The 57,671-nt window shown below is 68.8% G+C and carries 52 protein-coding genes, 1 tRNA gene and 1 pseudogene (1 of these 54 running past the window's edge); 20 read left to right on the top strand and 34 right to left on the bottom strand.

Going from position 1 to position 57,671, the window contains the following annotated elements; genetic code table 11:
* Window positions 1-47, top strand: the 3' portion of a protein-coding gene (locus V6V89_RS18860) for a class I SAM-dependent methyltransferase (protein ID WP_334620470.1). The gene continues 1,096 nt to the left of window position 1, outside the view; only the last 47 of its 1,143 coding nucleotides appear in the window; its start codon lies beyond the left edge, outside the window; its stop codon occupies window positions 45-47.
* Here V6V89_RS18860 and V6V89_RS18855 read toward each other — a convergent pair.
* Window positions 28-900, bottom strand: a complete 873-nt coding sequence (locus V6V89_RS18855; RefSeq protein WP_334620469.1) for a hypothetical protein — start codon at window positions 898-900, stop codon at window positions 28-30. The two genes, V6V89_RS18860 and V6V89_RS18855, sit on opposite strands and share 20 nt — an antisense overlap.
* A gap of 118 nt (window positions 901-1,018) precedes the next feature.
* Here V6V89_RS18855 and V6V89_RS18850 point away from each other — a divergent pair, with 118 nt between their 5' ends.
* A complete protein-coding gene (locus tag V6V89_RS18850; protein WP_334620468.1) occupies window positions 1,019-1,942 on the top strand; it encodes a C40 family peptidase in 924 nt (307 codons plus the stop codon).
* Between the two features lie 9 nt (window positions 1,943-1,951).
* Here V6V89_RS18850 and V6V89_RS18845 read toward each other — a convergent pair whose 3' ends face one another.
* Window positions 1,952-4,045, bottom strand: coding sequence for a RecQ family ATP-dependent DNA helicase (locus V6V89_RS18845; protein ID WP_334620467.1), 2,094 nt, complete (start codon window positions 4,043-4,045; stop codon window positions 1,952-1,954).
* 159 nt (window positions 4,046-4,204) lie between these two features.
* Here V6V89_RS18845 and V6V89_RS18840 point away from each other — a divergent pair, with 159 nt between their 5' ends.
* Window positions 4,205-5,155 (top strand): hypothetical protein, encoded by a 951-nt coding sequence (locus V6V89_RS18840; RefSeq protein WP_334620466.1) that lies wholly within the window; start codon window positions 4,205-4,207, stop codon window positions 5,153-5,155.
* 4 nt (window positions 5,156-5,159) lie between these two features.
* On the opposite strand, the gene V6V89_RS18835 is transcribed toward V6V89_RS18840, so the two are convergent.
* The 6 genes from V6V89_RS18835 to V6V89_RS18810 all read right to left on the bottom strand — a co-directional run bounded on the left by V6V89_RS18835 (window position 5,160) and on the right by V6V89_RS18810 (window position 11,036).
* A complete protein-coding gene (locus V6V89_RS18835) occupies window positions 5,160-5,366 on the bottom strand; it encodes a hypothetical protein (RefSeq protein WP_334620465.1) in 207 nt (68 codons plus the stop codon).
* A gap of 47 nt (window positions 5,367-5,413) precedes the next feature.
* Window positions 5,414-6,892 carry a serine/threonine-protein kinase gene (locus V6V89_RS18830; protein WP_334620464.1) on the bottom strand — a complete coding sequence of 493 codons (1,479 nt, stop codon included), beginning with the start codon at window positions 6,890-6,892 and terminating at the stop codon, window positions 5,414-5,416.
* A 43-nt stretch (window positions 6,893-6,935) separates the two neighbouring features.
* Window positions 6,936-8,411: a fused MFS/spermidine synthase gene (locus tag V6V89_RS18825; RefSeq protein WP_334620463.1), complete on the bottom strand. Its 1,476-nt coding sequence runs from the start codon at window positions 8,409-8,411 to the stop codon at window positions 6,936-6,938.
* A gap of 24 nt (window positions 8,412-8,435) precedes the next feature.
* On the bottom strand, window positions 8,436-9,425 hold the full coding sequence (locus tag V6V89_RS18820; protein WP_334620462.1) for a coiled-coil domain-containing protein: 990 nt from the start codon (window positions 9,423-9,425) through the stop codon (window positions 8,436-8,438).
* 86 nt (window positions 9,426-9,511) lie between these two features.
* Window positions 9,512-10,285 (bottom strand): SDR family NAD(P)-dependent oxidoreductase, encoded by a 774-nt coding sequence (locus V6V89_RS18815; protein ID WP_334620461.1) that lies wholly within the window; start codon window positions 10,283-10,285, stop codon window positions 9,512-9,514.
* Window positions 10,286-10,307: 22 nt separating this feature from the next.
* Window positions 10,308-11,036 (bottom strand): SDR family oxidoreductase, encoded by a 729-nt coding sequence (locus V6V89_RS18810; RefSeq protein WP_334620460.1) that lies wholly within the window; start codon window positions 11,034-11,036, stop codon window positions 10,308-10,310.
* 101 nt (window positions 11,037-11,137) lie between these two features.
* Between V6V89_RS18810 and V6V89_RS18805 the strand changes: the two are divergent.
* Window positions 11,138-11,353 (top strand): annotated as a pseudogene (locus tag V6V89_RS18805) (helix-turn-helix domain-containing protein); the annotation flags it as partial.
* A 74-nt stretch (window positions 11,354-11,427) separates the two neighbouring features.
* On the opposite strand, the gene V6V89_RS18800 reads toward V6V89_RS18805, so the two are convergent.
* From V6V89_RS18800 to V6V89_RS18785, 4 genes are read right to left on the bottom strand one after another with little or no spacing between them, the layout of a single operon-like run.
* Entirely contained in the window at window positions 11,428-12,231 is an 804-nt protein-coding gene (locus V6V89_RS18800) for an inositol monophosphatase family protein (RefSeq protein ID WP_334620459.1), read from the bottom strand.
* Window positions 12,224-12,676 (bottom strand): response regulator, encoded by a 453-nt coding sequence (locus tag V6V89_RS18795; protein WP_334620458.1) that lies wholly within the window; start codon window positions 12,674-12,676, stop codon window positions 12,224-12,226. The genes V6V89_RS18800 and V6V89_RS18795 overlap by 8 nt, the downstream gene beginning before the upstream one ends.
* Window positions 12,673-14,298, bottom strand: coding sequence for a sensor histidine kinase (locus V6V89_RS18790; protein ID WP_334620457.1), 1,626 nt, complete (start codon window positions 14,296-14,298; stop codon window positions 12,673-12,675). Before V6V89_RS18790 ends, V6V89_RS18795 begins: the two co-directional genes overlap by 4 nt.
* A complete protein-coding gene (locus V6V89_RS18785; protein ID WP_334620503.1) occupies window positions 14,295-15,494 on the bottom strand; it encodes a PP2C family protein-serine/threonine phosphatase in 1,200 nt (399 codons plus the stop codon). The genes V6V89_RS18790 and V6V89_RS18785 overlap by 4 nt, the downstream gene beginning before the upstream one ends.
* An 89-nt stretch (window positions 15,495-15,583) precedes the next feature.
* On the opposite strand from V6V89_RS18785, the gene V6V89_RS18780 reads away from it, so the two are divergent.
* On the top strand, window positions 15,584-17,953 hold the full coding sequence (locus tag V6V89_RS18780; RefSeq protein WP_334620456.1) for a M28 family peptidase: 2,370 nt from the start codon (window positions 15,584-15,586) through the stop codon (window positions 17,951-17,953).
* 106 nt (window positions 17,954-18,059) lie between these two features.
* Here V6V89_RS18780 and V6V89_RS18775 read toward each other — a convergent pair whose 3' ends face one another.
* Window positions 18,060-20,279 (bottom strand): glycoside hydrolase family 9 protein, encoded by a 2,220-nt coding sequence (locus V6V89_RS18775; RefSeq protein WP_334620455.1) that lies wholly within the window; start codon window positions 20,277-20,279, stop codon window positions 18,060-18,062.
* Window positions 20,280-20,391: 112 nt separating this feature from the next.
* Between V6V89_RS18775 and V6V89_RS18770 the strand changes: the two genes are divergently transcribed.
* Window positions 20,392-20,646 carry a Smr/MutS family protein gene (locus V6V89_RS18770; RefSeq protein ID WP_334620454.1) on the top strand — a complete coding sequence of 85 codons (255 nt, stop codon included), beginning with the start codon at window positions 20,392-20,394 and terminating at the stop codon, window positions 20,644-20,646.
* Here the strand turns inward: V6V89_RS18770 and V6V89_RS18765 are convergent, their stop codons facing one another.
* From V6V89_RS18765 to V6V89_RS18750, 4 genes are all read right to left on the bottom strand, one after another.
* On the bottom strand, window positions 20,647-21,291 hold the full coding sequence (locus V6V89_RS18765; protein ID WP_334620453.1) for a response regulator transcription factor: 645 nt from the start codon (window positions 21,289-21,291) through the stop codon (window positions 20,647-20,649). It lies immediately after the preceding gene.
* Entirely contained in the window at window positions 21,282-22,376 is a 1,095-nt protein-coding gene (locus V6V89_RS18760) for a sensor histidine kinase (protein WP_334620452.1), read from the bottom strand. The genes V6V89_RS18765 and V6V89_RS18760 overlap by 10 nt, the downstream gene beginning before the upstream one ends.
* An 861-nt stretch (window positions 22,377-23,237) precedes the next feature.
* Window positions 23,238-23,600, bottom strand: coding sequence for a DUF5615 family PIN-like protein (locus V6V89_RS18755; protein WP_334620451.1), 363 nt, complete (start codon window positions 23,598-23,600; stop codon window positions 23,238-23,240).
* Window positions 23,597-23,824: a DUF433 domain-containing protein gene (locus V6V89_RS18750; protein ID WP_334620450.1), complete on the bottom strand. Its 228-nt coding sequence runs from the start codon at window positions 23,822-23,824 to the stop codon at window positions 23,597-23,599. Before V6V89_RS18750 ends, V6V89_RS18755 begins: the two co-directional genes overlap by 4 nt.
* 768 nt (window positions 23,825-24,592) lie before the next feature.
* On the opposite strand from V6V89_RS18750, the gene V6V89_RS18745 reads away from it, so the two are divergent.
* A complete protein-coding gene (locus V6V89_RS18745; RefSeq protein ID WP_334620449.1) occupies window positions 24,593-27,442 on the top strand; it encodes an NACHT domain-containing protein in 2,850 nt (949 codons plus the stop codon).
* A 16-nt stretch (window positions 27,443-27,458) separates the two neighbouring features.
* Here the strand turns inward: V6V89_RS18745 and V6V89_RS18740 are convergent, their stop codons facing one another.
* Complete coding sequence (locus tag V6V89_RS18740) at window positions 27,459-28,193, bottom strand: GntR family transcriptional regulator (RefSeq protein WP_334620448.1); 735 nt, start codon at window positions 28,191-28,193, stop codon at window positions 27,459-27,461.
* A gap of 292 nt (window positions 28,194-28,485) precedes the next feature.
* Here V6V89_RS18740 and V6V89_RS18735 point away from each other — a divergent pair, with 292 nt between their 5' ends.
* The 3 genes from V6V89_RS18735 (at window position 28,486) to V6V89_RS18725 (ending at window position 31,189) form a co-directional block, all read left to right on the top strand.
* Complete coding sequence (locus V6V89_RS18735) at window positions 28,486-29,352, top strand: helix-turn-helix domain-containing protein (protein WP_334620447.1); 867 nt, start codon at window positions 28,486-28,488, stop codon at window positions 29,350-29,352.
* 245 nt (window positions 29,353-29,597) lie between these two features.
* The gene (locus V6V89_RS18730; protein WP_334620446.1) at window positions 29,598-30,410 is read left to right on the top strand and encodes a GntR family transcriptional regulator; all 813 of its coding nucleotides are present in this window, start codon (window positions 29,598-29,600) and stop codon (window positions 30,408-30,410) included.
* Window positions 30,398-31,189 carry a glycosyltransferase family 2 protein gene (locus V6V89_RS18725; RefSeq protein ID WP_334620445.1) on the top strand — a complete coding sequence of 264 codons (792 nt, stop codon included), beginning with the start codon at window positions 30,398-30,400 and terminating at the stop codon, window positions 31,187-31,189. The genes V6V89_RS18730 and V6V89_RS18725 overlap by 13 nt, the downstream gene beginning before the upstream one ends.
* On the opposite strand, the gene V6V89_RS18720 is transcribed toward V6V89_RS18725, so the two are convergent.
* Complete coding sequence (locus V6V89_RS18720) at window positions 31,160-31,687, bottom strand: DUF4352 domain-containing protein (protein WP_334620444.1); 528 nt, start codon at window positions 31,685-31,687, stop codon at window positions 31,160-31,162. The genes V6V89_RS18725 and V6V89_RS18720 overlap by 30 nt on opposite strands.
* Window positions 31,688-31,978: 291 nt before the next feature.
* Here V6V89_RS18720 and V6V89_RS18715 point away from each other — a divergent pair, with 291 nt between their 5' ends.
* From V6V89_RS18715 to V6V89_RS18675, 9 genes are all read left to right on the top strand, one after another.
* A complete protein-coding gene (locus V6V89_RS18715) occupies window positions 31,979-32,371 on the top strand; it encodes a transcriptional regulator (protein WP_334620443.1) in 393 nt (130 codons plus the stop codon).
* Complete coding sequence (locus V6V89_RS18710; RefSeq protein ID WP_334620442.1) at window positions 32,371-32,589, top strand: hypothetical protein; 219 nt, start codon at window positions 32,371-32,373, stop codon at window positions 32,587-32,589. Before V6V89_RS18715 ends, V6V89_RS18710 begins: the two co-directional genes overlap by 1 nt.
* 83 nt (window positions 32,590-32,672) lie before the next feature.
* Window positions 32,673-34,265, top strand: coding sequence for an FtsK/SpoIIIE domain-containing protein (locus V6V89_RS18705; RefSeq protein WP_334620441.1), 1,593 nt, complete (start codon window positions 32,673-32,675; stop codon window positions 34,263-34,265).
* Entirely contained in the window at window positions 34,262-34,489 is a 228-nt protein-coding gene (locus V6V89_RS18700) for a hypothetical protein (RefSeq protein ID WP_334620440.1), read from the top strand. The genes V6V89_RS18705 and V6V89_RS18700 overlap by 4 nt, the downstream gene beginning before the upstream one ends.
* Before the next feature lie 11 nt (window positions 34,490-34,500).
* Window positions 34,501-35,010, top strand: coding sequence for a DUF2637 domain-containing protein (locus V6V89_RS18695; protein WP_334620439.1), 510 nt, complete (start codon window positions 34,501-34,503; stop codon window positions 35,008-35,010).
* Window positions 35,007-35,420: a hypothetical protein gene (locus tag V6V89_RS18690; RefSeq protein ID WP_334620438.1), complete on the top strand. Its 414-nt coding sequence runs from the start codon at window positions 35,007-35,009 to the stop codon at window positions 35,418-35,420. The genes V6V89_RS18695 and V6V89_RS18690 overlap by 4 nt, the downstream gene beginning before the upstream one ends.
* 93 nt (window positions 35,421-35,513) lie before the next feature.
* Window positions 35,514-37,235 (top strand): replication initiator, encoded by a 1,722-nt coding sequence (locus tag V6V89_RS18685; RefSeq protein ID WP_334620437.1) that lies wholly within the window; start codon window positions 35,514-35,516, stop codon window positions 37,233-37,235.
* A 20-nt stretch (window positions 37,236-37,255) separates the two neighbouring features.
* Entirely contained in the window at window positions 37,256-37,429 is a 174-nt protein-coding gene (locus V6V89_RS18680) for a helix-turn-helix transcriptional regulator (protein ID WP_334620436.1), read from the top strand.
* Window positions 37,426-38,808, top strand: a complete 1,383-nt coding sequence (locus V6V89_RS18675; protein ID WP_334620435.1) for a tyrosine-type recombinase/integrase — start codon at window positions 37,426-37,428, stop codon at window positions 38,806-38,808. The genes V6V89_RS18680 and V6V89_RS18675 overlap by 4 nt, the downstream gene beginning before the upstream one ends.
* A gap of 156 nt (window positions 38,809-38,964) precedes the next feature.
* Here the strand turns inward: V6V89_RS18675 and V6V89_RS18670 are convergent.
* From V6V89_RS18670 to V6V89_RS18645, 6 genes are all read right to left on the bottom strand, one after another.
* A tRNA-Arg gene (locus V6V89_RS18670) sits at window positions 38,965-39,037 on the bottom strand.
* Between the two features lie 240 nt (window positions 39,038-39,277).
* Window positions 39,278-40,225 (bottom strand): S-4TM family putative pore-forming effector, encoded by a 948-nt coding sequence (locus V6V89_RS18665; protein WP_334620434.1) that lies wholly within the window; start codon window positions 40,223-40,225, stop codon window positions 39,278-39,280.
* Window positions 40,222-41,082, bottom strand: coding sequence for a CBASS oligonucleotide cyclase (locus V6V89_RS18660; RefSeq protein WP_334620433.1), 861 nt, complete (start codon window positions 41,080-41,082; stop codon window positions 40,222-40,224). The genes V6V89_RS18665 and V6V89_RS18660 overlap by 4 nt, the downstream gene beginning before the upstream one ends.
* Before the next feature lie 11 nt (window positions 41,083-41,093).
* Complete coding sequence (locus V6V89_RS18655; RefSeq protein ID WP_334620432.1) at window positions 41,094-41,594, bottom strand: hypothetical protein; 501 nt, start codon at window positions 41,592-41,594, stop codon at window positions 41,094-41,096.
* On the bottom strand, window positions 41,591-42,076 hold the full coding sequence (locus tag V6V89_RS18650; RefSeq protein WP_334620431.1) for a hypothetical protein: 486 nt from the start codon (window positions 42,074-42,076) through the stop codon (window positions 41,591-41,593). The genes V6V89_RS18655 and V6V89_RS18650 overlap by 4 nt, the downstream gene beginning before the upstream one ends.
* Entirely contained in the window at window positions 42,063-42,974 is a 912-nt protein-coding gene (locus V6V89_RS18645) for an AAA family ATPase (protein WP_334620430.1), read from the bottom strand. The genes V6V89_RS18650 and V6V89_RS18645 overlap by 14 nt, the downstream gene beginning before the upstream one ends.
* Window positions 42,975-43,176: 202 nt before the next feature.
* Here V6V89_RS18645 and V6V89_RS18640 point away from each other — a divergent pair, with 202 nt between their 5' ends.
* A complete protein-coding gene (locus V6V89_RS18640) occupies window positions 43,177-44,310 on the top strand; it encodes a helix-turn-helix domain-containing protein (protein WP_334620429.1) in 1,134 nt (377 codons plus the stop codon).
* Between the two features lie 96 nt (window positions 44,311-44,406).
* Here the strand turns inward: V6V89_RS18640 and V6V89_RS18635 are convergent, their stop codons facing one another.
* The 9 genes from V6V89_RS18635 to V6V89_RS18595 all read right to left on the bottom strand — a co-directional run bounded on the left by V6V89_RS18635 (window position 44,407) and on the right by V6V89_RS18595 (window position 57,426).
* Window positions 44,407-44,601, bottom strand: coding sequence for a hypothetical protein (locus V6V89_RS18635; RefSeq protein ID WP_334620428.1), 195 nt, complete (start codon window positions 44,599-44,601; stop codon window positions 44,407-44,409).
* A gap of 385 nt (window positions 44,602-44,986) precedes the next feature.
* Window positions 44,987-46,471 carry a phospholipase D-like domain-containing protein gene (locus V6V89_RS18630; RefSeq protein ID WP_334620427.1) on the bottom strand — a complete coding sequence of 495 codons (1,485 nt, stop codon included), beginning with the start codon at window positions 46,469-46,471 and terminating at the stop codon, window positions 44,987-44,989.
* A gap of 13 nt (window positions 46,472-46,484) precedes the next feature.
* The gene (locus V6V89_RS18625) at window positions 46,485-47,693 is read right to left on the bottom strand and encodes a hypothetical protein (RefSeq protein WP_334620426.1); all 1,209 of its coding nucleotides are present in this window, start codon (window positions 47,691-47,693) and stop codon (window positions 46,485-46,487) included.
* Window positions 47,690-51,550, bottom strand: a complete 3,861-nt coding sequence (locus tag V6V89_RS18620) for a DEAD/DEAH box helicase (RefSeq protein ID WP_334620425.1) — start codon at window positions 51,548-51,550, stop codon at window positions 47,690-47,692. The genes V6V89_RS18625 and V6V89_RS18620 overlap by 4 nt, the downstream gene beginning before the upstream one ends.
* Entirely contained in the window at window positions 51,547-52,995 is a 1,449-nt protein-coding gene (locus tag V6V89_RS18615; RefSeq protein WP_334620424.1) for a hypothetical protein, read from the bottom strand. Before V6V89_RS18615 ends, V6V89_RS18620 begins: the two co-directional genes overlap by 4 nt.
* 529 nt (window positions 52,996-53,524) lie before the next feature.
* A complete protein-coding gene (locus V6V89_RS18610; RefSeq protein WP_334620423.1) occupies window positions 53,525-54,988 on the bottom strand; it encodes a tyrosine-type recombinase/integrase in 1,464 nt (487 codons plus the stop codon).
* Between the two features lie 120 nt (window positions 54,989-55,108).
* Window positions 55,109-55,387, bottom strand: coding sequence for a DNA-binding protein (locus V6V89_RS18605; RefSeq protein ID WP_334620422.1), 279 nt, complete (start codon window positions 55,385-55,387; stop codon window positions 55,109-55,111).
* Window positions 55,388-55,497: 110 nt separating this feature from the next.
* Entirely contained in the window at window positions 55,498-56,466 is a 969-nt protein-coding gene (locus V6V89_RS18600; RefSeq protein ID WP_334620421.1) for a replication-relaxation family protein, read from the bottom strand.
* A gap of 72 nt (window positions 56,467-56,538) precedes the next feature.
* Window positions 56,539-57,426 carry a replication-relaxation family protein gene (locus V6V89_RS18595; protein ID WP_334620420.1) on the bottom strand — a complete coding sequence of 296 codons (888 nt, stop codon included), beginning with the start codon at window positions 57,424-57,426 and terminating at the stop codon, window positions 56,539-56,541.
* Window positions 57,427-57,671 lie beyond the last annotated feature (245 nt).

The following is a 57,671-nucleotide window of genomic DNA, read 5'->3' as shown; positions in this document are numbered from 1 at the left end:
GCGTGCGCCCGGCTCTTGAATCGCTGCTCAGCTCACCACCAGAGTGAACTCCGCCGTGTGCACCTTTCCGGCCACCTGGAAGTCGAAGTACATCCGGTAACGGCCGGTGCTCGGCACCGCCAGCCAGAACTTGACCGCCCCGTCGATCAGCTGGTCTTCGGGGTGCACGTGCACGTATCCGAGGTCTCCCTCGCGCACCACCACGAGGTGCCCGTACGCCCCGAGGTACCGCTCCGGCGTGGCACCCGGTACCCGGAAGAAGAGCGGCTGTGTCGCGCCCGGCGCCGGTGTGCCGTCATAGCTCACCGAGAAGCCCGCGACGGCCGCGTCGCGCGCCGGCACGGGCAGTGCCCGCGCGGCGTAGTCGCCGGTCACGGACAGATCCACGCCGAGCGTCAGCGCCGTCTGCTGCCCACCCACGTCGACGGTGAAATCCGCGTACGCCCGCCAGGCGCCCGCAGCGGGCAGGGTGAGCGGCACCCGCCATCTGCCGTCGGTTGCCATCGCCGGGTGCAGGTGCTGGTATCCCGACAGGTCCCGGCGCACCACGATGAGGTGCAACGGCTTGTCGTGCACGATCGCGAACGTGGTGACCGGCCGCCCGTCCCGGCCCACGACGCGGAAGGCGAAGTCGCGGGGCTGCCCGGCGGAGAACGAGGTCGCCTCGGGCACCAGCGTGTATCCGCCGGAGCTGACCGCGAGCCCACCCACGTCGGCGGTGGCCTGGCCGGCCGTGGTGCCGTGCTGGTGTGGGCTCGCCTCGGCGCCGGCGGCGACCGGTGGGCCGGCCATCGTGCCCGGCTCGTCGCCGCTGGTCACGCGCCCCAGGCCGAACCCGCCCAGCAGGGCGACCACCAGACCGGCGGCGAGGATGGCGATCCGGGCGGTGGGTGCGGGCATGGCGGGGATTCCTCCTCGGGACGGCCGGTACAAGTATGCGGGATCGTAATGCGCGTGGCTTTTGCCCGAGATGCCTCGTTAGGTCTGCGTGCCAGGTTGTGCAACTCTGCGTATCTCCATGCCGACGACCGCCCTCATCGCCGCCCTGGTGATCGTGCTGCTACCCGTCCCCGTACAGGCGACACCAATCGGCGACCAGCTCAACACGGCGGGCGAGCACCTGGAGAAGGTGATCGAGGACTACAACGAGGTCCGCGACAACCTACGCACCACTCGCCGCCAGATCGCCGACCTCAACGAGGAGATCCGGCCGCTGGAGCGGCAGCTGGCCGCCCGACAGGCCCGCGTCGGTGTGATCGCCGCCACAGCGTACCGGTCGAGCGGCGTCAGCACTGCACTCGCGGTGATCTCGGCCGAGTCCGCGTCGGACTTCGCCGACCGGCTGCTCGTGCTCGAACGGCTGGCGGGCGAGCAGAGTCAGGAGATCGACAAGCTCAACGCGGCACGCGAGCGGGTCGAGGCGGCCCGCCACACCCTCGACTCGGCCGCCAGCCAGCAGGCCGCCCAGGAGCTGACGCTCGCCACGAAGAGGCAGGAGATCGAGCAGGACATCGCCCGGCTGGAGCAACTGCGCGAGCAGACCGGCTTCAAGCCGCGTCCGACGCTCAAGGGCTTCAAGCCGACGTTCTCTGCGGGCAAGGCGGGCGCGGCCGTCCGGTTCGCGTACGCCCAGCTCGGCAAGGAGTACAGGTTCGGCAGCGGCGGCCCCAACTCGTACGACTGCTCGGGCCTCACCTCCGCGGCCTGGGCCAAGGCGGGCGTGCCACTGCCTCACAACGCCCGCCGCCAGTGGCGCGCGGTCAAAAGGGTCAGCCGCGACGAGTTGAAGCCCGGCGACCTGATCTTCTACTACCGCAGCATTCACCACGTGGCGATGTACGTCGGCGGCGGCAAGATGATCCACGCCCCGCAGCACGGCGAGCCCGTGCGCGTCGACGACGTCGACTACCAGCCGATCCACGGATACGGCCGGCCGAGCTAGCTCACGGGCTCAACCGGCGATCGCCAGAGCGAGGGGCAGCACGACCGGGGCACCGGCCTGGCGCAGCAGGCGCGCCACCATCGTCATCGTCCAGCCGGAGTCGACCAGGTCGTCAACGAGCAGCACTGGACCGTCCAATATGGCCAGTTGCTCGGCGAGTGGCGGCGGCACCTCGAACGCGGCGTGGAGCGCGAGTACCCGCTGGGCGCTGTTGCCCCGCGGCCCCGCGCCGCCGCCGACCCGCCGCACCGCCCCAAGCAGCGGCAGCCGACCGACCGCGGCGACGCGTTCGGCGAGACCGCGCACGAGCTGGCTGTGCCGCCGGGAATCCACGGCGACGATCCCCACCGGCCGGGCCGGCCACGGGTCGTCGCCGCGCGCCCACGCCTTGAGCACCTCGATGACCGCACCGGCCACGTCGTCGGGCAGCGGAGCGTCGGGCGAGTCCGGGCCGACCAGCCCTCGCAGGCGCGAGCCCCAGCCGAGGTCGGATAGGCGCCCCACCGCGCGGCCGGAAGCGGCCTGCTCGCCCGGTGCGATCTTTCCCCGCAGCGGCACGCCGACCGCCTCCAGGCCGGTCGGCCACATCTTCTTCGGCGTGACCTCGACGCCCGGCCGGCCCAGAAACGCCTGCGCGGCCGACAGCGCGGGGTGTGACACCTCGGTGTCGAAGCGCGGGCCGGCGCAGCGGTCACAGCGGCCACAGGGCACCGCACCCGGATCGTCGAGGCACCTGCGCAGGTACTCCATCCGGCAGCCGGCCGTCGCGGTGTACTCGCGCATGGCCTGCTGCTCGGCCGTACGCGCCTCGGCGACCCGCCGCAGCCGCGCGGCGTCGTACTCCCACGGCTGGCCCGTAGCGAGCCAGCCGCCGCGCACCCGGCGCACCGCGCCGTCGACGTCGAGCACCTTGAGCATCAGCTCCAGCCGCGTGCGCCGCAGGTCGACGATCGGCTCCAGCGCCGGAGTCGACAATGGACGCTCGGTGGACAGGGCGCCTAGCACCGAGCGCACCTGCTCCTCGGGCGGAAACGCGAGCGAGGCGAAGTACCGCCAGATGGCCGCGTCTTCCGGGCCCGGCAACAGCAGGACCTCCGCCTGGTCGACGCCGCGGCCGGCGCGGCCCACCTGCTGGTAGTACGCGATCGGCGAGGGCGGCGCACCGAGGTGCACGACGAAGCCGAGGTCGGGCTTGTCGAAACCCATGCCGAGCGCCGACGTCGCGATCAGCGCCTTGATCTTGTTGTCGAGCAGGTCCTGCTCGGCGGCCCGGCGGTCGGTGTCGTCGGACTGCCCGCTGTACGAGGCGACCGCGTAGCCCCGGGACCGAAGGAACTCGGCGGTCTCGCCAGCAGCCGCCACCGTCAGCGTGTACACGATGCCCGAGCCGGCCAGCCTGTCCAGGTGGTCGGCCAGCCAGGCCAGCCGGTGGGCCGGCGTCGGCAGGTCGAGCACGGCCAGCCGCAGCGAGTCACGGTCGAGCGCTCCGCGCAGCACGAGCGCGTCGCCGAGCTGGTCGGCCACGTCGGCGGTGACCCGGGCGTTGGCCGTCGCGGTGGTGGCCAGCACCGGCGTGCGCTCGGGCAGCCCGGCGAGGAAGGTGCGCAGCCGGCGGTAGTCAGGCCGGAAGTCGTGACCCCAGTCGGAGACGCAGTGCGCCTCGTCGACCACGAGCAGGCCGGTCGTGGCGGCGAGCCGGGGCAGGACGGTGTCGCGGAAGTCGGGATTGTTGAGTCGCTCGGGGCTGATGAGTAGCACGTCGACCGCACCGGCGTGGATCTGCTCGGTGATCTCGTCCCACTCGTCGAGGTTGGCGGAGTTGATCGTGCGGGCGTGGATACCCGCGCGGGCGGCCGCCTCGACCTGGTTACGCATGAGGGCGAGCAGCGGCGACACGATCACGGTGGGCCCGGTGGTCTCCCGAGCTCGCAGCAGAGCCGTCGCGACGAAGTACACCGCGGACTTTCCCCAGCCCGTGCGCTGCACGCACAGCACCCGGCGACGGTCGGCCACCAGCGCCTCGATGGCCCGCCACTGGTCGTCACGGAGCCGGGCACGCTCGCCGGCCAGCCGTCGCAGTACCGCTTCCGCCTCTTCCCGCATCGCCCCTTCCTACCAGGTCACCGGCGAAGATCACCGTTCGTGCCCGGTTCACGACGGTCCGGGTTAACTGAGTCGTTGATCAGCAAAACATGCGAGAAAGCGGCCTTAACGGACGCTCCTGGTCCGCATAGGTTTGGGTCCACACGTGTGGGGGGTGACATGTCAGGACCGCGGAGTTTGGCGCGCTTCGGCGCCGTGGCCGCTGGCTTGGCCGGGTTGGCGCTGACAGTGCCGACGCTGGCCGCGAACAACGGCAACGGCGAGAAGCAGGAGGCGAAGGCCAGCGCGGCGAAGTGCTGCGAGGTGGAGGCCGACGCGTCGGGCGCCACGGTGTCCGGCGGCGGCACACCGGTCACGCTGGACGTCAAGGTGACCCGCACCGGCAAGGCCTGCGACCCGACCCGCCGCACCATCTCCGTAACACTGGACGGGCTGCGTCCTCGTCACGTACGCGTGGAGCGCGTGACCGCCGGTCTGCCGCTGAGGCTCGTCGAGACTTCGACTGATGGCACCGTCAACGCGATCGACTCGCTCGCCGACGCAACCCTGATGTGCGGCGACGCCAAGGCCACCGCCCGGTACCGAGTCGCGTTCGCCGACGACACACCGACCGGCGAGGCCCGGCTCGACGTCGTCGTGCGTACACCCGCCGGCAAGCCGCTCGGCAGCGCCACGAAGGCGGTCATCGTGGCGGGCGCCGTGGCCCTGCCCCCAAACGATGATGCGGAGGAACCGGCGCCCGCGCCGCCCTCCGAGTCCGAGGAGTCGGAGGCGGAGCCGACCCAGGCACCGTCCACTCCGAAGTCACGGGAATCGGCGGAAGCTTCGGAGTCGCCGGAACCCGCCGCGACGACCGGGGCGCCCGCGTACGAGGAGTCCCAGGGTCCGTCCGGGGGCGAGCCCGCGGCGACAGAGCCGCCAGCGCTGAGCCAGAGCGGCCAGCTCACCGACGGTCCGTCCGCACCGATGATCGGCGTGGGACTGGCACTCTCGGCGGTCGGCGTACTCGCGGTGGGGGCGCTCGGCTGGTGGTACCGCCGGCGGATGCCGGGCGCGCCCGTGGACCCGGAGGGCCCGACGGTGGCCGTGTGGAGCGCCCCCTCCGCGTGAGGCCCTAGCGGCCGGCGCGGGCGGCCACCGCGGTGTCGGGGTGGTCGGCGAAGACGCCGTCCAGGCCCAGGCCGAAGAACAGCGCGTACTCAGCCGTGTTGGCACCGCGCGCGTTCGGGTCGGTGCCGATCCGGAACGGCGCCGCCGTGAACTGGTTTTCCGCCGGAACGTCCACGCGTGCGGCCGAGCCGCCGGCTCTCCGACTTCGCAAGGTCGATCACCTCTTGGAGCGTCGGCACCACGGCCGCGACGTAGCGATCAGCCCTTGCCCTTGTCGCCTTTGCCCTTGTTGCCCTTGTCCTTGTTGCCGTTGCTCTTGCCGCTGCCGCTGCCGGAGTTGTCCTTCTCGCCCGTGGCGGAGGCCGCCGTCGGGGGCGGCGCGCTCAGGTCGGCCACCGACGTCTCGCACGCCTGGCCGTCCAGCATGAACCCGACCGGCGCCGGGTTGGCCTCGGCGTACCTGCCGGTGAGCCCCAGCGTCGCCGACCCGCCCGCGGGGATGGTGTCGCCGCGCGCCGACACCCGCCGCCCGGCCTGCACCACCTGCGCCGACTCGGCGACCTCCTGGTCGCCGGGGAACGCGAACGTCAGCCGCCAGCCGGCCACCGGCTCGCGCCCAGCGTTCGTGACGGTCACGTCGGCTTGGAACGTGCTGCCCGAGTCCTGCCGGACGGCGTAGCGGACCCGGCACGCGGGCGCCCCAGCGGGCGACACGCTGGGAGGCGTGGGGGCCGCCGCCGCGGCCGCGCCGCCCGCGCCGCCCGGGCCGCTGCCAGGAGACCGGGCCGCGTTCGCCCACAGCAGTCCGGTCGCGGCCATCAGCACCGCGCCGACGAGCGCGGCCTGCGCCCGCCGGCGAAATCCCCCCGCCTTAGCCGGTATCAGGTCGGTCGGGTCGGCCGGCAGGGGAAGGATCGCCGTGTCGTCAAGGTGCGGTCGCGCCGTGTTCACGGCCAGCGCGTCGGCCACCTCGGCGCTGGTGGGCCGCTCGTCGGGATCCTTGGCGAGGCAGCGCTCGCACAGCTCCGCCACCTCCGCCGGCAGCCCGTCGACCGGTGGCAGCGGAATCGGCTCGGCGTACCGGTGCGCGCGCAGCATGTCGGTCATCGAGGCCACGTGCCAGGGGCGCTGACCGGTCAGCGCGCGGTAGAGGAGCAGGCCGAGGCCGTACACGTCGGCGGCCGGCGAGACCGCGCCGCCGTCGAGCCGTTCCGGCGCGAGGTAGGCGGGCGTGCCGAGCAGGTTCCCGTCTGGCCCGACGTCGCTCTCGCCGATGAGCGCGGACAGCCCGAAATCGACCACCTTCGCACCGGCCTCGGTGAGCATGACGTTGGCCGGCTTCACGTCGCGGTGCACGATGCCGCGCTGGTGCGCCGCCGCCAGCGCGGACGCGACCTCGCCGCAGACCGTCACCGCCGTCTGCCAGGGCAGTACACCGTCGCGGGCGAGCACGTCGGCCAGCGGCTCGCCGTCGACGAGCTCCATGACGACGTACGGCGTATCGTCCGACTGGCCGTAGTCGTACACGTTGGTGATGTGCGGGTGGCAGAGCCGCGCGGCCGCTCTCGCCTCGATCCGGATGCGCCGCCGGAACGCCGGGTCTGACGCGAGTTTCCCGTCGAGCACCTTGACCGCCACCTGGCGCCCGAGCACCTCGTCGAAGCCGCGCCACACGACCGACATTCCGCCGACGCCCAGCTGCTCCACCAGGCGGTACCGCCCGCCAAGGAGTGTCATGACCTTCGAGTGCCCACCAACGGCGGGGCCTACACCAGCCGATTCAGCGCGCGAGCAGCTGGTCGACCGGCGCGTACTCGTCGGTGAGCACGGGAGCGCTCCCCACGAGGTCGGCCAGTTCGTCGCCCTCGAGCACCGTGATGCCGGGGCCCACCCGAGCGCGCAACGCGTCGAGCGGCAGCGGCGCGTCGGACGCGACGATCACGAAGTTGGCGCCCGTCTCGCCGGCCAGCGCGGCGGGCTCGCCGATGAGAAGCACGTGCGGAAACACGTCCGCCACGGTGGCCATCTCGGCGCGGATGAAGCGCAGCGGCGGATAGTCGATCACATTTTGGGTATAGATCCCCTGCGGCCGCAGGACGCGCTGGATCTCGACGACCATCTCGCGGGTGGCCAGGTGCCACGGCACCACCAGGTGCCCGAACGCGTCACCGACCACCAGGTCGGCGCTGTCCTCCGGCCGGGCGGTGACCAGTACCCGGGCGTCGCCGACCACGGCCGTCAGGTCGGGACCGGTGCGCAGGCCCAGCTCGCGGCGGGCCAGGTCGACCAGGCCGCCGTCGATCTCGTACACGTCGTTGTCGGTGCGCGGCCGGGTGGCGGTCAGGTACCGGGGCATCGTGAACCCGCCACCGCCGAGGTGCAGCGCGTCCAGCCGCTGCCCTTCCGGTGCCATGACGTCGGCCACCGCCCCGAACCACTGGGTGTACTCGAACTCCAGGTGACGCGGGTCGGCCAGGTCGACGTACGAGTGGTTGGCCGAGTTGAGGATCAGGGTGCGACCGGTGCCCCGGGCAGGGTCGGAGGTGACCGTCGCGCAGTGGTACGCGGTCTCGATGTCGCACGGGTTCGGCGCCACCGTGGACAGACCGGCGCCCAGCAGCCCCAGCCCGGCGAGCGCGGCGCCGGTGCGGGTGAGCGGCATCGCCACGCGGCGGCGCAGATACAGCCAGAGGCCGATCCCGGACAGGCCCAGCGCCACCGCCAGGCTCACGATGATCGCGCTCGTGGAAAGGGCGGCCACCAGGACGAACCCGGTCGCCAGGGTCGCCGTGATGCCGCCCAGCGTGCCGATGCTCGACAGCCGGCCCACCACCCGGCCGGTGCGGGCGAGGTCGCCGAGCTGCAGCTTGACCACGAGCGGCGTGACCGCGGAGAGCAGCCCCGCCGGCACGAAGACGGCCAGCGCGGTGAGAAGCAGGATGCCGCCGGCCGCCTCCCCGCGCAGCACCTCGCCGGCGTACCGGACGATCGGGAGCGTCACGGCGGTGGCGATACCCGCTAGCACCAGCGCCGGCGGGATCAGCTTGCGCGGGTCGTACCGGTCAGCGAGGAACCCGCCGAGCCAGGCCCCGTACGCGATCGCGCCCAGCGCCATGCCGATCACCGAGCTGGTGACCTGCAAGGTCACCCCGATGTACGGCCCGACGAGGCGCAACGCGACGGTCTCGAGGACCAGGACGGCGCCGCTCGCGAGGAAGACCAGGGCGGCGGCGAGTTTGGACGGCAGGGGCTCCACCCGGGCGAGCCTAGTCAGGGTGTGTCAGAGCATTGACAGGTGCACGTGGTTCTTGTGCGTAGCGGCCGGGCTGCCGCTGCCGCTGTATGCCCGCCAGCCGGTGCCGGGCATCCAGATCTGGGCGTACCAGATCACGTACATGACGCCGAGCCGGCTCGCGTTCTTGACGTAGAAGGCGGCCAGCCTGTCGCCGTACGCCTTGTCGCCGCCGGTGGCGTTGACGTTTTCGAACCCGTTGGTGGCGGCGGCGAAGTCGCACGCCTTGCCCTTGGGATGCTCACCGCCACCGCTGCCGCGGTAGCAGGACCGGTACCGGGTGAAGCCGTTGGCCCGGGCCTGGTTCATCGCGTGCAGGGTGCGCGCGGTTATGCAGCCGCTGGTGGTCGGGTCGTCGATCGTGCACGACTCCTTGGGCCATGAGCCGTCCGAGTTTTTCGGCGCGGGCTTGGCCAGCGGCGAGTTGGCGTTGATGAAGCCGCCGGTGGCGTTGCCACCTGAGGCGCCGAGCGCCCGCTCGGCGTCTTTCTTCTTCTTCGCCATGATGGCGACCTGCTTCTCCTGCTCGCGCACCTCGTTGTCGATGGCCGCCTTGGTGCGGGTGACCGACTCCCGGGCCTCGGCGAGCTCGCGCATCTGCACGCCGTCACGCTGGGCGAGCAGCTCCAGCGCGGCCGCACGCTCCAGGAAGTCTTCGGGTGAGGCGCTGTTGAGCAGCATGGAGATGGGGGTGAGCCGGCCGATCCGGTACGACTGGGCGGCGATCGCGCTCACCTCGACGCTGACCTGGGCGAGCCGGCTCTCCACGCGCTTCAGCTCGACGCTGAGCTCGAGCTGGCGCTTCTTGGAGTTGTCGAGCTTGGCCTGGGCCTCGACGTGGCCCTTCGCGGCCGCTTCGAGCGCGGCGCGCAGCGTCTTGGTGCCACCCTCGTCGTCGGTGTTGGGCGCCGCGAGCGCCTGGCCGCCGAAGGCGACCGACGCGACGACGGCCAGCGCCACTGCTAGGGGACGAAGCACGGTGCGTCAGCGTACCGGACACACCGGCCCCGTGAGTCACTCCAGCCTCAGATTTAAGGCCGCCCTGCATTACCAGATCCGAACGGTCAGGTCACGGAGAACCCGCCGTCGACAAAGAGCGTCTGTCCGGTGATGTAGGCGCTGGAGGTGCTCGCCAGGAACACCGCCATGCCCGCGAAGTCCCCGACCTCGCCGTTGCGCCCGACCATGCTGCGCGCCGCCGCGGTGGCCACCCGCTGGGGGTCGGAGAAGAACTCCCTGGTCAGCGGCGTGGGCACGACGCCGGGGGCGATCGCGTTGCTGGTCACGCCGTGCCGCGACCAGGCCTCTGCCTGCGATCGGGTGAGCCCGGCGAGCCCCGCCTTGGCCGCGCCGTACGCCCCGCTGTTGCCGTACGCCCGCACGGCCTGCTGCGAGACGATGTTGATGATCCGGCCCCAGCCGCGAGCGGCCATCGCGGGGCCGAACCGCTGGCCGAGCAGGAACGGCGCGTCCAGGTTGGCGGTGATCGTCGCGTCCCAGTCGTTCTCCGTCAGGTCGGACATCGGCGGACGCAGGTTGATGCCAGCCGAGTTGACCAGGATGTCCGGCTCGCCGTACACGCCGGTTACCCGCTCGGCCGCAGCCCTCAACGCCACGCGGTCGGCGAGGTCGGCGGGCACTGCGGCGGCCTCAACGCCGTGCCCGGCCAGTTCGGCGACCGTCGCGTCCAGCGGCCCGGGCCGCCGCGCGACCAGCACGACCCGGGCACCGGCCCGGCCCAGCGCCTCCGCGATGGCCCGCCCGATGCCCGAGCTGCCGCCTGTCACGAGGGCGATGCGCCCATCGAGTGAGAAGAGCCCGTCAAGGTAGGCCGACACGGCCCCACCCTATCCGACAAGATCACCAGGGTTCGGTGCCGTCCTCGCTGAAGAAGCCGGCGGTCGGGCCGTCGTCGGGCAGCGTGGCGAGCCGCACGGCGGCGATCGCACCCTGCGCCGGGGTACGCGGGCCGGCGTGCCCGTTCATATCGGTGGCGCAGTACCCAGGATCGGCGGCGTTCACCTTGATGCCGGTGTCGCGCAACTCGTTCGCGTACGAGACGGTGACCGAGTTCAGGGCACTCTTGGACGCGTTGTACGCCAGCAACGGAAACTGCGCGTAGGCGTTGGAAGGGTCGCTGGTCAGAGCGAGCGAGCCGAGCCCGCTCGACAGGTTGACGATCCGGCCGGCCACCGAACGCCGGATCAGCGGGAGCAGCGCGTTGGTCAGCGCCACGATTCCGTACACGTTGGTGGCGAACGTGCGAGCGAGCGCCTCCACCGGCAGCTGGCTGGGCCGCTGGCCGCGCTCGATGAGGATGCCGGCGTTGTTGACCAGGATGTCCAACCGGCCGTACTCCCGTTCGACGCGCGCGGCGGCGGCGGACACCGACAGCGGGTCGGTCACGTCCAGCTCCAGCGGCACCGCCGTGTACCCCTCGGTGGCCAGCTTCTCCGCGGCTTCCGCCCCGCGGGCCGCGTCCCGCGCTCCCACCAGCACCATCGCACCCGCAGCGCCCAGACCCCGTGCGATCTCGTATCCGATTCCCTTGTTGGCCCCCGTCACGAGGGCGACCTTCGCTTCGCTCATGCACCCACCGTGCGGTGGATCGGGCCCGTTGAGCAGAGACCGGCTCAACCACGGACTCGCGGTCCCTGGATACGGCGCCCGCGGCGACGGAGGATTGCCGCATGGACCGCCGCCAGCTCGCCGAGTTCCTGCGCAGCCGCCGTGCCCGGGTGCTCCCCGCCGATGTCGGACTCCCCGCTGGTGCCCGCCGTCGCACGCCCGGCCTCCGCCGCGAAGAGGTGGCCCGCCTGGCGGGCATCTCGGTCGACTACTACGCCCGGATGGAGCAGGGGCGCGGGCCCCACCCCTCCCGGCAGGCGCTTCGTGATCTACAGCGCCGCGCCTGGTAGCCCGTCCGCGGAGGCGTTGAAGCTGCTGAGCGTGGTGGGGACGCAGTGGACGAGCGAGGCCGTCAGCTGAGCAGTACCGCCTGCACCTGGTCCCATACCGACTCGCTGGCGCAGGCGAGCAGGCCATAGCGGTCGTCGGCGAGGTCGTACGGCGCACCGTCGATCCGGCGCACCACTCCGCCGATCTCCTCGACCATCAAGGCGCCCGGCGCGTGGTCCCACGGCAGGGTGCGCCAGAACATCACGAAGTGCTGGCGCCCGGTGACGATGTCGACGTACTCGCGGCCGGCGCAGTGCTGGCTGGGCAGCAGCTCGGAGATGCGGGAGCTGCCCTCCCGGACGGAGGAGCGAAGGTTCCCCGGGAGGTACCGGGTCGTCGCCGCGCCGCGCAGTCCGCTCGTCGCCAGCTCGTCGCCGTTCAGCGTGGCGCGCACCCCGTCGACGTACGCCCCGGAGCCAAGCTCGGCGACGGCGAGCGTCTCCTCCAGCGGCTGGTAGATCCAGCCCGCCACCGGTGCCCCGCCGCGCAGCAGCGCCACCATCATCGCGAAGGGCCCTCGCCCGCCCGCGAAGTTGCCGGTGCCGTCGATCGGGTCCACCAGCCATACCGGGCCGCGCTCGCGGAGCCGGTCCAGCACGACGGGGTCGTCCGCGACACCCTCCTCGCCGACCACCGCCGAGTCGGGCAGCAGCTCCATCAGGCCGGCCGCGATCCTCTCTTCGGCGCGCCGGTCGGCGACGGTCACCAGCTCGCCAGGCGCCTTCTCCTGCACGTCGTCCTCGGCGAGGTGCTGGTACATGGGCAGCACGACCGTGGCAGCCACCTCGCGTAGCAGCGTGCCGACGGACTCGATCAGGTCAGCCACGAGGCGGCAGCTTCACCACGCTGACGAAGAACTCGTCGATCTGCCGGACCACAGCGATGAACCGGTCGAAGTCGACCGGTTTCGTCACGTACGCGTTGGCGTGCAACTGGTAGCTACGCAGGATGTCTTCGTCGGCCTGGGATGTGGTGAGCACCACAACGGGGATCCTGCCGAGCTGCTCATCTTCCTTGATCTCGGCGAGCACCTGGCGACCGTCCCTGCGGGGCAGGTTGAGGTCGAGCAGGATCAGGTCGGGCGTGACCGCGTCTGCGTACTGGCCCTCGCGGCGCAGGTAGGCGAGCGCCTCGACGCCGTCCGACACGACCGTGAGCCGGTTGCGCAGCTTGTGCTCCTCGAACGCCTCCTGCGTCATGAGCACGTCGCCCGGGTCGTCTTCGACCAGCAGCACCTCGATCGCGGATGTCTCGCCGGTCGGTTCGGTCATGCTGTCGTCACCTCGGTCTTGTCGGCTGGCTCTAGGGTCCCGTCGGGTGGCTCTGCCGCGTCGGTCCGCATCGTCTGGGTGGACTGCTCCACGGTCACCGGAAGTGTAAATCGGATGGCGGTTCCCTCCGTCACCTCCGGGTCTACCCAGATTCGCCCTCCGTGATACTCAACGATCTTCTTCGCGATGGCCAACCCTATCCCGGTACCCGGGTAGGCGTCCTTGGCGTGCAGCCGCTGGAAGATGACGAAGATCTTGTCGGCGAACTCGGCCTCGATTCCGATGCCGTTGTCCTGGCAGGTGATCTCCCAGTCGTCGCCGTCGCGCCGGGCGGAGATGTGCACCCGCGGCAGCCGGTCGGCGTGACGGAACTTGAGCGAGTTCGTCACCAGGTTGGCCAGCAGCGTGGTGAGCAGCGCCTCTTCGCCCTGCACGGTGGGCAGATCCGACCAGGTGATCTCACCGGAGGCGTACCGCCGTGCCGAGTCGAGCTGCCCCGATACATCCGACATCGTCGAGTTCAGGTCGATCTCGGTGAAGCCGGTCGTCATCCGCCCGATCCGCGAGAACGCCAGCAGGTCGTTGATCAGCCGCTGCATCCGCTGAGCACCGTCCACCGCGAACGCGATGTACTGGTCGGCGCGCTCGTCGAGCTGCCCCGCGTACCGCCGTTGAAGCAGCTGGCAGAAGCTCGCCACCTTGCGCAGCGGCTCCTGCAGGTCGTGCGAGGCCACGTATGCGAACTGCTCCAGATCGCGGTTGGAGCGCAGCAGCTCCTCGGCCTGGATCTGGAGCTGGTTGTTGACCCACTCCACGCGCTCCCGGGCCTCGCGCACCTCGCCCAGGTCCGCGACGATCTTGCGCCGCATGCCGTCGATGTCGCGCGCCAACTGGGCCAGCTCGGGCGCGGCGTCGGTGTCGATGGTGTGTTGGTAATCACCACGCGCGATGCGGCGCACCGACTCCGCAAGGTCAGTGACCGGCCCGATCACCAGCCGGCGCAGCGAGACCACCAGCGCGATGCCGGCCACCACAACGATCACCGCCGCGGCGATCAGCAGCAGCACGAGGATGTTGCTGCTGTCCTTGGCCCGGGCGGCTGCCTCCTCCCGGAACTCCTGGATCTCACCCTCCAGCCCGGCGACAGCGGCACGGACCGGGGCGAACGCATCTCGTGCGGCATTGCCAAGCAGCGCCTGACCCGCCGCCGGTCCCTGGATCCGCACAGCGTTGATCACCGGCTCGGCGACCGAGCGGCGCCACTCCACCGTCCGCTCGCCCACCTCGCGGAGCCGGACCTCCAGGAGGTCGTGGTCAGCCGCCAACCCGGCCATGTGGTCGAGCAGCTCGCCCTCGCGCATCCGCCCGTCGGTATACGGGACAAGGTCGGCCGGATCACCCGATACCGCGAACCCGCGTACCGCCGACTCCTGCTCCACCAGCTTCGTCAGCAGTTCCTCGGAGTCGGCGCGCAGCGCAGCCGCCACGTTGACCAGCGTGTCGACCTGCGACCTCGTCACCGCCGCGGTGCCCGCCGCCAGCACGGCGACGAGGCTGAGCAGCCCCCCGACCACCGCGCAGAGCACGGTGACCCGGCGCCGCAGCGTCCACCTTTCCTTCACCGGCCATCACCCTTCGTGACCAGCAGCATGGCGACGTCATCGGCCAGTGGGCCGCCGTTGGCGCTCTCGGCCCGCCCGACCAGCCACTGCGGCAGGGAGGGCAGCGGCACCTCGCCCGCCTCCGGCTCGCCGAGCAGCTCGCAGAGACCGGGCACGTCGAGCCGCTCCTCGCCGCGCCCCACCCGGCCCTCGATCAGCCCGTCCGTGTACATGAGCAGAGACCAGTCGTCGCGGTCGAACGCGAGGTCGAACGCCGGTGGTTTGCGCGGCTGCACGCCGAGCAGCAGCCCGTGCGGCGCCGGCACCGGCGCCACCTTGCCACCGGAGAGCAGCAGCGGCGGCGGATGACCGGCCAGCCGCACCGTGGCCCGGCCCTCGCTGAGTTCCAGACAGACCGTGGCGACGGTGGCGAAGATCTCCCTGGCCCGCCGCTCGCTGACGAGCACCTGCTCCAGCGCCGGCAGCACCGCCTCGTCGGCCACGCCGGCCAGGATCAGCGCCCGCCAGGCAACCCGCAACTCGACGCCCAGGGCCGCCTCGTCGGCGCCGTGCCCGCACACGTCACCGACGATGAGGTGCAGCCGCTCGCCGGTCTGCACCACGTCGTAGAAGTCGCCGCCGATCACGGCGGCGTGCCGCCCCGGCCGATAGAACGGGTACATCCGCACCTGGTCGGTGGTCATCAGCGGCTGCGGCAGGAGGCCGCGCTCCAGTCGCGCCGACTCGGCCTGGCGAAGCTCGACCTCACGCAGCCGCCGCGCGTTCTCGTCGGAACGCTTCCGCTCGACGGCGTACCGCAGGGCCCGCGCCAGCAGCACGCCGTCGACCTGGCCCTTGAGCAGGTAGTCCTGGGCGCCCTCGGCCACCGCGCCGATGCCGACGTGCTCGTCCTGCCGGCCGGTCAGCACACACACCGCCGCCGGCCCCGCCATGGTCAGCACCTGGCGCAGGCCGTCGAGGCCCTGGGCGTCGGGCAACCCGAGGTCGAGCAGCACGCAGTCGACACCTGCGATCCGCTGCCGGGCCTCGTTGAGGCTGCTCGCGACCACCAGGTCGACCCGGGCATCGGCCTCGGCGAGCAGTTCGCCGACCAGAAAAGCGTCCGCGTCGTCGTCTTCGACCAGCAGGACCCGCAGGCGCTCCTCCGCGGGCACACGACCGCTCGGACCGCGGCCGCCGTGCGGATACGGCGGCATCGCGGACACCCGAGAGCCACGAGTCATGCGCACACGCTAGGACACAGCGCCGGGAGCGTGCGACCCACCCGCCGAGCATGATGTTCGCCATGGCCGTCGCGCTGCTCCCAAACGCCGACCGGGCGCTCGCCCGCCCCCACCGCCGCGCGCTCTTCGCCGCGGCCGCGTTACTCGCGCTAGTGGTGGTCGGCGCCGTCACCTTGCTCGATCTCCAGCCGCCCTCACCGCGCGCCGCCGGGGCGCCCGCGGACACGTTCAGCGCCGAGCGCGCGTTCACCCATGTGAGTGCCGTCGGCGCGCGCACGCACGTCGCCGGCAGCGCCGCGAACGACCAGGTCCGCGACCACATCACCGGCACGCTGCGCGGCCTCGGCCTCGACACGTCGGTCCAGGACACCGTCGGCCTGGAGGCCGGGCACATCTCCGGCGGCGAGGGCGGCAGCGCCTTCGCCCGGGTGCGCAACGTCGTGGCGCTACTGCCGGGCGCCGCGCCGACCGGACGGGTCTTCCTGGTCGCGCACTACGACTCGGTGCAGACCGGGCCGGGCGGCAACGACGACGGCGCTGGGGTCGCGACGATCCTGGAGGTGGCGCGGGCGCTGGCCGCCGGCCCGCGCCCGCGCAACGATGTGGTGCTGGTGCTCACCGACGCCGAGGAGGCGTGCCTGTGCGGCGCGGCCGCCTTCGCCGGCAGCCACCCGCTCGCTGCCGGCGGCGGCGTGGTGCTCAACCTGGAAGCGCGCGGCAGCACCGGCCCTGTGATCATGTTCGAGACATCCAGGCGCAACGCCGCGCTCGTCGGCGTCTACGGCCGAGCCGCTCCGCACCCCGTGGGCACCTCGTTCGCCGTCGAGGTCTACCGCCTGCTGCCCAACGACACCGACTTCACCGCGTTCCTCGACAAAGGGTTCATCGGCCTCAACTCCGCCTACATCGACGGCAGTGCGACCTACCACACGCCGCTGGACACCCCCGCCGCCATGAACCGCGCCAGCCTCCAGCACCACGGCGACAACGCGCTCGGGCTCGCCCGCGAGTTCGCCGCCACCGACCTGTCCGGCCTGGACGCTGACGGCGACGCCACGTACTTTCCGGTGCCGGGTGCGCTCGTCCGGTACCCGGGCTGGCTGACCTGGCCCCTCGCGGCGCTCGCGCTCGCGGCGGTGGCCGCGCTCGCCTGGCTCGCGCGCCGCCGCGGCCGCACCACCTGGCCGCGCGTGGCCGGCGGCTTCGGCCTCGCGCTCATCCCCCTCGCCGCCGGCCCGGTCGCGGCCCAACTGCTGTGGGCCGCGATCACCGCGGCGCGCCCTGGCTACGCCGCGGTGCTCGACCCATACCGTCCACTGTGGTTCAGGCTCGCGGTCATCGCGCTCGCCGCCGCGGTCCTGACGATCTGGTACGCGCTTCTGCGCCGGCGCCTCGACCCTGGCTCGCTGGCGATCGGGGGACTTGGCTGGCTGGCCGTCATAGGCGCCGCGCTGGCGGCGGTCACGCCCGGCGGGGCGTACCTCGCCACACTCCCCTGCCTCGCGGGCGCGCTGGCCGGTCTGGCGGCGCTGGCCTTCCCCCGCGCCGCGGTCCCGCTCCTGACCCTCGGCTCCACCGTCGCCGTCCTGATCCTGGTGCCGACGGTCGCACTGCTGTTTCCCGCGCTCGGCATGGCCACCGGCGGCGCCGCCGCACTGTTCGCCATCCTGCTCGGGCTCGCCGCCCTGCCGGTACTCGATCTACTGTGGCCGGAAGCCGGTGGCCAGCTCGGGATGCCCGCGGCGCGCGCCCGCCGCCGCGCGATGTACCCGCCGCTCGCCGCGACACTGGCCGCGCTGGTGCTGGCCGGCGTGGGCCTGCGTGTCGACCGCTTCGATACCGCGCACCCCATCCCAACGCACCTGATGTACGCGCTGGACGCGGGCACCGGGCAGGCCCGCTGGTTGAGCGAGGAGCGGACCGTCCAGGACTGGACCGCGCGCTACGTCTCGTCGACTGCCACTGTGGACGGTGATTTCCCGGCCCTGGGCACCGACCCACTGCGCGCCGGCCCCGCTCAGGCCGCGGCGCTGGCGCCGCCGGCGCTGGAGGTGCTCTCCTCCACGACGGCTGGCACCGAGCGGACGCTGCGGCTCCGGTTGCGACCGCAGCGCCCGGCACGGATGGTGGCGCTCCACGTCGACGCCGCCACAGCGACGGTGGTGTCGGCCCGGGTAGCGAGCCAGCCGGCGGCGGTAGGCCGGGAGGGCGAACGGTGGTCCTTCGGCCTCGTCTTCCACGCCCCACCCCCGGAGGGCGTCGAACTCGACCTGGTCCTGCGCCAGCGTGCCGGCCCGGTGAGCTTCCGCGTCATGGACGGCAGCGACGGCCTGGAGTCCCTCCCCGACTTCGTCCCCCGCCCGCCCGGCACAGGCGTAGCCGGCACCCACACCTCCGACCTGGTGGCGGTAGCGACGACAGTCACCCTCTAACACCCACCACATTCCCCGCCGATCAAGGGCAAACGCACGTGGTTCGATCTCTTTTCCGCGTGCGTTTGCCCTTGATCGATGCGGTTCCCCTTGATCGCGGCGGCGTCTACAGGTCCGCGATGAAGGCCGCTATCCAGGCCAACGGGGCGTTCCAGTTGATCGTCAGCTCGTTCGTCGACCAGGACTCGATGTCGTCGATGTAGCAGAACTGGCCGACGCAGCCCCGCAGCTTCTGCTGGGCCAACGGGTCCTGGATCCACGAGTTCGGCCCGCCGGCGAGCGTCCCGTTGGGCGGGTTCGGCAGGTCTGGATTGAGCTGCCGGGCGTACCAGCGGCTGTGCTGGTTCTTCGACGCCACCTCGCCGTACCCGGTCACGTACGACATGTTGAGCGCGTTCCGGCCGAAGATGTAGTCCATCCCCTCCAGCACGCCGTCGCGGTACTTGGCCCGCCCGCTCAGGTCGTACGCGGTCGCGATGACCACCAGGTTGTTGATGACGAGCTGGTTGGAGCCCCAGTCGAACTGGTTGTCGCTCGGCGCGTACGGCATGCCGTACGGGTGTGCCTTGATCGTCGCCAGGTACCGCTCGGCACCTTCGAGCACCGACGCCCGCACCCGCGCCCGGTCCGGCAACTTGTTGGGCAGCGTGGCGAGGTCGAGCCGGCCCAGAGCCGCCGTCGAGCCCCAGTCGAAGCCACGCTCCCGCCACACGTCCGAGGTGTGGTGCGGTGAGGCCAGGATGAAGTCCCTGTACTCCTTGGCGCCCGTGGTGATGTACAGCTCGGCGGCCGCCCAGTAGAACTCGTCGCTGACGTCCGCGTCGGAGTAGGCGCCGCCGCCGGTGGCGTCGGCCGGGTCGGCAAGCACGTCCGGGTGCGCCTTGGCGGCGGCCCACGCGCGCTTCGCGGCGGCCAGGTTGCGCGCCGCGAACTGCTGGTCGTACCGCTTGAACACGCGCGCCGCCTGGGCCGCGGTGGCCGCCAGGTTCAGCGTCGCCGCGGTCGACGGCGGGTGCAGCTCGCGCTTGCGATCGTCGAGGTGCGGCAGCAGCGGCAGCCCCGTCCACGTCTCATCGTGGATCTTGTGGTGCGCCATCCCCGCCAGCGCCTCACCCGCCGGCACCTGCATGCTCAGCAGGAACTCCTGCTCCCACCGCGCCTCGTCGAGGATGTCCGGCACCTTGTTGCCGCTCTCCGGGATCGCCAGCGTGCCGTCCTTGAGCTTCCACGGCTTCCGCGACCGCTCGTACTCGCTCATCATCTGGGCTACGGAGATGCCCCCGTTGACCACGTACTTGCCATGGTCACCCGCGTCGTACCAGCCACCCGAGACGTCCAATGTGTAGTCGCAGACGCCCGGCTGGCACGGCACGCTCGTGTCACCCTGGTTGGGCGCGACCCCGACGTGACCGGCCGGCCGGCCGTACCCTGGCCGCAGGCTGTCGAGGATCTCCACCCCGCTGCGCTGGGTGTAGTAGAACTTGAGCGCGTCGAGCCGCAACTGCTCCCAGTACCCGGCGCCGATGTCGAACGGCCGGCTGGTCTCGCCGTCAGCGACCAGCGTGTAGCCCGCGCCCGCCTTGGTGTACCGGTCGAACGTGATCGTGTGTACGTTCTGGCCCGACGAGGCGTCGACGCCGCGCGGCGCGGTCTTACCGTTCGCGACCACGGCGCCGGCGGCGTTCTTGAGCTGCCACGGCAGGGCCGTTGTGGCCTCCGTGACGAGGGTGGCGTTCTTTGGCCCGTCGGGCACGTAGCCGACCTGGTTGACGCGCACCCGCGGCCCGGTGTCCGGCACGTACGGTTCGGCGACCGCACCGCCGGCCAACGAGACGTTGTCGAGGCAGAACCGCCACGGCTCAGCGCTGCCGCCAAGCTGGAAGACGACCTGCCCGTTGGTGAGGTCGACCGGCGAGGTGAACGTGTACGAATAGTCGTTGCCGGACGGACTGAACTCGGGAGTCGCGCCGAAATACTGTGTCCACGGGTCGGCGCCGATCTGGACGAGCGCCTTGGCCACCCGCGCGGGCGTGCCCGTGGCGAAGAACTTGTACGCGTATGTTTCGCCGCTGACGAGCGGGATGTCGTTGATGCCCACGATGGCGTCCCAGGCGTTGACGGTGCCGCCGGGAATGTCAGCGCAGAGCTGCCCGCTGCTGGAGTCGAGAGTGATGTTGGCCGTGCCCCACCAGGGGGCATGACCGTTGTCGAAGGTGCCGTTGACGATCTGCTCCGGCCCGTCCGCGTACGCCGTAGAGGCGGTCAGCCCGGTCGCGGCCAGCGCCGCCGCGACCGTGACGGCGAGCCGTCGTGTCCGTTTTGTCACGTCGTTCCTTCCAGTTGTGGGAGCGCTCCCAACCCTGGAATGTTCTCAACGCGTTTCCAACATGTCAATGGATCGATCTGCCACCCCGGCTGGCCAGCTAACATCCGATCTGATGAAGCTCAAGCTGGACTTGCATGACATCTTCAACCGGGGGCACGACATCGATCGTGCGCTCCGGGGGATCATCGACGAGGCGGTCGCCAAGAAGGCCACTCTCGTCGAGATCATCCCGGGTAAGGGATCCGGGCAGCTCAAGAAGCGGGTGCTGCGGTTCCTCGACCAGAAGGAGATCAAGGCGCTGTACCACCGCGTCGAGAAGGACTCCAAGAACTTCGGCCGCCTCTTCATACACTTCCGCTGGCGCTGACTACGAGCCCAGATACCTCAGCACGGCGAGCACCCGCCGGCTGTACCCCGTCGTGTGCGACAGGTCGAGCTTGTCGAAGATGCTGTTGACGTGCTTCTCGACCGCGCTCTGCGAGACGTGCAACTGCTCGGCGATCGTGGCGTTGGTGTGCCCCTGCGCCATGTGGTCGAGCACGTCACGCTCGCGGGGTGTCAGCCGGCTCAGCGGGTCGGTGTGAGTGGTCCGGGCGAGCAGCTGCCGCACCACCTCCGGATCGAACGCGGTGCCGCCGGCCCCGACCCGGTCCAGCGCCTCGAGGAACTCACCCACCTGCGCGACACGATCCTTCAAGAGGTACCCGACACCGTCGGTGTGCGCGGTGAGCAACTCGACCGCGTAACGCCTCTCGACGTACTGGGAAAGCACCAGGACCCCGACGCGCGGCCACCGGCCACGCAGCTCCATGGCGGCGCGCAGCCCTTCGTCCGTGTGAGTCGGCGGCATCCGCACGTCGACGACCACGACGTCCGGCTGGTCCGCGGCGACAGCCGCGAGCAGCGCGTCGCCGTCGCCGACGGCGGCGACGACCTCGTGCCCCTCGTCGGCGAGCAACCGGACCAGGCCCTCCCGAAGCAGCGTCGAGTCTTCGGCCAGCATCACGCGCATGGCAGCTCCGCCACGATGGTCGTCGGCCCACCAACCGGACTGTCCACATCGAACCGGCCGTCGAGCGCGGCGACCCGCCGCGCCAGCCCGGACAGGCCACCGCCGGCCGGATCAGCTCCGCCCACACCGTCATCGCGCACGCGCACCAACACCCTGCCCTCCTCAGTGGACACCCGCACAATGACCGTGCTGGCCCGCGAATGCTTGGCCGCGTTGGTGACCGCTTCCGACACCACGAAGTAGGCCGCCGTCTCCACCGGCCTAGCTGGCCGCTCAGTCAGCTCGTAACGAACCCGCACCGGCAATCCGGCCCGCTCGGCGACCCGCAGCAACGCCTCGTCCAGGCCGAGATGGTCCAGCGCGGCCGGATACGCCCGCCAGGCAACGTCGCGCAGCTCGTCGAGGATCTGCCGCGCCTCCTCGTGCGCCTGTCGCAGCAGGTCACTGTCGCCCTGGGTGCGCCGAGCCCGCCCAAGCAGCATGCCGAGCGCGACCAGCCTTTGCTGCACTCCATCGTGCAGGTCGCGTTCGATCCGGCGGCGTTCGGCATCGACCGCCTCCACCACCCCGGCACGGCTCGTGGCGAGCTCGGTGATCCGCCGCTCCAGTCGCTCCCGCTCACTCGGCCCGAGGAAGTGCCGCGCCACCCTCCGCTCCAGTGCGACGAGCCCGACGAACCCCTGCACACTGATGAAGAGCAGCACCATGCCAATCACCACCTGCGAGCCGAAGGTGATCAGAGCGCTGCGCCCGATGAGAAAATGCCAGACCCAGACGGCTCCTACCGCCACCCCGTAGACGAACAGCAGGACGAGCAGTCCGCCGAGCAGCCCGACCGCCCAGCGGACCGCCAGGTAACGATAGGCACGCTCGCCGGTGAAGTCGGCCGCGTTCTCGGCGCCGTAAAAGGCGGCCAGCCGCCGCCGCTCCATCGCGGCAAGACGGCGGGCGCCCCCGTAGACCGCCCGCCGTGCTCCGGGAACCGCCGCTAGGAAGCCAGCGAGCACGACGTAGGCCAGCTCAAGCACGGCACTGAGCGCCCCCAACGCGACGCCCAGCCCAGTCCGTGCCCAGCCCTGCCACATGGTCGCGAGGCTACCGTTGTGGTTTTCCGCAGGTCATGGCCTGGGGAAAACCGCTGGACTACTCGAAGTGCACGTACGGTTCGTAGCAGACCTTGACGTGTGCGTAGGACGACGGCTTTGCCTCATGGGCTTGCGCCGGAGCCGAGACCGCGCCGACGGCGAGGCCCGTCCCAAGTATTGCGAGAACTGCGGACCGCAGAACCCACCTCATATTCGCTCCCCCCAGCCGCACATGGCGGCCAGACTGCTGAATACCTCCGTGATCAGTGGGCGTCGGCCCCCAAAGATCACCGCCAGCGGGGAACAGTATCACTAGCACGGGAAATAGCTAGATCTGATTTGGTATTTGTGCCGGGCTCAGGCGGCTGCGGCGACGTATCCCCTGGCCAGTCACGTATTGCATTGACAGAGTTGATAGTATTGAGTTCTCTACAGCTTACCGGTAGCGATATTCCCACCACGAACTGTCGAGTAGGCCTATCTCCTACAGAGAAGTCCCTCGACGCGTAGAAAAGTGCCACGTTCACCAATGCGGCACCTTGCAATATGCAAATAGCTAAGGGCGCGCGGACTTATATCGCCTGCCGGTTGCATAGTGCGAGCCTGGTAGGGTGTACGGCTCATTCAGGGACCGAAGCAGTCCTGCCATCGGGGCATCCAACGTCGATGCGGTGGATTTTGGATGTTGGGCTCGCACGCGCTGGTAGCCGCGTCGGTGGTGGTGCCCCCGGCAAGATTCGAACTTGCGACACACGGTTTAGGAAATCGGTGGCGGCTGTTGTGCCTGCTCGTTGCTGACCTGGGTCCCTACGGCTCGGTGCCAGTCACCGCGCCATGATCATTGCACGTCCGCTGCACGCGTCAGATGGGCAGCGCGCGTATCCGAAGACGGTCGTCGGTGATGACGACGAACGCGCCCTTCACCAGCTCGTCCTCCACGGTATCGAGGTTGGCCAGGAGGATCGCGACGTGAGACGTGGGGAGCCGGTCATGGCGGCGGAAGAGGATCACGCTCGGCGTGCGCCCCTGCGTCCGGGCCAGGATCTCCCCAAAGTCCGTGTCCGCAGAGATCAAGACCCGCCCGTCTTCAACAGCCTTGCGGAGCACTTCCTCATCCGGCGCACCGGTCATCCCGCAGCCAACGACGTGGATGGCGTCGTGCCCCGCCGTGTTGAGCATGTCGGCGACCCGCTGCGGCAGGCACTCGTCGACGAGGAACTTCACGCGGTCAGCCGCAGGGGCAGCTCGCGCTCGTCGACCGCGTTGGCGGCGAACTGGAGCGCGGCCAGGACGTCTTCACGGGTGAGCGTGGAGTAGTCCGCCAGGACGTCATCGACGCTGAAGCCCTGCCCGAGCAGGCCGACGACGGTGGCCACCGGGATGCGAGTCCCGGCGACGCACGGAACGCCACCCATGATCCGGTGGTCGATGGAGATCCTGGCTGCCATGGGGCCATTATCTCTTGCGCGTCCACAAGAGTTCTACCGCCTGCTGTGGCGTCTGGGAGGCGGCTCTCCTCGTCGGGCAGTCACCGACCGGCCAGGTGTCGCGGGCGTGGACAAGGTGGAGCGCCCCACGGACGAACGACCTTGGCTACGTCCGCGGCACCTGGTAGCCCTTGCGGTGCCCGACGAGGAGAGCCGCCGGAACCCGCTCTCCGAGGAGGGCCGGGGTATGGGGCGGAGCCCCATGGTCTTCCACGATCCCGTTTGGCCCACGGGGTGGGTGCGGCTGCCCGGCAGCGCGGTGGCTTCCCGCCCCGGCCGCGCAGCGGTCCGGGGCGGCTTCCCGCCGGGCGGCTCACCGCACCCGCCCTGTGGGCCGCGCCGCGCAGCGGCGCGCTTGATCCAGAAGAGATCAATTCGGCAGCTGCGAGACACGAGAGACGTGCCAGGAGACGGCGATCCGGGACAGACGATGCGACCGACCAGGGACATAGACAGCGACGTGACTGCGGCGTACAACGGGCTTCGTCCAGGAGCGGCCTGGGCATTCGGTTCAAGTAGGCGACCTTCATGCAAAGGTGAGCAGGGCGACGAGGGCTACCGCGACTTTCGTAACGACCGGTAGCATCCTCACAACCAGTCAAACATCGTATACGGACTGGAGTGTGGATCGAAGTGTCGGGTGCGGTTGAGACAGGAATCGTAAAGGCCGTAGTGGGGGCGGCGAGGTTCTTCTTGCCGAAGCTAGCGGAGCGTCGTAGACGCCGGAGCATGGAAGCGAAACTCTTCCCCCTTCTTCCAGAGAATGTTAGCGAGGATCTGCTTACTGCGATGTCCGATCAGGAGCGGCGGAACATCGTCTCTTTTCTCGGCTCAGCGCAGTTCGAGCAGGTAGCGCTGCATGTCACGGTTTCGATCTACAATGGAGCGGACGAAGTTGACCTTGCTGCAGCGCGCGAGGAGCTACGGCTTAGCCTAAGATTGGCGCTCGGCCCTGAGGCTCACTCCCTATACGAGGCAACCGAGTTAATATATAACCTGGTTGTGCGGGCGGCCAATGAGACACTCGCTCGACTGCAGGTTCCGGGTTCCGCGAAAGCTTCCAGCTCCCTTGTAGCAACAAGCGCCAAGATGTCGGCCGCTTCTGTGCGCAATTGTGAAGTCATGAAGCATCTAGGTGTCTTGTCTGAGGTGGACGCCTTCACCGCTGCGCTTCGCGCACAGATTAAAGCCGCGTATGGAACAATGAAACTGCCACATGCTGCCCTCAGTCGGCCACTTCCCTACTCCAAGATTTACGTACCTCAGTACATAAGTCGCTACACTGATAGCCGAGACGCAGGCCCGCTTGGCGGTAAGCCGCTCATCGATGCTAATACGCTGGTCAGTACACAACTACGCTTCGTCCTACTTGGCGATCCGGGAGCCGGAAAGTCGACGTTTGCTTCGAAATTCGCATTTGATTTGGCTACGGATCGGGTGCCCATCCTGCAAAATCGTGTACCCCTCTTGGTAATACTTCGTGATCATACCGACATGCTGCGGGAGTCGGCCGATTCGACATTACTCGACTGCATTAAGGCAAGTTGCGGTCGACCACATCACGTCTTTCCGAGCCTTGAGACGATCGAACATGTACTTCTCAGTGGCCGTGCTATTTTGATTCTTGATGGTGTAGACGAGCTTGGTGACTCCTCCCTGCGCGGTCATCTGGCGCAGTTGATCACCGGATTCGCAAACCGTTATCCCCTAACGCAGATGGTGGTCACTTCTAGGGTCGTGGGGTACTTCGATGCACCGTTAGACGCCGACCAGTTTCCGACATATGCGGTGCGGCCCTTCGTTGAAAGTCAAATCGCGAGCTATGTTGGTAAGTGGTTTGCGGCAAGTTCCGCTCTATACCAAGAGCCGTCGCAACAGTTGGCTGACGCATTCCTGGTAGAAAGCGCCGCAGCGGCCGCCGACTTGCGGTCAAACCCTCTCCTGCTGTCATTGCTATGCGGAATGTATGCTTCGATGCAGTACATCCCTCGAAATAGGCCTGAGGTGTACGAGAAATGTGCCGAGATGCTATTCGAACGCTGGGATAAGTCACGAGGCGTGCATGTACCATTAAGGTTCGCCGCAGATATCAGGCCAGCCGTTCAGCAACTGGCTTGGCGCCTGCTCACGGATACCAAGCAACGGGTTGCGTTACCTCGGGAGGAGATACTTCGCTTTCTGACCGAATACCTTAAAAGCAAGCGATACGAGGACGAAGACGAGGCGCTACAGGCCGCCAACGACTTTCTGGCATTTTGTGCTGGTCGAGCCTGGGCACTAGCCGAGGTAGGCTCGACGCAGGAGGAGCCAGTCTACGGGTTCACCCATAGGACGTTTCTTGAGTACTTCGCAGCGAGCAGGCTCGTCCGTCAGAATCCTGATCCCAAAGCGGTATGGGAAGAAATATCAAGCAAGATCAACGACAGTTCGTGGCGTGAAGTTGGTCTGCTGGCGGTGCAAATCCTCGACAGGACTGTTGAGGATGGAGGGAACGACTTACTTGCCCTTGTCCTAGCCGACGGAAAGTCGAGGCTTTCCCACCTTGCCTTCGTCGCTGACGCGTTTCGTTCTATTTACCCGTCGCCGGGTTTAGGAAGAGAACTGGCGCGGCAGACGGCTCAGGCTATCTGCTCTATCTCAACTACGGATCGCCTGCCGATCATTTATGAGCCGAAGACATTAGAACACTTCTTCGCTATAGATGATTTGGTTATCAGTCTCTTTGTGCGCCAATACGATTATCGAAACAGGATCGTTGAAATGCTAGTGATCGAGCTTACGAACTTGGTGGGCAAGAGTCCGTGGTGGCGCGATCCGGCCGCCCTGTTCCTTGCCGTGCTCGCCAAGCTCGTTCCTTCGAGACTTCCGCGTGAATGGAGTGTGTCGGCGCTTCCGGAACGCGGCGCAGGACCAGCGCAGAAGTGGCAGGCGCTGTTTAGATTCACGAGCACGGTAGACCTTAAACGACTGCCTACCGAGTGCATAATAGGCCATCCTCTCTTCTTTTCCGGTATCAGGTCCGCGCCCGCTGAAGTGCTGCTCCGGAATGTACTTCAAGCCACGGAAAGTGGAGACCAGTATCTCGCGATCCTTAAGAGGATCGAAAGCAGGTTTCTCACCGTGCGGCTGCCCTGGGTGACGATAAGGGCGCCACAAAGGCCCGTACCACTTCCTCGGGTCCAGGTCGAGGGGCCGTCGAAGCTCGTAACACATCTAACACTCGATGAGCTTCGGCGGATTCCGGCGGAAGCGCAAGCTATTGCAGCCTTTCTGACAATGCCTTATGTGGAGGTCACGGAGGTTTCGCCCGAACTTTTGGAGAAGATGCGTCAGGCGGTCGCAGGTGCCGCCGGCTCATTGCCTATCTTCTCCTTGATGTTTTCTGCGCGAAATGGCGTTGTTGCGACGGATGAATGGTTTCGGATGGTGGGCTTTGCGGATCTTTTGTCGGAGTCCAAGAACCTTCTTGAACTATGGCTCAGCGGCCGTGTATCAGTTACGGAGATTTCGCGTTGCGCAGACCAAAAGTTCTACGTCTCGTATGACGACTTTAACATCTTCATTGAAGATGACGATTAGGATACATTATCCTTGCTCAATCAATTGGAATCTCGTATTCCAGCTCAGATCGGTCTGAAGGAAGGACTATGTCGTTCGTCACCTCTACAACGCGGTTCCCCGCACGGATCTGGCGGGTGACGGTTAGCACAGGCGTACCGGCTGGGAGGCAAAGCGCCTTGACTTCTTTGGGCGTTGGCATTCGGGCGCGGACTATCTCGCGAATGTCGGTCACGACTATGTCGATGGCTCGTAGATGCACGGGGTTGTTGTCCACTACTGGTTTCCGGTTTGGGTCGGCGAGTGGTGTGCCTGCGACTGTCTCTAGGATGAAGTAGGAAGTGGAGAGTTGCTGAGGTACACGATGGCTACTAAGCACCAGCTTGCGGCATAGCAGCATAGTCCCGGGCTCGACGTTGAACATGTTAGCCAGTGGTTGTGTGGCAGGGACCTCGTTTATTGTCGCATCGACTTGATACTTATCCGACGGGCGATGGGAATTGTTAGTGCCATACCGGTTGGCGCCGAGTCGGCGTACCGGATACGCCGGACGGGCGTAGGTACCCCGGCCGTGTTCGGTGACGACCAAACCCTCGCTGCGCAGCGCGGCGATGGCTTCGCGGGCGGTTCCCCGGCTGATACCAAACTCTCGGGAGAGCGCGCTCTCTGGGGGAAGTAGTGAGCCGGCTGGGATGGCGCCGGCCTCGATGCGGCGGCGTAGCTCTTCGGCGACCTGGCGGTAGCGGGGTGTTCCTGTGCGTGGGGTTGGCACGCCAACACCGTACCTGTCAGTCGTGTTGTCAACCGGCCACAGTTCTGCTCGTGAACACGTCTAGACAAGTGGTATAGACGTAGGTACCTTTCCCTTGTGCGGCCGGTTGGTGGCCTCGTGACCAAGGGGTTGGCACTCGGCTTCCGTCGGCCGCACCCACGCGAGCCGACCAGCGCTGCCGTGCCGGGCTCCGTGGGTGCGCGGCGCTAGGCATGAGGCGTCGCGCCAACGTCACGGCGGTGGCCGGCGACTTCTCCAGCCGGCTGCTGCTCTTTCGAGACAGGGGTGAGCGATGCCGACCAAGCGGGAGAACTTCGTGCCGAGCCTGCGGGCGCAGTGGCTCGGGGTACGGATGCGTGAGCTGCGTGAGAAGCGTGACCTGACCCTCAAGGAAGTCGCGACGTTTCTGGGCGTGGAGTTCTCGACGCTCGCCAGGTATGAGCGGGCCGAGTGGCCGTTCAAGACCCGGCACGTGGTCGAGCTGCTGGACTTCTACGGCATCACGGACGAAGACGAGCGCGAGAAGGTCACCGACCTCGGGCGTCACATGTGGCGACTCAACCGCTGGGACGCCGACACCGGAGCCGAGGACCATGAGTTGCCCTTCGCCTCCTACCGGTGGGTGCAGAACCGGGCGGTCCAGATCTGCGCCTACGGCACCGTGTGCATCCCGCCGCTGCTTCAGACGCGGGAGTACGCCGACGCGCTCGTGCGCGCTGTCCATGACGAGCTGCCGGCCCACAAGATCGCCAACGCTGTCCAGGATCGGATGGAGCGGCGGAAGATCCTGGAGCGCACCCCGAAGGTTCATGTGACGGCGGTGATCGAGGAGGCGGCATTGAGGCGGGCGGTCGGCGGCACGGCTGTACTGCGGCCGCAACTCGAACACCTCCGCGAGCTGGTCGCGCGGCCCGAGGTCGACATTCGTGTGATGCCACAGAACGTCTTCGGGCATCCGGGCCTACACGGCGCGTTCACGCTGTTCCACATGCGACAGCCGTACCCGCCGGTGGCGTACCTGGAGCACCTAGGCGGCTTCATGTGGCTGGAGTCCGAGCGGGCCGAGCGGTACGCCAAGGTCTACCAGCGGCTGATGGAGACCGCGCTGAGCCCCAGCCTGTCGGCCGTGCATATCGCCGAGTTGACCGAGGAGCTGTGATGGGGCGGCGGCCGGCGAGGTTGACCGCCGCTCGGATCTGGGGCAATACCGCCGTACGCGATGGCGGTGTCGACGGCCTGGCAGGATCGCGGCAGGATCACGGCGACGACGGGCACGGCGAGTGCAAGATGGGCTGCGGCCGGTTTCCCTGCCACATCCGCCAGCACCTCGACCGCGCGGCCGATCTGATCGCAGGGCGGACCACCCGGCAGACGTATCAACATCTAGGAGGTAGCGTGGCAGGCGTGATCACGCGTGACTGGCGTCCCCGGTACCTCCAGCTCGCCGAGGAGCTGCGCGGGCAGATCACGCGCGGCGAACTGGCGCCCGGCACCGCGTTGCCAAGCGAGACGGAGCTGGCTGACACCTCCGGCCTGTCCCGCACCAGTGTCCGCAACGCGATCCGCCAGCTCCGTGAGTGGGGCTTGGTCCGCGCCGAGCAAGGCCGCGGAACGTATGTCCGCGCGCCGCGTCAGCGCGTCCGGCGGCGCAACACCGAGCGGTACCAGTGGGAGAAGAACCGCGTCCACCTGCCCGAGGCCGAGCGACGCAAGACTGGCGGCACCGAACACGACACCGGCCTGACCGTCGAGGATCTGAAGTTCCACGCCGAGTTCGCCCAGGTCGTGGCCGACGAGGACATGGCCGGCGCGTTCGGCGTCGAGCCGGGCACGGCGTTGCTGCGCCGGGTGTACTGGACCAGCTCGCGTCACGAGACCGCGCCGCTGTCCGTGTCGTACTCCTACCTGGTGCACGACATGGTCAAGGGCAATCCGGACCTGTTGAGTGCCGACATGGAGCCGTGGCCGGGCGGGACGCAGCATCAGCTTTATACGGTCGGCATCGAGCTGGACCGGATCGTTGACGTGGTGACGGCCAGGCCGCCGTCGCCGGAAGAGGCCGAGCTGCTCGACATCGAGCCGGGCGTCTCGGTGCTCACCGTGCGGAAGACCTCGCACGACACCGACGACCAGGTGGTCGAGGTCTGCGACATCGTCTTTCCCGGCGATCGCACAGAGCTGGTGTATTCCACCAAACTGTCACGGTGGAGAACTTGACCCAACTCGTCTCGGTCATCACCCCGGTCCACGCGCCCAGCGTCGAGCACTTGGCCGACGCGTACCGGTCGCTTGCCGGGCAGAAGATGCCGGACGGTTGGGACTGGCAATGGCTCGTCCAGGAAGACGGGCAGAACGACATCCTCGCGGGCCACCTGCCCGACGCCCCACGCATCAGCGCAGGCTCCGGCCGGCACGGCGGCCCAGGCGTCGCCCGTACCCTCGCCCTCGCCCGCGCGAGCGGCGACCTGGTCAAGGTGCTCGACGCAGACGACCAACTCACCCCCGGCGCACTCGCCCGCGACATCGCGATCATGACCGACCAGCCACACATCGGCTGGACCACCTCACGCGTGCTCGACCTGATGCCCGACGGATCAACCGTCGGCTTCGAACACGACCCACCAGACGGCCCGATCGCACGCCGGGCCGTCCTGGACTTCTGGCGCAGCAACAATTACCGCGCCCAGGTCCACCCCGCCACCATGTGCATCCGCCGGAACCTCCTGCTCGCCCTAGGCGGCTGGATGGCCCTACCGGCCTCGGAGGACACCGGCCTACTCCTGGCGGCCAACGTCGTGTCGGACGGCTACTTCATCGCCGAACCTGGCCTGCTCTACAGGAAATGGCCAGGTCAAGTCACCGGCCAAGCGGCACACGTCGACCCGGACGAGCGGGACGCTCGCATGCGGATTATCGAAGCCAGGGCTCAGGCGCTCCTGGGCGCGTCGTGGCAGCCGTCAGCCCGCTCAAGCAAGCTTGACGGTTACCCCTCCTGAGAACGGCGAGTCGTGGAGCTCCAGCCGCTGTAGCTGCGCATCCTTCGGCACGTCGAACACGACGACCGCATTGACCTGGTTGCCAGGGTTGATCTCGTTGATGAATGCCTCGTTGTTCTGGTTGGCGTACAACGAGGCCGCGCCATCTGCGCTGTGCTTCCGATCCGAAGCGTCATAGGCGAACTGTGACGATGAGTCGAAGGTCTGCGCCTGGTCGCCGATGTTCTTGATCGACATCGTCGCCAGGCAGAACTGACCCTGCGCTTGGGCGCCGAGGGCACTGCTGCCGACCTGACTCTTGCCGCACTCGACCTTCGAGACCACGAATTCGAACTTGCCGTCGCGTACTGGCGTCCCCAGGGCGACCCCGTCCTGTCCGTTGTCACCAGCGGAATCTGTGCCGGAGTCGCTCGAAGTGTCTGAGTCATCGCCGCTCATCGAGGCGACGAGGGCAATTGCCCCGCCGACACAGCACAAGGCAACGAGGCCACCGATCACCGCAAGGACGATCTTGGTCGTGCTTCGCTTCTTCTGGGGTGGAGGACCCGGCATAGGCGGTTGCCCATAGGGCATGCCGGGCGGCGGAGGGGCTGACATGACATTCACGTTAGCCGTAAATCTCTATTGAATATAGCAAAACCGGCGCATGCCACCTCGATGGATGAATCCGTCAAGAGGGGCTGATCAATAGCGCTCACCGCGATTACTTGTTGACATGTCTGCCAAGTTGCTTCTATCTTCGACCTACTTGGCAGACATGCCTACAAGTTGAGTTAGGGAGATGAGCGGATGGCTCTCAAGGGTGGTGTTCGGTTCTCGGTGCGGTTCGAGGACGTGTTCCCGAACGGCTGCGTACTGGTGCCGGACTCGATCGCGGCGGCGCAGGACTTCGACGAAAGGACCCGCGCTCGCACGCCGAGCATGGACAAGCTGACCGGTCAGCGGGTCTGGCAGTGCCGGGTCATGGACATGGACGAGGAGTTGAAGGGCCGCGCCCGTGAGGTATCGGTCAAGATCCTCGCGGACGTCCAGCCGGTGCCGCCGGTCGGCCCGTTCGAGCAGGTCGAGTTCGAGGGCATGACGGTCACGCCGTACGTGAACAACACCGGCCGGTTGACCTACTCGTACCGGGCGACCGGGCTCCGCGCGCCGGTCGTCGAGTCGCGCCGGAAGGCGGCCTGATGGGCGGGGCCTCGGTGGGCGTCAACACCCACGTCTACCCGCAGACGGTGCTGTTCTTCCGCAGCTACCCGGCGGAGGAGCGGGTCACGGTCCACATCGGAGAAGGCGGGGCAGACACAGTCCTGTTCCTTCGCCTGGCTGAGATCGACCGGTTGAGCGCCGTGCTGGACCAGGCGCGGCAGTCCTTGCAGGTGCCGGCCACGCAGGCGGCGGCCTGATCGAGTGTGGCGCGGGGCGGTCTTCGTAGCCGTAGGAAGCCGGACCGCCCCGCTGCCCTCCCGCAAAGGAAGGCGTACCCATCATGGCAAACCGTGGCGGGGGAACCCCGCTGGTCAACTTCCGGCGTCTGTCCGTGCCGACCCCGTGGTGGGTCGTGCTGCTGTTCGCCGGACCGTTCCTGATCTGGCGCGCCGTCTGCCTCACCATCACGGCGGCATCGCTGATGGTCCGAGGCCGTCGGGCGCTGCCCGAGGTCGCCGCACTGCTCACGCTCGTGTGGGCGTGGCACGAGTACGGCTGGCTCCCGCTGGTCCTGGCGGCGGCCCTCGCTGCCGGCCTGGCTGGTCTGTGGTGGTGGCGCTGGCGGGAATCGTGCCAGCGCTGGTTCGTGCTGCCGCTGGTGGCGCGGTGGCGGCGGCTGTGGGTGTACCGGCGGCAGTGGAACGAAGCGATGACCCTCTGCGGCCTGGTCAAGACCTACGACGGCGGCCGCAAAGTTCCGGCGCTGTTGTCCGTGCGATGCACGTACGCGACCGACGAGGTACGCCTCGTCATGCCGCGTGGGCAGAACCCGGAGACCTACCACAAGGCCGCGCCCAACCTCGCGTACTCGTTCGACTCCCGTCACTGCCGCGTCTTCTCTGGCCGGCGCACCGCCCCGCCGATCCGCGGTGGCAGGTGGGCGTGGCTGCTGCGACTGGTCGACCAGGTCCGCTACCGGGACCGGCCGCGTCACATGTGGCTGGTGTTCATCCGCCGCGACCCGCTCACCCAGATCGTGCCGCCGCTGCCCGTACCCAGTGAGCCGGACTTCACCGCGCTGCCGCTGGGCCTGCGCGAAGACCTGGAGGTGTACGCGCTGCGGCTGCTCGCCACACACCTACTGATCGCCGGTGCGACCCGGATGGGCAAGGGCTCAGTGATCTGGTCGCTGGTCCGGGCGCTGGCTGCCGGGATCTCCTCCGGCCTGGTCCAGGTGTGGGCGATCGACCCCAAGGGCGGCATGGAGCTGGCGATCGGGCAGGCGCTGTTCGCCCGGTACTGCGACGACGACTGGTCGGCCATGGCCGACCTGCTCGACCAAGCCGTCGAGGTCATGCGCGAGCGGCAGGCACGGCTGCGCGGCAAGGTCCGCGTACACACACCCACAGTGGACGACCCGCTAATCGTCATCCTGATCGACGAGATCGCCTGCCTGGTGGCGTACCTGCCGGACAGCGAACTACGTGGCCGGATCACCGCGTCGCTGGCGCTGCTGCTCTCGCAAGGCGCGGGCCTCGGAGTCCTGGTGGTGGCTGCGGTGCAGGACCCGCGCAAGGAGGTGCTGTCGCTGCGGGACCTGTTCCCCACCCGTGTCGCGCTCGGCCTGACCGACCGGGGCCAGGTTGACCTCGTCCTCGGGGACGGTGCCCGCGACCGGGGCGCGTTGGCCGATCAGATCCCGATCACCGCCAAGGGCGTCGGCTACGTCCTGATCGACGGCCAGCCGGAGCCGGCCCGCGTCCGCTTCTCCTATGTGGACGACGACCTGATCCGCGACATGGCAGTCACCTATCCGGCGCCGCCGGTGCTGCGCCCGGTCAACAGGCACACCTACCGGCCGACACCGCGTCCCGGGCCGCTGCTTCCGCCGACGCTGCTCGACGCGCTGAACGAGGGCGGTGAGGCGGCATGAGCGAGCGTCGTTTCTACCGCCTGCGCACACCGGACGGGATCGCGGTGTCGGTCCGGGTCATCGACGGAGCCGACCTGTACATCGCGGTCGGCTCCGGCCGGCGCCGCATGTACCTCACGCCCGAGGAGGCGTGGGCGCTGTGGCGCTGCCTGTCCGAAGCCGTCGCCTCGACCGGCGAGCCGCCCACCTGGATCCGCACCCACGTCCGTCCGACCGGCCGCTGAGGGGAGGCGCTGTGAAGATCGCAAGCCGCGACCGGGTAGAGGTCGCCCTGCTCGTCGTCATCCTCCTCGTGGTCGCCGTGTTCGCCGGAGCCGCCTCGTTCACCCACGTCAAGGAGTGGACGATGGACAACTCCCCGACCGGCACCCCGGCGTGGTTCGGCTGGGCCAACGCGGTGATCTCCGAACTGATCCCGGCTGCCGCGCTGCTGGAGATCCGCCGTCGCCGCCGGATCGGCCTACCGGTCGGGTACCCGCTGTTCCTGATCGTCGCCGCCGTCGCGCTGTCGATGTCCGCGCAGCTCGCCGTAGCCAAGCCCAGCATCTCCGGCTGGCTGCTGTCCGCCGTGCCCGCGCTGGCGTTCCTTGGCCTGTCCAAGCTCGTCCTTGCCGCACCAGCCGCACCGACCGAGCCGGCAGCGCTGCCAGAGCCGATCGCCGAGCCAGAGCCGATCGTCGTGGCGCCGGCACCAGCGGTCAGCCGCGCAAACGGGCACATCCTCGCCTCGGAGGTGGTCCGATGAGCCGCCTCTGGGCCACCGCGCTCGCCCTGGTCGACGCCATCCGATCCCGCCGGCCCGTCCAGCCGACTGGCACGCCGAACAGGTTCCCCGGCGCGTGCCCGAGCTGGTGCGCCGGCGACCACCGCTGCACGGCCCGCAACGACAACCCCGCCGGCGAACACCGCAGCAAGACCGTCATGTGGCACACCGGATACGGGCGACTCTCCGTCATCGCCGTCCAGGACGTATGCGGCCGCCGCTGGGTCGAACTGGCCGCGACGATCGAGATCGACCCCCGGCACGCCATCGACACCACCCGCATGCTGCCGCCCGCCGTCGATGTGGTGATCCGCGCGGTCCTGGCCGGCCAACCCGACCGGACCGTCCCGACGCCACGCCGCGCCCGACCGATCCGGGAGGTACGCCCATGACAACCCGCGCGGCCCCGCTCGCCATGCCCACTCGACGGTGCTGCCCGCGCCTGGCGTCGTGCAACCAGCTCGTAACAGCACGGAGGTGATCCGATGACCGCCCCCACCCTGCCGGTACCGGCCACCGAACCGAATCCGGGCTCGCGCGCGGCGCGCATGGCGCTACCTCGGTCGGTCGACGTACTGCGGGACATCGCGACCGAGTACGGCGTCTGCATCCGCCCGGTGGCCATGCGCCGCACCGACCTCGACACCGGGCAGACCGAAGTGATCGACCTGCCGTGCGGCGCGACCCGCGAAGACAAGTGCCCACCGTGCGCCAAGCGGAACCGGCGGCTGCGGCAGGCGCAGATCCGCGAAGGCTGGCACCGGTCGGACGAGCCGCTGCCCGGCCCCGAACCGGCCACCGACGAGCAGAAGGCACTCGTCGTGCTGCGGGCACACTACGAGTTCGAGCGCGATGACGCCGCACGGCGGTCCTTGTGGGACCAGGTGGCTGAGCTGGACGACGCGATCCGCGAGGTGGAGGAGGCCATCGCGACGGAGGGGTTGCGTGGACGGGTTGCTCCCCCACACGTCGTCGACGACCAGGACGAGGAGTCCGGGAAGCGGCGCAAGCGCTCCACTCGCCGGCGGCAGGACGCGCCAGACCTGCCCCGGCGCAAGGTGGACCCACGCACGGTCGGCAAGGTCTACACCGCCCCGGACGGCAGCACCCACCAGCCGTCGATGTGGCTGACCCTCACGCTTGACTCGCACGGGCCGGTGCTCGGCGACGGTACTCCGGTTCACCCGGACCGGTACGACTACCGCCGGGCCGCCTGGGATGCCGTGCACTTCCCCCGGTTGCTCGACCGGTTCTGGCAGAACCTGCGCCGCTGCGAGGGCTGGAACGTCCAGTACGCCGGCTGCGTCGAGCCGCAACGGCGACTCGCCCCACACGCGCACTTCGCGATCCGCGGCACGATCCCCCGTGCGGTGCTGCGGCAGGTTGCTGCGGCGACCTATCACCAGGTGTGGTGGCCGTCCGTAGACGTGCAGCGGTACACCCGCGAGCGTCCCCCGGTCTGGGACGAGCAGGCGGCCGCGTGGGTCGACCCGGACACTCGTGCCCCGCTGGCCACCTGGGCTGAGGCGCTGGACGCCATCGACCAGGACCCGGACGCCGAACCGGTTCACGTGGTGCACTTCGGCGCCCAGGTCGACGCACGCGGCGTCATGCCCGGCACCGACGACGCCGAGCGCACGATCCGGTACATCACGAAGTACATCACCAAGCAGACCGGCGCCTGCCACAGCATCGCCAGCGATCGGCAGCGCCGGCACCTCGACCGGCTCTGGCAACAGCTCCAAGTGACCCCGTGCACCGACCGGTGCGCTAACTGGCTGCTGTACGGCGTCCAGCCCAAGAAGGCACACGGCAAGCTCAAGCCCGGCCGCTGCAAGGGCAAGGTGCACCAACGCGAAACGCTCGGCATCGGCGGCCGGCGCATCCTCATCTCCCGCGACTGGTCCGGTAAAACCCTGGCCGACCACAAGTACGACGCACGGGCCTGGGTCCGCTCTCTACTCGGCGTCACCACCGACCTCGCCGACGCGGGCCACGCCGACGAAAGCGGCGACCGGCGGCACGCCTGGGAACTCGCCCGACCTGACGACCCCGACGTACCGCCCATGGCACATCGGCTCCTGCGGGCCATCTCCGAACGTGCCCGGTGGCGCAGCGAGCTCCTCGCAGCCAAGGACCGGGCGGCGCGGGGAACGCCCGATGTTTCGGCAACTGGCGGCGAGACAACGGCGAACGGGGAGGAATGACCACAGTGGAGGACTGCCTGATGACCGTACCGGAGGTCCTGGCGGCGCTTAACAACGTCTCTCGGCGGACGTTCTACCGGTGGCGTGAGCTGGGTGTCGCTCCGGAGTGCGTCCGGCTGCCAAACGGGGAGCTGCGGGTATGGCGCAGTGACCTGCGCGTCTGGCTTGAGCGGCAGCGGGAGGCGGCGGCGTGAAGTCTCGCGAGGTTCGCATCCGGAAGATCCAGATCAACACGCTTGCCAACAGAAAGAAGTCCTACACCGTGCGCTGGGTGGTCGCCGGCGAGCCGAAGTCGCGGACCTTCACGACACGCGCGCTGGCGGATCACTACCGTTCCGACCTCATGCAGGCGGCCAATCGGGGTGAAGCGTTCGACACGGAAACCGGTCTGCCCGACTCGATGGTCCGCGCGGTGGAGGCGGTGAGCTGGTTCAGCTTTATCCTGCGCTACGTCGACATGAAGTGGCCGGGTGCGGCAGCGAAGTCGCGCGACAGCATGACCGACGCGTTGGCGACCGTGACGCCGACTCTGGTGCGCGCGATGCCCGGCCGCCCAGACGTCGCGGTTCTTCGCCGCGCGCTGCGGGAGTACGCCCTGCCTCCGGCTGCTCGGCAACTCACGCGCCCGCCAGACATCGCGGCGGCTTTGCGATGGCTGGAGAAGGCGTCGCTTGATCTGCCTGATCTGATCGATGCCGCCGTCATCCGTCCGGCGCTTGACGCGGTGGCGCTTAGGCTCGACGGTCGCTCGGCGGCGGCTACCACGGCCAGGCGCAAGCGGTCAGTCTTCTACAACGTGCTTCAGTTCGCGGTCGAATTGGAGCTGCTGGACTTCAATCCGGTGGACAAGCTCCGGGTCCGATCCAACCGCCGGAAGGTCGCCAGCGAGATCGACAGGCGTGTGGTTGCGAGTGCGCGCCAGGTACGCGAATTGCTTTCGGCAGTGACCTACGTCGGTCGGAGGGGCAGGGAGGGGCGTCGAGGTGAACGCCTGTACGCGTTCTTCGCCTGCCTGTACCTCGCCGCTCTGCGTCCCGGTGAGGCGCTGGGTCTTCGGCAACGAGACTGCCACCTGCCCGAGGAGGGTTGGGGCCTTCTCACGGTCGAGAAGTCTCGGCCGGCGGCGGGCAAGCGCTACACCGACAGCGGGGAGGTGCACGACGACCGTGGCCTCAAGCACCGGGGCGAGACCGAGACGCGGGCGGTACCCATCCCTCCAGAGCTGGTGGCGATACTCCGCACGCACATCGAACGTTTCGGCGTCGCCGACGACGGCCGGCTGTTCCGCAGCGAGCGGGGGAACGTCGTGGCGGCCTCCACGTACTCGCGGGTGTGGGAGGAAGCACGGGCGCTTGGTCTGACACCGGACCGGGTCCAGTCACCGCTGGCCGGCCGTCCGTACGACCTACGGCACGCGGGCGTCTCGCTGTGGCTGAACGCTGGCGTCCCTGCGCCGGACGTCGCGGAGCGGGCGGGTCACTCGGTTGACGTGCTGCTGCGGGTGTACGCGAAGTGCATCGACGGCAACCAGGGGATCATGAACGCCCGGATCGAGGCAGCTCTTGCGGCGTGAGCGTGCTGACCTGGGGAAACTCGATCAAGATCATTGCACGCCCTTTGCAGGACTGGCGACAAACGGCGACTCAGGACGACACATGGCTGCCTACGGTGACCAATCGACCCATGGCAGTAAGGCCAGCTCAGAGGCTGTTTCGCGAGATCAAAGGGGTGCCCCCGGCAAGATTCGAACTTGCGACACACGGTTTAGGAAACCGATGCTCTATCCCCTGAGCTACGAGGGCGCGGCCTCCTAGGGTACCTGCCGGGCGTTGCCGACGGGTGCCGGGGAGCACCGACGGCCGCCGAACGCCCCAACACCGACCGGCGGAGCACGAACCGATCACACAGCCCGGCACGATCTTGGTTCATGCCGGTCGTCGCTGATCGTCACCGGCGGCCACCGACCGACGCTGAGCTCCATTGCTGCCACATCCGAGCACACATGTAAAACCGTTGCTCTTCGAAGGCCACGCCGCTGATTGTCACCCAGCGAGTCTTCGTCGGTGGCCTTCGGCGGTGTCGCCGAAGTCGGCTTCGTCGTTGTTGCGGTGTAGTCGGTACAACCAGTGGGGCACCCGGGCGACGTCGAGGCGGGTTCGGAAGATGCCGTCCTGGATGTCCCGCGCGACCTCGCAGAGGCGGGCGCGGTCGCTGTCGGGGACGGGGCCGGGCTGGGCGTCGCGGAGTTCGGCTTGGACGATCTTGGCAAGCCGTTCGCGTTCGTCGGCTACGCGGTTTTGGCCGATCCAAATCTCGGCGGAGAGTTGCAGAGCGGCGAGCGAGGGCACGTAGAAGCTGAGCAGTGCCTCGGGGATCGTGGCCCCGACGAGGAGGGCGACCAGGAGCCCGAGGAGCGTCCAGACGATCGCGGCGGCGGCGATCCAGGTGCCGTAACCACGTCGCAGGCGGGCGTCCCACGCGAGATTTTGTCCCTGGCAGATCAGCACGTCGTAGGGGTAGTGAACACCGGTGGTGGGGTCGTACCAGCCGTCGGTGATGCGTTGGTCGCGTTCGCCGCCGACAGGAAGCTTTCGGGCGAGCCGGCCGACGTCGTGGTCGGCGACCGGGTCGCCGGCTACGGCTTGGCGCCAGGGCAGCTGGAACAGGGCGGTGTCGAGTTGCTCCTGGAGTAGGGCGCCCTGTTTGGCGGTGCTGGACATCATCTTCCTGAGGAGGAAGAAGGAGACGGCGAACCACCCGGCGCCGAGAATGGCCGTCAGGACTCGCCCGTGCCCGGTCGCGGTGACGACGAGGCCGACGGCGGCGAGGACGATCGCGGCGGCGTTGCGAACGGCGTCGGTGACCTGGCCGCGCCGGTGGCTGGCGGACGCGGCACGCTGGAGCTTGATCATGTCGTCGTCGAGTTGTCGCTCGTGGATGGGGCGGGCCGGGATCCCTCTCAGCCCGGGAGACTGCTTTGGGTGGGTCACGGCTGGGTCATCCGGTCGCCGAATAGCCGCTTCCACTGGGCGTACGCTGCGCGGTCCTGTTCTTCGTCTTCGAGGTCGACGGCTACCTCGGCGATGCACTGGGCGTCCCGCAGGGCGCGCGCGGCGGCGCGCTTGTCTGCGGAGGTCATGACGGTGTTGACGTCGCCGCCGAGACCCGCCGGGTCGAGCCACGTCTCGTCGATGCGGTCTGCGGCGGTGGCGAGGAACAGCACGATCTCGTCCTGGTAGCGGCCGACCGGCGTTTTGACGATGGTCTGCGCCATGACCTCTAGCAGGAAGGACGGCGAGACGGGCTCGCCGAGCTCGCGGTTTATACCCTTGATCATCTTGACGAGCGGGACGTACATGCCGTCGCACGCTTTGTTTTTTTCGATGCTGAGCTCATGGTGACGCTTCGGGTTGGTCTCGATCCAGGAGCCCGCGGCCGGGTCGGGGATGAAGTAGCCGCCGGCGGAGCGCTTGAACGCCGGCACAACCTCGATCGACATGACGTCGCCGCCGTAGGGGATGACGATGGCCATGCCGTCCCGGTGCGCGTCCGGCCATTTGTCGCGCAGGACGGCGAGCAGGGCGTTGAGCACATCGAGCGGCGGCCGGTGGCGGTAGCCGCCCTGCGGCCCGTCCGGGTCGATGACGAGGAAGATGTCGACGTCCTTGAGCTTCTTCGTCTTGGTGTCGCGCCGGTAGGAACCGGTTAGGAAGTCGTCGATCAACTGCCAGACGCCTCGGACGAAATCGCGGACCGCCTCGTGGCGCGCGGAGGCGAGCTTCTGCTCGGTGGCGGTGATCTCCAGGTTGTGCTTCAGCTTGATGAACGCCTCGTCGATGTATCCCATCACTGTTCCTGTCAGTGGTAGTAGCGCAGGCCGGCCGAGGCGTGCGAGGCGGTGCCGATCGTGCCGAAGGTGAGGCCCTGCAGCCCAGCGGTGGACGAGCGCGTGGTCGCGCTCCAGCCCGGCTGCTCGCTGTGTGTGCCGTTGAACGTGCACACCAGGCCAAAGGTTGTTCCGGCCGGGACCCGGTTGATCTTGGCCAAAAAGCGGGCCAGTCGGGCGCGCGAGGTGGTGAACTGGGCGTCGCCGGTGCCGGAGGTGGTGTAGGCGACGGGGAACTCGATCACCGGTTTCGCCGGCCCCGTGGGCGGGTGGCACTCGAGCACCACCATGGCGAGGGAGCCCTCGGCGATCCACGCCTTGATGGCGTTCTCGTTGGTCGCCCACCGGGCTTGCAGCGGTCCGGTGTGGATGCCGAGGTCGGCGAGGATGTCGCCAATCGTCCCGAGGATGACCTCGGTCAGGTGTGTGGCGGTGTGGACCCGAGTGTATGAGTGTGTGGCAGTGGTCGTCACCGTCCCGTCACCGCCCCACGCAGCGCCTCAGTGTCGACCAAAGGAGCACCGGCGGCCGCCGCGGCTCGCGGCTGCGACGCGGGTGGCGCCTCGACCGATAGGCGTTCGTGACCGGCGGCCGCCTCAGCGACGACCTTCACCAGCGGCTGCGGGGACGGCAGGTAGATGGTGAAGGTGGTAGCGGTCGCGGCACCAGGGATGACGTTGAGGTTCTCCTCGGCGTTCAGCGCCGCGGTGCCGGAGACCGTGGTGATCGCGCAGTGCACCGCCCCGACGACGAGCACGAGGGGATGGCGGTCCAGGTGACCGCCGGCGATGAGCATCCGGCCGGCCGGGGCGGCGGCCAGCATGGCGATCTCCGCCTCGCCCCTAGCCAAGAAGCCAGATACCGCGATGGTGTCGGCGACCAGGTCGGTGATGACCTGCCAGCTGGCGCTCGCGCTGCGCACCGGCGCGGCGACGATCGTCCTACTGCGCAGCATCACGACCTCCTGCGGCCGTCATCGCTTGCTGGTCAGTCACAGCCTGCAGGGTGTCGGCGAGGTCGTTGAGCTCAAGCCGGCCGGGCTCGATAACGGTGGCGCGCGTGCTAGCGAGGGCCTGGAAGACGGCCTTGCGGACGCGCCGGCCGTCCAATCCGACTGCCCGCGCTGCGACTTCCGCCAAGGCGTCGTCGTCCACGAGCCGGCCAAGCGCCGGGTACGTCTCGGCGAGGGCGTTGAGCGTGGAGGCCAAGATGGCCCGTACCGCGGCCGTGTCCGGTAGCGGCACCAGGATCGCGGCGTCGGACCGGGACAGGAACGCCTCGTCCAACGCCTTGGTGAAGTTGCTCGTGGCCACGACGAACAGGTGCGGGTGCAGTTGGGCGTTGCGGTCCAGCGCGGTCAGCACCGCGTCGGTTGCCCGGTGCACGTCCGCAGGGTTCGCCGCGAGCGAGGCCGCCGAGCGGGCCACCGCCATCGACTCCACCTCATCCAGCACGATGACCGTCGGCATCCCATCTGCGGCCAAGGACGGCAGGTAGTCGCCGAGCAGCTCGTCGACGCGCTGCTGGGACTGGCCGTGCTCGGCGCTCATCAACCCGTGCGGGTTGATTTCGATCAACCGCACCTCACGCCCCGACACGTAGCCGGCCAGCTGCTGCGGCAGCCCACGAGCCAAGGTGGTCTTGCCGGTCCCGGGCGGCCCGTACAACGTGCACATCCCGTGCAGCGCGGTCGCCACGAACGGCGAACGCGGCCGCACCAGCAACGACAACAGCGCCTGGTTCGCGAGCTGCTCCTTCACCTCCTCCGGGACGATGATCTCGTCCCACAGCGCCGGCCCCCGCGCGTCGTGGCGGACGACGTCGTTCACCACGACGCACTCCTGTACCTTCACCGCGCTCCGTCTCCCTTCAGCTCGTCTGCCTCAGTTTTCGACAACTGTTTCGCGATCATCGCAGATTACACGACGCCACACGCTCACGTTCACCACATAGGTCGCCACGTTCTCTCTTGCGCGGCCCGGTTTCGCCTGGTATAAGGTCTGAACTGCCCTGCAATCGATCAAAAGGGGCCCGTGGATCCGAGCGAGTGAGGCGGTGGCGCTACAGATGGCCAACAGCCAGCCGACGGACGTGCCGGCCGCGGACGTGGCGGTCCTGTTCGATCGCCGTCGGCTCCGAGTGGCTCGCGAACTGCGCGGTCTCAGCCAGGTCCAGCTCGCCCGCGAGATAGGTGGGATACGCGCCGCGTCACTGAGCCAGTTCGAGCAGGGCCACGCCAAGCCGTCCAGCGCCACACTCCAGCGCCTAGCAGTCGCGCTCCGCGTACCGTTGGCATTCTTCGCAGCGCCCGCCCGCCCCGACGTGGTCGGAGCGACCAACGGCTTCTTCCGTAGTCTCCGCTCGGCACCTCCCCGCGACAGGCAGCGCGCCCTCGCGCACGTCGAACTCGCCCGAGAAGTCGCACGGGAGCTTGAGCGCTTTGTGCGCCTTCCCGATGTCGATTTGCCCCGTACACAAGGCGAACTTAGTGTCCAGGCCACGCGTGAGGAAATCGAACGCGCCGCAGCCAATGTGCGAACGCAGTGGCAAGTACCGCCAGGACCGATCGACGATATGGTGCTCCTTCTCGAACGCCATGGAATCGTAACGACCAGACTTAACGTCGGCCACACAGAGATCGACGCGTTCTCTGTGCCCTTCGCTGACCGTCCCGTAGTCGTGCTGGGCGCTGACAAGAACCTTCGAGACCGCTCTCGGTTCGATGCTGCACACGAACTTGCGCACCTCGTCCTACATCGCGAAGATCAAGCCGGGAATAAAGTCATCGAGGCACAGGCGAATCAGTTTGCCGCAGCGTTCCTCATGCCAGCCGACGAAATCAGAGGTCAGTTACCCGCTAAGGCCGACTGGCCAACGCTTCTGCGGCTCAAGGCGCACTGGCACGTTTCCATCGGCGCGCTTCTCAGACGAGCATTCACCCTCGATGTCATGGACGAACGCATTTATGTGCAAGCGCTGAAGGTCATGTCCGCCAAAGGGTGGCGAAAACACGAACCCGGCAACCTCGGAAGCCCGGAACGCCCCCTGTTGTTACGCCGGGCTGTTGATGTCGCCTCAGGCATTGGCGTACCGCTCGCCCTGCTAGCTCAACAAGCCGGACTCCCAGATGAAGAAGTTCGCATGATCGTCGGTGTCGAGCCAGATGAGCGGCCTGCCGTCGAACTTTGACCTAACTCATCTTGGCCGAACTTGCGGAGGGGCAATAGGTGTTGTTGCCCTCCCTGCCACCTCGACCGGACACCTACCTCGCCGCCCGCGACAGACTTAGTCGCCGATGCGTGCCTTGAGCTGGGTCGCGTCGTGCTTACAGAAATCCTCGGACCGGCACCTGCGTCGCTCCGCCTGCGGCGCGTGCAGATAGGACTCCACGAGGGCTCGCTCGACATCGGGGCGCAGCGGCGCGATCGCTTTCTGGCTTGCGGAAACCCGGCCTGGGTCGGCGGGCAGAGGAGTGTGCACCTAAGCCATGTGGCTCGCTCGGCGGGCGCATGCGCACATGGTCGGCTAGGGGTCACCACCCAGCTGAGCAGCGGCCCGGGGCCTGGAAGGCATCGTCATGCGGGCCAGCTGGGCGGTGACCGCGTCTATCAACGCTTGACCCCTCCAAGGACGTCAAGTCGCCCGTCGTCCGGGGTATTCCCGGGCCGCTCTGTCGGGCGTTGTGACGGGTCTCGGTAGTTGGCCATTGGTTACGGTTATTGCGCACTACGGCATGCGACGGGCGTTGTGCTGATCGGCATGCCCGCCCACAGTTCGGCCCAGCGCGCGGCGACGGCGGACCAGCGGTCCGGATCTGCTCCATCCATGCGGCCTACTCTCCAAGACCGTGATCGAGTATGCCGGTCTATCGGGTGAGGCGGTGAAACCTGGCGGCGCAGATACCCCGCGGCGCTCTCGCCTTTTCGTCCCGCTTCACGGTGAGCCAGGTCGCCATCCGGTCGGCCGCCGTCATCGGCTGCGAGCCGGCCACGCGCGTCAGGCGTGCCGGCTCGTCCTGGGTCACCCGCCACGCCCGGCGGCCGGCGTAGATACGCAGATCGTCCTCGGCGCGGCCGGTGAAGAGGACTGGGCCCTCCGTAAGGTCGCACAAGAACGTCCAGTCTGCGTCCTCGACAACCAGGCCCAACTCGTCGGGCAGCGGCCACGGGGTCAGCTCGTAGCTGTGTAGGCGCGCTGCTAGAACGTGCGCGGCGGGATCGCGGGCGTAGTCGAGATCGCGTTCGGCGATCGCGTGCTCGAAGTATCGGAGCGCCTCCGCTAGCGCCGGAGTGCCGTCGAGCCGCATGCCGAGCTCGACGTCTCGGTCGAGGCCGTGGCTGGCGTCGAAGTTGGCCGAGAAGAGGGCGCCCCGCTCCCGGTCGGCGATCACGCCCTTCGCGTGATTTCGCCGGCACGGGTACAGCTGGACACCCAACGCCGCCAGCGCGGCCGCGTCGGCCGTGTGTGACGCGATGTGGTTGCGCCCGCGCAGCAGGAGGCGAACCTCGACGCCCCGCTCCACTGCGTCCCGGACGTGATCCAGCAACAGGTCTGGGTGGCGGATCATGCCCTCGAGGCTGTACGTCGCAAGCAGCAGCTCACTGTGCGCGGATCGGATCAGGCTGGCGATCGCCTCGCGGATGTACTGCTGTTCCCCGAGAGTCCAGATAGGACCGACCGCGTCCGGCTCCGGCGCGGGCAGCCGGACCGGCGGGCCGCTTACCGTGCGCTCGCCGACGTCCGGTTCGCCGGTCATAGCCATCTCCCAGCTGCTGCCGTGCCACAGCACCGCGAAGAACCGCGCGATCACCTCGGCGACGGCTGGTGCGTCGACCACCACGCCGTTCTCACCGGTGGTGTCGAGGCCGTCGGTGGTGAGGTTGGCGCTCGACACCAGCGCCACCCGATCGTCCACTACTGCGAACTTGGCGTGGCAGCCCTCGTACGCACGGACGGCGATGCCGTGCTTGGTAAGCTCTTCGAACCGCTTGCGCTCGATCTTCTCGTCAACCTGCCGGTGCTCACCGACCTCGTTGATCGCCCGCTTCAGGTCCCGGTCGGTCATCGCCGAGATCACGTAGACGCCACCGCGCAGGCGTTCGGCCGCCCGGCACAGCGCCTCGCGAACCTCCGCGTCACCGATGAAGTAGCTGGCGACGAAGACCTTCCGGCGCGCGCTGTCGATCAGTTCCAGCACGTCGGCGCGGCTTGTGGAGCCGCCGCCGGAATAGGTGAGGCTGTGCCGGTAGCGCTGCGATGCGCCGGCCGTCGGTACGAAGGGCGTCCGATGTGGAGCGTCCAAGCGGTAGACGAAGAAACCACCGGTCACCACAAGTGTCCCGAGGTCCACGGAGGCGCTGCTGTCAGTCGTAGGCGAAGTCATCGGCGGCCCTCAACGCATACAACCGGAAGAACTGGCGGCGGTGCCACAGCTCCGCGCGGACCTCGTCCGTCGTGGGTGCGACGTCGTAGTCGGTCACGGCGGCCGCCATCGCGGCGGCCAGCGCGGCCGTGTGCAACTGCTCAAGAGGTACCGCCAGCACCACGCCGACGGCTCGATCCAGCGCGAACGTGGCCCGAGCGCCGTCATCAGCCGGCATCAGCCGGACGCCGACCGACAGCACTGCCTCCTCGTCACGGATGCTGAGGCCGAGCGGGCGGGTCAACGGCAGATCCGCGTCCAGCACGGCGCGGGCGAGCTCGTCGGTCAGGCTGAAGGACCAGCCTCCGCCGTCCGGCGTCAGCCGCTGTGGGCTGAGCGACGGCGTGCCCCAGCCGGCGAACGCGCCGTCGAGGGATCCGGCCAGCGAGGCGAGCCAGCCGCTGAGGCCGACCGCCACCTTGGCGAACCCGACCTGCTGCGTGCGCCGCGACTTGTTGGCATCCACAAGCTGAAGCACGGCGCCCTGATCCGCCTTTAGGTGGCCGCGGCAGCGATACGCCGGGCAGGTTTCCGGCAGACGGCTCTCGTCGGGCTCAGCGGCGTGCACCCAGTCGGGCAATCCGAGCACGGTGCCGGCCGAGATTCGGGCGTTGAGAAACTCGGCGCTGTCGGCACCGGCGACGCCGGCCGGCATGGGAGCGTGGTACGCCGACGCGAGGCGGTGCACGAGAGGCGCGCCCGGCCCGCCCTCGCCTCCCTCGAAGGCGAGCAGCTCGTCGGTGCGGGGGAGGTACATGAACGTCAGGTGCGCACGATGGAACTCGTGCAGCGCGGCCTTCGCGAGCGCCTGCTCAGCGGCGGGCGACACCGGCTGGTACACCGGGCCCGCCGGCGGCGCTTCCGTGCCCGGGATCGGGGCCAGGACGCCGACCGCCGCAACCCGTGCGGTGATGCGCGCGGCCAACTCGGGTGGCAGGCCGGTGACCTCGGCGACATCCGTCACGGTGATGTCGCCCAGGTCCAACGCTGCCTCGATGACAAACTGCTCCACTGTGGACAGACCTTGCGGCACCACCTTCGTGACCGGCGCGCGCCAGAGGTGGATCGGCAGCAGGACCTCCGTCACCTCGGCGATCGCGCCGCGGGGCAGCTTGGGTGGCACCGGCCCCCAGTCGTAGGACGGGTTCACTTGAACCGTCCCTTCAGCTGGTAGTCGGGATCCTCCGCGAACAGCGTGAAGAGGTGCTCGTAGAAGGCCTTCGCCTCGTCCACGCCGTTGAGCCGGCGCAGCGTGTCGGCGTGCCCGACGAGCACGAGCGCCCGCCGCGCACGGGTGCAGGCGACGTTGAGCCGGCGCACGTCCTGCAGCCACCGGCCGAATCGGCTGCTCGGCCGGCCACTGATGGCGCGCGTGAAGCTCAGCAGCACGATGTCTGCCTGCTGGCCCTGGATCGCGTCGATGACGTCGATAACGCCGGGCTCCAGGACCCGGAGCTTCATCCGGCCGATCTGCGCGGCCAGCGCCGTCGATTGGGCCTTGTAGAAAGCCAGGATGCTGACGCTCGCCTTGCGCACGCCGGCGTCGAGCAGCTCCCGGTCGTACGCACGCAGGGCCCAGAGCACAGCCTCCCGCTCCAGTTGGTTGGCGAAGCCGCGACCCACCTGCTGGTTCTCCGCCTTCTCCGCGTACCGGCTGGTGTCGATGAAAGAGACCGACGCTGGAAAGGTGGGCGTGGTGAGGGGCAGAAGCCCGATGCGCTCCAGCTCTTCGGGCGGCGGGTCCAGGTACCGGCCCCCGTACACCGGCTGGCGGACGACCCGGGCCAGCGCCGGCACCATCCGCCGTTGCACCAGCAACGGGGTGCGCAGCTGGTCCGTGCACCGGCTGACCGCTTGCTGGAACAGGCTGTGCACCAGGTGGCGGCGCATCGCAGCCAGAAGCGCCGCGTCGCCGCCGTCGTCGTCGCTGAAGTGCTTGTGGGCGTCTTGGAACGTGGCGCGGTATCCCTCGGTCCATTCGCCGGAGGTCAGCAGCTTGCCGGCCAGCTCGTTGACCTCCCGCCGCCGGAACTCGTGCAGCTCCTCGTCTTCCTTCCACAGGACGGCCAGGTCGTCAATGGCAGCGTCCAGGGTCGCCGCGGCCCCCCGTTCCATCCGGTGGATCGCGGTGAGAGCATGCAGATGCTGCTCGTCGTCGCCGTCCACGTGCGGCGGAAGCTGGTGCTCGTCGCCGACCAGCACCCAGCGCCGGGCGCGGACCGCCCCGATGAGGAACTCGCTCTCCGTCACGCGGCTCGCCTCGTCGACGATGAGCGTGTCGTAGTCGGTGTCGCGAACGGGTTGGCTGCCGCGGCTGACGATGCCCTTGGTGGTAGCGCAGACGAGGTTCGTGGCGCGGACGAAGGATTTGCGAACGTCTTCCACGAGTTCGTCGGCGGGCTGGTCGGCGGTCAACCGCTCCCAGCGCTCGCGGAGTTTCTCGTACCGGCTGATCCGCACCCGTTCCGCGCTGACGACGTCGAGCTGCTTCGTGACCTCCTCGAGCGACATGGCGCGGTCGTGGCGCCCGACGAGGGCGGAGAGGGACACGGTGGCCGCCGTGAGCGCCTGCCGCCACTGCTCCGCGGCGCCGGTCGCGGCCTCGATGTCCGCGCGGGTCTCGGCGCGGACGGTCTCCGCCTGCGCCCTTCGCTGCGCCACCAGGGCTTCCGCACGCACTCGCTGCTCGGTCGCCGCCCGGGCATTCGCCGCCCGCGAGACCTCTCGCTGGACCACGCTCTGGTACCGGTCCAGCAGGGCCTTCAGCTGGCTCGTCGCCGGGCGGTCCGGAAGCCGCGGGCCCTTGTGCGGCGCGGAGAGGAACCGATCGAGGCCAGTCACCAGCCCGTCGCAGAGCTTCGTCCAGTCGGCGAGCGAGCCCTCCGCGAGGTTGCGGCGCCCGGGTGCGCCGCCGACGACCTCCGCCAGACCCGCCGCCACCCGCTCCGCGCCGGCGGACCAGGCGTCCGCCGCGGCCCGGAACTTCGCGGCCCGGTCCCGCAGCAGCCGCTGCCACGCCTCCCGGTGCCCGGTGAACTCGGCCAGGTCCCTTTCGTCCTTGGCTGCCTGCGCTGCGGACCGGTCCAGCTGGGCCCTGCGGTCGGCCCAGCGCTGCCAGTCCTGTTCAAGCCGGACCAGCTCGCGCCGGTCGCTGTAGACCGTGCCGAGGCCGATGCGGTCAAGCCACCGGATGTTCTGCTGCCTGGCCATGTGGGAGCGGTGTGCGGCCAGCCGCTGGGCCGCCTGGGCGAGCCCGGAGTTGACGACCGGCTCGGTCTGGGCAGCGTACCGGCGCCACTGATCCAGTCGGGCGGCCCGGCCGTCGATGGTGGCCGACCAGTCGGCGACCATGCGCTCAGCGTCCGCCGCCTGTGCCTGCGCGGTCTCCACCGCGCGAACGAGGTCGAGCGCGTCCGCGACGGTCTCGCGGAGTGTCGCCAGGCCCGGTCGCACGGTCCGTTCCAAGTCAGCGGCCGCGTCCGCGGCCCTCGCCGCCCGGCTTAGCGCGGCACTCTCCGCCTCGTGCGCGGAGTCCAGCTCGGCTGCGGCCTCGGCGAGCTCGCCATCCGCCTCGGCGGCCAGCGCATCGACGGCCTCCCGCAACGCGATCAGCTCCACCATCGCCGCCCGGTACGCCGTCGCGACTCGCTGCTCCTCCCGCAGCGCGTCGCGCAGGTCGCCCAGCCGGGCCAGCTCCTCGTCCAGGTCCGCGGCGCGCTGCGACCAGCGGGCCCGCCGGCCTGCCCCCTCGCGCAGAGCGCGGCGGGCCAGATCCCGGCCGACCCGGTCGAAGAGGTACGGGTGCAGCTCGGCGTCCACCTTGTCGGTGTTCCAGGTGATCCGGAGCGCGCGCACCCCCGGCTTTGGCCCGACCCGGCTGAGCACCTCGTCGACGGCCACGTGGCTGGGGGCGAGCATCAGCACACGTTCACCACGTGCGATGAGCTGCTGGATCAGCTCGCTGATCACGGTGGTCTTGCCGGTGCCCGGTGGCCCCTGGATGAGGTACGCGTGCGGACTGGCAAGGGCTCCGGCCACCGCGGCGCGCTGCGCCTGGTTGAGCGGCTCGGTGTCCGGGTCCGAGTCGCAGAAGTAGCGCAGCGGCTGCGGCACCGGGTTGGGCATGGTGAGCTGCTTCGGGGCGCAGAGCAGCGTGGCGAGGTCTTCCCAGTCGCCGTCGATCTGGTCGCGCTGAAACCGTTGCAGCGCCTCGGCGTTCTGCCGCATCGCGAAGCGCGAGGCGGCGGTCACCTGGACGCGGGTGCCGGCCGGCACGTCCCAGTCGCGGATCGGGTCCACGGTGAGGACCCGCCCGTCCACCCGCGACACCTGCGTGTTGTAGTCGTCGTTTTCAACCTGAATCGTGATCCGGCGGCGGTTGAGGCCATCGGCCAGCGAGTCGAGCTCGATCCGCGGCCGGTCGCCAGCGACGACGGTGCCGGCCACCTCCACGTCCCGCTGACGGGCTGCCCGCTCCGCGAGCAGAGTCAGCAGGGTGCCCAGCTGCCCATACTCCTTGCTCACGAGCGCGCGCAGGGACCCGTGTCGCCGCAGGCCGGGGGGCTGCCGCGCCCGCTGCAGGCGGAAGCGGGCAGCCGCGGCCTCCTCCAATTGCTTCAGCACCGCGCCGAGATCGCATCCAAACTCGTCGAAGACGCTCACGAACCTGACCTGCGGCCGCATCCGAACCGTAGGCGGCACCGCGTCGAGCAGGCTCACCTCGTAGGCGACCGCCATGGTGTGGCCACCGTTTTCGGCCGGGCGTGACTTGACCACCACTTCGTACCGCGTGCCGCCGAGCCGGAACCAGTTTTCCCGGCGGCGCTGGTCCCGGACGAGCCATGCCTCCTGCTCCAGGTCGGCCCGGACGTCCTCGGTGGTGCACCCGGCCGGCAGCACCACGCCACCGCGCAGGTAGCTGAGGTGGATCAACGGCTGGATCGACGCGATGCGTTGGCGCGTCAGCTCGTCCACCCACCGTTGGGGCAAGCTGAGCGGCTGCGTCATACCTCGACCACGAACCCGAGAACGTCGATCTTCTCGTCGACCCGCTCCTGGCCGAACGCCAGCGCCCAGAACGCCCGCAGCGTCCGCAGCGCGAACGTGGCCAGCTCCTCGCTCAGCCTCGGCTCGACGCTGTCGACACCGTGGGCAAGCACCGAGCCGTTGCGGGCGCCGATCAGGCGCTTCAGGTGCCCGAACGACTTGGGCTGAGCCATGCCGAGCAGGTCGACCATCGGATCCTTGAGCGCGTGCGCCAGCAGGGCCGCGTCGAGTAGCCCCACGTCGAACGGCAGAGCGGTGATCTCGCGGTCGTGCACGGCGCTCGCCACGGCCTTGTACCGCGCGGCCAGCTCCGCGACGTCGGCGTGCAGGAGGGAGTAGTCGGGACGGCTGCTGGAGAACCCGGACCCCAGCACGGTGAGCCGCTGCGCGAAACAGCTCTCGATCGTGCGGTAGAAGAGCAACGCGGCGAAGTCGTGGCGGCCGAGCAGCTGGTAGTGCTTGCCGAGGAGGTAGAAGTTGAGCAGCAGCGGCGGACCCTCCTGCTTGGCCTGGTGTAGGCGGACGAGCGAGTCCAGGAACTCCAACTGCGCGTTCAGCCGGTCGACCAGGGCTGGCGCCGGCCGGTAACCGGGGTCGGCCAGCCGGCCGCGCAGCGCCCCCGACAGGCCCTTGAGCTGAGCGAAGTCGAGGTCGCACCAAGCCTGGTAGACGGCGGAGAGCTCGCGCAGGAAGCGGGCGAACGCGGGCTCGTAGGCGGCGCCGGCCACGTCCTTGAACTGGGCGTGGGCCGCCGCGTACGCCCCGTGGCGGAACGCTGCGAGACCCGCATCGAGCTGCCGGTCGCCGAACAGGTCGGTCGGGTTACGCAGGATCACGAGCCGCTCGGTACCCGGCCGTGACTGGCGGAGCTCGGGATCGAAGTCACCTTCCACATAGCACATCGGCAGGTCGAGCCGAGCGGCGGCGAGCGCCGCGCTGGCACTCATCACCTTCTTGCCACCGGTGATGTCGATGATGATCCGGGCCGGACCGTCGTCACGGCGCACCATCCGCGCGGCCTTCTGGACGTACTGGTAGATCTCGAGCGGGTCGGTCGGCTCGCAATCCTCGATGTAGAGGCGGGACAGTGGCAGTTTCAGAGTTTCCTGGATCACGTCGACGCTCGCGCGCGTCGTCTCCGAACCAATGATCATTAGGCGCTTCGGATTGACCAGATGAAAGGCGAGGATCGTCGTTTCCGGCGAGAAACCCGACAGGCTCACCAGGAGATCAACAGAATCGTCCGGGACCTTGGGTGAGTTACGCTTCGCGTAGGCCACCGTGACCGGCAGTATTTCCTTTAGCCGGTAGCGACGGGCCTGCTCAGCCGGAGGTCCGTCACCATACCGCTCTTCGCCCCGGAAGATCCGGAGCAGTTGCGCATTCATCTTGTCGAGGGCGTCCATCGCCGGCCACATTAGTGGGCTGACAGGTGTCGCCGCTGCCCCGAATACACCTTGCGTCGCGCTTCCGACTACATGCTCCGGTCGCCGCTTTGCGCACGCACCGGAACACTAGGTCACGGACTGTGTTGCGCTACGACTGTAGAAACGTGGGCCAGGCGACGGGCGGGGCCGGCGCCAAAGAGCTATTAGCCGGGGCAAGTCCGAGCACAAACCGAGATCATTTTCGCGGTGTCGACCCGCCCGACGGTCTGCCGAGACTGGACGTTCCGAAAGCTGAGGCTCGCACCATATTTCGGAGCGATCCTGGAAGATCCAGACTGAGGTCTCACCCTGGTGCCAACCGTCGCCAGTGGTCACATCGGAGGCGGGCATCCAGATGACCGTCCGACGAGTCCGTCGCTCGTCCCAATCACGCACGTGCTCCGTGTCATTGAGCAAACACGAAACGGGCCCGTCCAGTGTGACCTGGACGGGCCCGTTCTGTTCGTTGCGCCTACGCCTGCCGCTGGTGTTCTGGACGCGGAGCGTCTCAGGCGGTCTTGTCACGCCGTTGTTTGATTTTGTTGGCGACGGCGTCGGCGGCTTCGTGGTGGAGGCGTTTGACGACGCTGGTGTAGGTGTCGTAGGTGAGGGTGATGGTGCTGTGGCCGAGTTGTTCGGAGACGACTTTGGTGTCGACGCCGGCGTCCAGGGCCATGGTGGCGGCGCCGTGGCGCAGGTCGTGCAGCCGGATGGGCGGCAGCCCTGCCTGGCGGACGAGGCGGTTGAAGCGTCGGGTGACCAGGTTGGGGTGCCAGGGGCGGCCGTCGGGACGGACGAAGAACAGCCCGGTGTCCGGCCAGGCAGGGCCGGCGGCGAGTCGCTGGGCTGCGCGGCGGGCCTTGTAGGAGGTGAGGACGGTGACGGTGTCGTCGTCCAGGATGAGGTCGCGGTTGCCGGCGTCGCTTTTGGGTGGTTTCTGGACCAGGGTGTGGCCGTGGGTGGCGATCTGGTTATTGATCGTTGTTTCCTTGCTGCCGAGCCGCACTTCGGCGTCGAGCAGGCCGCAGGCTTCGCCGCGGCGGGGTCCGCGGTAGGCCATGAGGTGGAACATCGGGTACAGGTCGGGGTCGTGGACGGCGGCGTGGTCGAGGAAGGCGACGAGCAGGTCGTCGGTCCACACCATGACCGGGCCGAGTACCCGTCCTGTCTGGCGCCAGTGTGCGACGCGTTCGGGTTCCCACACGATTGGCCGTGCCTTGTCACCGAGGGTTTTGACGAGAGTGGCGGGATTGGTGATCCCGGCGATGATCTCTTCGGCGAGGGCGTCGTTGATGGCCTTGCGGAGGGTGGCGCGGATGCGTTGGCAGGTGGCCGGTCCGGTGGGGCGGATGCCGCGTACGGCGTCCCGCACGCTCGGGTCGGTGCTTGCCTTGGCGGCGCGTATCTCGGTGTTGCGGTCGGCGATCGCGGCGAACATGGCCCTGATGTGGCGGGGCTTGAGCTTGTCCAGGCGGATGTCGCCGAGGTGCGGGATGAGGTGGACCCCTACGTGGCAGGCGTAGCCGCGCTGGGTGTTCGCATCGACGCTCAATCCGGCGAGCCAGCCGGTGAGATAGGCAGCCACGGTGGGGACCTCTGCCAGGGACGCGTTGGCGCGCAGCCGGGCCCGGATGGTCTCCACGTCGGGCAGCGGTTGGCGGGTGTGGGCGGCGGCCTGGATGAGGTCGCCGATCTCGGTGCGGCGGTCGCGGGCGCGTCCGGCGAGGGCGAGCAGGGCGCGGGCGTGGTCGAGTTCGGCCAGGGCGTCGCGGTAGCTGTCGAACCCGCCACGGCGTAGTTGCCGTCGCTGGCCGGTGGCGGAGACGGGGAGTTCGAGTTGGTACTGCCAGTGGCCGTGTTCGGAGCTCCAGGTGCCGCTGGCTCGCCGCAGTTTCGGACAGCTGTTGCCTGTGGGCTTGCCGCTGTCCGGGTCGCGGCAGCCGCAGCGCTTCGTGATGGATCCTTCGGGCATCGAGTGTTTCTCCTGGTCAGAAGGGTGTCGCCGCTGTGATGGGGTGGCGGCGGATTTGTCGATGAACATGAACGCGTGCCTCTCGCCGACGATCAAGTCGACGGTCACGAGTGGCTCTGGCTACGGGGGTTGGCTGGGGTCCGAATCGAGGCGCAGTGCGGCGAGGATCGGTTGGACCGGGATCCGGTACTGGCTGCCGGCACGGATGACTGGCACCGGGAACCGGCCATTTTTGGCCAGCAGGTAGGCGGTACTCATCGCCAGTCCGAAGATGTGCGCGGCGGTTCGCAGGTCGGTTGTGGCGCCGAGCGCACGGATCGATTCCGCGGTCCAGGCCGGTTCGCCGCCCGAGCGGTGGCCGGTACGCCGGGCGGTCCGGCTGCGGCGGGTGTTGCTCACTGTGAGTCTCCTTGGGCAATGGCGAGGACTGTGGCTGTACGGCGTCGGGCCCGCCCCGCGCGATGGCGGGACGGGCCAAGGTGCGCCGTATCGAGGGGGTTTACGACTTGTCAGATGTAGCTGTAGCCACCGTCGACAATGGACTCGTCGCCGGGCCGGCTCCGGTCGTGGATGGGGTGTTCGGCGAGGTTCTGCGCGTCGAGGAACAGCGCGCGCTCGTTGGGGTGTTCCACCTGTTCGGTGGGCGGGAGGTCGGCCATCGCCAACCGGTCGCGCGCCCGGGCTGGCAGCCAGACCCGGGTGGCGGGGTGACCGGCGTCGGGGTGGGTGGTGGCGACGGTGAGCTGGTCCAGGTTCAGCCGGGCCAATTGCTGGTGCAGGGCGGCCTCGCGGTGCGCGTCGGTTGTCCGGAACAGGACGGTGGCCAGTCCAGTCCGGTCAGCGACCGGCCGGTAGCGGTGGATCCGGCCCGCGACGGAAGCGAGGGTGGTGTCGCCGTGGTCGGGTTCCAGCCAGAACCCGTACCGCTGGCCGTCGTGGATGTACTCGCCGTGCCAGACACGGTGTTTGGCCGGTGCGATCGCGCCGGCGCAGGTGCGCGGTGACCACCAGGTCCGCAGGTCGGTGGCGGCGCGCCCGCGGGCGTGGGCGGCCAGGTCGACGAAGAACTGGTTGAGGTCCCACAGTTCTGCGAGGTGTGGGTCGGCTTGCAGCCGCTGCTGCTGCCGGTACACGTGGGCCGGGCTGGGGCTTGGATACCGCGGGTGTGTGGCCAGGACCGCGCCGAGCGGTCCCAGGCACCACACGATCTCGATGGTGCCGGTGCGGGTGGGACCGATCGCGAAGCGGTCCAGCCAGCCGCGGCGGGCCAGAATCCGCAGCCGCCGCTCGGTGCCGGCCGGCTCGGGGTGGAACCCGAGTGCGGTCAGCTGGGCGGTCGTCAGGATGCGGTGCTCGGCGATCATCAGGATCGCCCAGCGGTCGCGGCTGGTGGTCCGCCCGAACTCGTACAGCGACAGGTCGGCGGGGACGGGCTTGGGTGAGGGGATGGTGAACGGGTTGGGATAGGTGGTCGTCACGACCGGTACCTCCAAGGTGGTGCGCCGTGGTACGGCGCGATGGTTGGTGCCGCCCGGCGGTGCCGGGCGTGCTCAGTCGGAGCCGGGCTCGTCGTCGTCCAGGTGGGGCTGGGCGGTGGCGAGGTCGGCCAGGGTGAGCAGGCCGGAGTGGCCGTGGAGCCACCACACCGGGCCGGCCGGGCTCAGCCGGCCGGCGGTGGCGTGGTCGCGGGTGCCGGTGGCCACCGACAGCTCGTCCAGACCCAGTTCGGCGATCTCCTGATGCAGGTGCAGAGCGCGGTCGGTGGCGTGCAGCCAGACCAGTACCGGCCACGCCGGCCCGCCGCGGTCCATCAGGGCGAAGTAGGCGACGAGCTTGCGGCACAGTTCGGTGACCGGCTCGGTGCCGGTGTCGTACTCCAGGAAGAACAGCACCATCCGGTCGCCGGCCTGCCAGATGCCGTGCCCGTCGGGGTGTACCTGTGTCCGCCGGGCCTTGAGGTCGGTCGGGTCGTCCCGCCTGGTGAACGCGCCCGGCTGTGCGCATCGGGACTCCGGCCACCACCGCACCAGCGCGTGTTCGGGGTGCGTGCGGGCGTATCCGGCCAGGTCGGTGAAGAACCCGTTGACGCCGAGCCGGTGCCCCAGCGTGCGCGCGGAGGTCCACCGCCGACGTCGGGCCCGGCCGAGCCCCGCCCGGGGTAGTGGTTCATCGCGTTGCGCGGCGACGATCTCCACGCCGAGTTGGTCGATCACGTAGTGGAACGGGAACGAGCCGCCGTCCGGTTTCAACGGCCGGAACCGGTCCACCAACCCGAGGCTTGTCAGCCGGGTAAGGCGGCGTTGGGCGAAATCGAGGGATGGGAACAGGGCATGGGCAATCTGGAACGTGGTGAGCACGCCGTGGTCGTACAGCCATTGCAGCAAGGTGTGGTCGCGGGCGGTCAGCACGGACTGCGCGCGAAGAACACGGTCAGACACAGCAGAGTCCTCAATTCAGTCGATACGAGACGATGACGAAACACGCAACGCGCCCCCCGGGGGAGAGAAGAACCGACGGGTCTTTCTGAGCAGGTCAGGAATCAGGCACAGCGGCGCCGTACTGCATTGACAGACGAGAATTAGGTCCATCTTGGGGTCAGTCTCAAGAGTGACCCCGAAAGCCCTCTCTGTCAGGCTGACGTGAGACACCTGATCCACTACATGGTCTGAGTAGGGCGAGTGCA

It is taken from the genome of Micromonospora sp. CPCC 206061, assembly GCF_036906915.1.
Classification (GTDB): domain Bacteria; phylum Actinomycetota; class Actinomycetes; order Mycobacteriales; family Micromonosporaceae; genus Phytohabitans.
Note: the sequence above shows the minus strand (reverse complement) of the source record. Positions and strands in the feature narration are given on the sequence as shown.

Coding starts and splice junctions, on each gene's coding strand:
- V6V89_RS18855 (WP_334620469.1), bottom strand. CDS start 900: ATGCCCGCACCCACCGCCCGGATCGCCATCCTCGCCGCCGGTCTGGTG.
- V6V89_RS18850 (WP_334620468.1), top strand. CDS start 1,019: ATGCCGACGACCGCCCTCATCGCCGCCCTGGTGATCGTGCTGCTACCC.
- V6V89_RS18845 (WP_334620467.1), bottom strand. CDS start 4,045: ATGCGGGAAGAGGCGGAAGCGGTACTGCGACGGCTGGCCGGCGAGCGT.
- V6V89_RS18840 (WP_334620466.1), top strand. CDS start 4,205: ATGTCAGGACCGCGGAGTTTGGCGCGCTTCGGCGCCGTGGCCGCTGGC.
- V6V89_RS18830 (WP_334620464.1), bottom strand. CDS start 6,892: ATGACACTCCTTGGCGGGCGGTACCGCCTGGTGGAGCAGCTGGGCGTC.
- V6V89_RS18810 (WP_334620460.1), bottom strand. CDS start 11,036: ATGAGCGAAGCGAAGGTCGCCCTCGTGACGGGGGCCAACAAGGGAATC.
- V6V89_RS18795 (WP_334620458.1), bottom strand. CDS start 12,676: ATGACCGAACCGACCGGCGAGACATCCGCGATCGAGGTGCTGCTGGTC.
- V6V89_RS18785 (WP_334620503.1), bottom strand. CDS start 15,494: ATGCCGCCGTATCCGCACGGCGGCCGCGGTCCGAGCGGTCGTGTGCCC.
- V6V89_RS18780 (WP_334620456.1), top strand. CDS start 15,584: ATGGCCGTCGCGCTGCTCCCAAACGCCGACCGGGCGCTCGCCCGCCCC.
- V6V89_RS18770 (WP_334620454.1), top strand. CDS start 20,392: ATGAAGCTCAAGCTGGACTTGCATGACATCTTCAACCGGGGGCACGAC.
- V6V89_RS18765 (WP_334620453.1), bottom strand. CDS start 21,291: ATGCGCGTGATGCTGGCCGAAGACTCGACGCTGCTTCGGGAGGGCCTG.
- V6V89_RS18760 (WP_334620452.1), bottom strand. CDS start 22,376: ATGTGGCAGGGCTGGGCACGGACTGGGCTGGGCGTCGCGTTGGGGGCG.
- V6V89_RS18750 (WP_334620450.1), bottom strand. CDS start 23,824: ATGGCAGCCAGGATCTCCATCGACCACCGGATCATGGGTGGCGTTCCG.
- V6V89_RS18745 (WP_334620449.1), top strand. CDS start 24,593: ATGGAAGCGAAACTCTTCCCCCTTCTTCCAGAGAATGTTAGCGAGGAT.
- V6V89_RS18735 (WP_334620447.1), top strand. CDS start 28,486: ATGCCGACCAAGCGGGAGAACTTCGTGCCGAGCCTGCGGGCGCAGTGG.
- V6V89_RS18715 (WP_334620443.1), top strand. CDS start 31,979: ATGGCTCTCAAGGGTGGTGTTCGGTTCTCGGTGCGGTTCGAGGACGTG.
- V6V89_RS18710 (WP_334620442.1), top strand. CDS start 32,371: ATGGGCGGGGCCTCGGTGGGCGTCAACACCCACGTCTACCCGCAGACG.
- V6V89_RS18705 (WP_334620441.1), top strand. CDS start 32,673: ATGGCAAACCGTGGCGGGGGAACCCCGCTGGTCAACTTCCGGCGTCTG.
- V6V89_RS18700 (WP_334620440.1), top strand. CDS start 34,262: ATGAGCGAGCGTCGTTTCTACCGCCTGCGCACACCGGACGGGATCGCG.
- V6V89_RS18690 (WP_334620438.1), top strand. CDS start 35,007: ATGAGCCGCCTCTGGGCCACCGCGCTCGCCCTGGTCGACGCCATCCGA.
- V6V89_RS18685 (WP_334620437.1), top strand. CDS start 35,514: ATGACCGCCCCCACCCTGCCGGTACCGGCCACCGAACCGAATCCGGGC.
- V6V89_RS18680 (WP_334620436.1), top strand. CDS start 37,256: ATGACCGTACCGGAGGTCCTGGCGGCGCTTAACAACGTCTCTCGGCGG.
- V6V89_RS18660 (WP_334620433.1), bottom strand. CDS start 41,082: ATGGGATACATCGACGAGGCGTTCATCAAGCTGAAGCACAACCTGGAG.
- V6V89_RS18650 (WP_334620431.1), bottom strand. CDS start 42,076: ATGCTGCGCAGTAGGACGATCGTCGCCGCGCCGGTGCGCAGCGCGAGC.
- V6V89_RS18620 (WP_334620425.1), bottom strand. CDS start 51,550: ATGACGCAGCCGCTCAGCTTGCCCCAACGGTGGGTGGACGAGCTGACG.
- V6V89_RS18615 (WP_334620424.1), bottom strand. CDS start 52,995: ATGGACGCCCTCGACAAGATGAATGCGCAACTGCTCCGGATCTTCCGG.
- V6V89_RS18610 (WP_334620423.1), bottom strand. CDS start 54,988: ATGCCCGAAGGATCCATCACGAAGCGCTGCGGCTGCCGCGACCCGGAC.